Origin of the sequence: Streptomyces shenzhenensis, from assembly GCF_003688995.1 — a bacterium.
Taxonomy (GTDB): Bacteria; Actinomycetota; Actinomycetes; order Streptomycetales; family Streptomycetaceae; genus Streptomyces; species Streptomyces shenzhenensis_A.
Map to the genome: position 1 here is coordinate 1 of NZ_PENI01000009.1, position 57,671 is coordinate 57,671.

Genomic DNA, 57,671 nt, shown 5'->3' on the forward strand with positions numbered 1-57,671 from the left:
GTGACAACGACCAGGTCGACTCCAGTGGTGAGACGTCGGGCAACCCGTTCCCGGCCGTCGAGGTCACCCCGAAGGGCGCCGGCCAGAACGACCACGGTGCCGACTTCGGGTTCACCAACCCGCAGGCCGACCTGTCCGTGATCAAGATCGGTCCGGCCAAGGTCGGTCCGGGCGAGGACATCGAGTACCAGATCATCGTCACCAACAACGGGCCGAACACCGCCACCCGCTGGACGATCACCGACCCGCTGCCCGACGGGGTCACCAACGCCCGTACCTCCAACGCCGACTGCGGTATCGCCGCCGGCACCCTGACCTGCAGCGGTGGTCCGCTGGCCGTCGGTGAGAGCCACACCATCACCGTCCGCGCCAACGCGCCGATCCCCCAGCAGACCGTCGTCCTCGACAACTGCGTCAAGGTCACGGGTACGGAGCCCGACCCCAACATGGACAACAACAACTCCTGCGTCCAGACCGAGGTCCCTGGGATCCCGGTCATGAACCCGGCCATCGGTGGCGCGGCCGCCGCGGCCGCCCTCGGCGGCTTCCTCCTGATCCGCCGCCGCCGCAACGCCGGAGCCGCCGTGTAACAAGCCACCAACCCTCTCTCCACTGGAACCGAGCGGTCCCTCCTCTGCCGACATGCGCAGGGGAGGGACCGCCCGTTTCCGATGACGGCCGCGCCCCCCGTGGGCCGTTGTGCCGGAGCGGAGGCCGGGCGTCCAGGTAACGAATGCGGCCGGTGGTCGACAATCAGATGCGGCGTCCGCGCGGTGCGCGCGCCCCATCGCCCCGCGTGCTCATGGCCCTTGACGGAATCCCCACCTGCGGTTTCCCCGTGGTCCTGTCGGCCCGGTCGTCCAGGCCGCCGAAGAAGCCGAAATCGGCCAGATGTTAACAAGATAAGTTACCCGTGAGTCTCGATTGACCCGGCAACTGGCGCTTCCTAGTGTTCCGTTCAATCGAACGGCGTACCTGCCACTGGAACAGCGGCGGGTGCGGGTTTTCGGAGAGGAGGGGAGCAAGGTGACATCATCGGACGTCGAGATCCTGCTGTCGCCGTTCAACCTCGACCGGGTCCGCTTGCGCAACCGGGTCTTCGTGCCCGGCCATACGACCAATTTCGGCCATGACAACCGCCCCACCGCACGCCACGCCGCTTATCATGCCGAGCGCGCCCGCGGCGGAGTCGGCCTGATCATCACCGAGGGCATCCGGGTCCACCCGACCAGCGCGGGCCGGCACATCAGCCTCGGCAGCTTCGACGACTCCTCGGTCCCCGCCTACGCCGCCATCGCCGACGCGGTGCGGCTCCACGGAACCCACCTGTTCGCCCAGTTGCTCCACACCGGCCGGCAGGCCAACGGGGACGCCACCCGCACCGCGGCCTGGTCGCCGGGCACCACCCCCTGGGCCGCCGGGGTGCACATCCCGCACGCCATGGGCCGTAAGGACATCTCCGCGGTGGTCCACGCCTTCGGCGCCGCCGCCCGGCGGATGCAGCAGGCCGGCTACGACGGCGTGGAGATCCACCTCGGCCACGGCCACCTGATGGAGCAGTTCCTGTCGCCCTTCACCAATACCCGCACCGATGCCTACGGCGGCAGCCTGGAAGGACGGCTCCGGTTCACCCGCGAGGTGCTGGCCGAGGTGCTGGCGCGGGCACCGGGCCTGCCGATGGGCATCCGCATCAGCGCCGACGAGTTCCTGCCGGGCGGGCTCACCCCGACGGACATGGTGGAGATCGTCGGCCTGCTGCGGCGCGACTTCCCCCTGCTGTATGTGCACGCCAGCCACGCCGCCTACCACGGCAGTTACTCCCTGGGCACCCAGATGGCGGACATGAGCTTCGCCCACGCGCAGTTCCGCCACCACGCGGCCCTGTTCAAAAGGGAGTTCCCGGATCTGCCGGTGCTGGCCGTCTGCCGGCTGGACAGCCTCCCGGAAGCGGCCGAGGTGCTCGCCGCCGGGGAGGCGGACCTCGTCGGGCTGGCCCGGCCGCACATCGCCGACCCGCACCTGGTGCGCCGCGCCGAGGAGGGCCGTCCGCACGACGTACGCTCCTGCGTCGCCTGCAACCAGGGCTGCGTCGGACGGCTGGAGGCGAACCTGCCGATCGCCTGCGTGGTCAACCCGGAGGTCGGCGCCGAACGGGAGTGGGCCCGCGTCAGGGCCGTGCCGCACCCCGGCGACGGCTCCGACGCCCCCGCCACCACCCGGCGCGTGCTGGTCGTCGGCGGCGGACCCGCCGGGATGGAGGCCGCCCTGGCCGCGTACCGGGCCGGCTACGAGGTCACCCTCGCCGAGGCCGGCCGGGCACTGGGTGGGACGATCTCCGTCGCGGCCACCGTGCCCGGCAGGGAACGGCTCGGCCTGCTGGTCACCGACCTGGCCCGCGAACTCGCCGACTGCGCCGTGGCCGTACGGCTGGGCGACCGGGTCACGGCGGCCGAACTCCTGCCCGGCGGGCGGCTCGACGGCTTCGACGACGTGATCGTGGCGACCGGCGCACGCCGGGCGAAGCGCCGACTGCCCGGCGGACCACCCGTGTTCGACGTGCTGGAGGCGGTCGCCGCGCTCGGTGACGACGGCTCCCCGCTGCGCGGCACCGTGCTCGTCCGCGACGAGCAGGGCACTTGGGCCGCGGCCTCCCTCGCCGAGGCGCTCGCCCGCGCCGGCGCGCGGGTGCACATCCTGTCACCCACCGCTTCGTTCGCCTCGAAGATCACCACCTACTCCAAGCTGGCGCTCACCAGCCGGCTCGGGGAGCTGGGGATCAGGCCGCACCTCATGCGGGACGTGGCCGCCGCCCGGGGGCACACCGTCGTCCTGCGCGACACCCTCGGCGGCCACACCGAAGAACTCACCGGCGTCACGGGCATCGTGGACGTGGGACTGCCGGTGGCCGACGACGGACTGTACCGGGCGCTGGACGCCCGGGACGACGCCCCCCGCGTCCATGTCGTCGGCGACGCCAACGCCCCGCGCACCGCGCTGGAGGCCGTGTACGAAGGCCGGCTCGCCGGAACCTTCCTGACCGACGCCGTCAGCGGCGCCGGACTCCTCGCCCAGCTCCGTTGACGACCGCCCCCGGTCGCCCCGACCTCAGGCCCCAACACCGCCACGCCGCACGCAACGCCCCGCCGCTCGACCGGCTCACCGGTCCGTCGAACGGCCGGCGGATCCACAGGCCCACCCCGGTGACGGGCAATCCCCGTCGCACGCCGGTCTCCTGACGCTCCCTCATGTCCCTTGGCATTGCCTGACGTTCACTCGGTCGCACCGGACCGCTCCCGCCGCCCGGCCCGCTCCGCACGCCGCGCGGGCACCGGTCCGGGGCATTGCGCCTGGCGCCCCCGTCGCATCCGCACCTGCCGGCACGGCCCCGGACGGCCGCCGCGTCCTCCTCGGGCCGTTCCCGGCTCCGCACGCCCCGGCCGACCCGTCCGAACAAGGAGAGAAACATGATCGACATCGAGGATCAGCTCACCCTCGACGAACGCTCGTCGGTGGACTTCATCCTGGCGCTGCGCAAGCGCTGGTCCGACACCGTCTACCCGGCCCTCGCCGAGGAGTACGCGGCCACCGGCCCGCTGGCCGGCACCGTGGACGGTGCCACCGACCGGATGCGGGAGCTGAGCCTGTACCCCTGGTACAGCCACCTGGAACGGGTGCAGCAGAAGATGCTGTGGAAGACGGTCGGCGAGGCCGTCGTCAACCGCGGCGACAGCCTGCGCGAGCAACTGGACGAGGTCCCGGGCGCCCCCAAGGGGCGGCTGGTGCTCGACCCCGGCCTGGAACTGCCCGGCTGGTACACGGACTACGACATCCACATCCAGCCCGGCAGCTTCTACTCCGACGACCTGAGCGGCTACGTCTACGAACTGGGCGCCCGGATCGTGATGCTCCGCGACAACGACGGCTACAAGTTCCACCGGCTGTTCACCGAGACCGCACTGCCCGAGACGCCCGGCGCCACCCGGATCGTCGACATCGGCTGCGGCTTCGGCAAGAGCACCCGCCCCCTGGTGGGCAGATACCCCGGGGCCGAGGTCATCGGCATCGACCTGGCCGCCCCCGGCCTGCGCCTGGCACACGCCGAGGCCGAGGCCGAGGGTGCCGCCATCACCTACCTCCAGGCGGACGGCCGCGCCACCGGCCTGGAGGACGGTTCCTGCGACGTGGTCACCGGCACCATGGTGCTGCACGAGATGCCCACCGAGGCCGTCCGCGAGATCGTCGCCGAGGCGGCCCGGCTGCTGAAGCCGGGCGGCACCATGAGCTTCCTGGAATTCCAGACCACCGGCGACCCGTTCCGCGACGCCACCATCTACGAACACGCCGAGCGGAACAACGAGCCTTTCTTCCGCCACCTGTTCGCCACCGACCTGACCGGTGTCTGTGCCGAGGCGGGCCTGAGCGACGCCCACTGGACGCCGTTCGACGAGCGCCGCGAGGGCAAGCGCCCCGACGGCTGGGGGGACCGCCGCGAGTGGCACTTCCCCTGGGCCGTCCTGACCGCCGCCAAGCCGGAGAAGTGAGGCCAGCGTGACCGAGGAATTCGACTACTTCCACGACCGCAACACCGGCAAGCTGTTCGACCTGCTGCTCCAGGTCAGCACCGAACTGCACGTCACCAACCAGCGCCTGCACGCCATGGAGGCCCTGCTGGTCCGGCACCGGGTGCTGGCCGGTGGCGAACTGGACGCCCTGGAACCCACCGAGGACGAGCAGCGCGCGCTGGACAACCGGCGCGAAGCACTGATCGCCCGGCTGATGCGGATCATCACCGAGTCCGGGCCGGCCGAGCGTCCGCTGCGTGACCAGTGGGAAGCGACCCTGGACAAGCGGGCAGGCTGATGACCGCCGTGCCGCTCACCCCCGCCGCAACGGTCGACAGGTACCTCCAGCTCTGCGAGGACCGCGACCTGGACACGGCCGGTGCGCTGCTCGCCCCCGGAGCCCTGATGGTCTTCCCCGGGGGCCACCGCTACGGCTCCCTCCCGCAGATGGCCACCGCCCAGCACGGCCGGTACCAGTGGGTGCGCAAGCACCGCGACCGGTACTTCGAGGGCCGGACCGAGGACGGTCTGGTGACCGTCACCTCGCTCGGCACGCTCTACGGCGAGGACGGGGCCGGAGAACCCTTCGAAGGCATCCGTTACGCCGACGTCTTCGTGCTGCGCGACGGGCTCATCGCCGAACAGCACGTCTACAACGATCTCGCCGGGAACGGGACCGGCGCCCCGGTCAGCGACTGACAGGCCCACTCCACGAACAGCAGAGGTACCGCACATGAAGCACGCCCTGAGACTCGGCGCCGGCGCCGTGGTCCTCTCCGCCATGACCGCTCTCACCGCCTGCGGCGGCGCCGACTCCGCACAGTCCGCCTCGGGGAAGGGGACCGCGACCCTCGACATGGCCATCGCCTCCGCCGTCATCGGCCCGAAGGAGGAGGTCGCCACCTATTCGGTCGCCAAGGAAGAGGGTTTCCTCACCGAGGAGAACCTCGACGTCAAGACCATCAACACCGACGGCTCGGTCGCCGCGGTCCAGGCGGTCGCCTCCGGCAGCGCCGACATCACCCCCGCCGACGCGAGCGCCATCCTGGCCGCGCGCGAGAAGGGCGTCCCGGTCGTGGCCGTCGGCGGCCTGGTGCAGAACTGGCCCTGGCGGATCGCCACCCGTCCGGGCAGCGACGTCAAGAGCGCGGCGGACCTCAAGGGCAAGAAGATCGGCGTCATCAGCCTGGCCTCCGGTTCGGCCCCGTACGCCCGTGCCTTCGCCGAGGACGCCGGCCTGGACCCGCAAAGGGACGTGGACCTGGTGCCCGTCGGGGTCGGCAGCCAGGCGCTGTCCGCGCTGGAGGGCGGCAAGGTGGACGCGCTGGCGCTGTACACCCAGGCGTACACCACCCTGGAACTGAGCGGCAAGAAGTTCACCTACCTGGAGAACGGCGAGCGTTTCGACGGCATCCGCTCCCTGACCTACGTAGTGCGCACGGACACCCTGCGGAAGAAGCGGGACGAGATCATCCGCTTCCTGCGGGCCTCCTACAAGGGGCTGCTGTTCTCCGCCGTCAACCCCGAGGCCGCCATGCGGGACGGCTACACCGTCTTCCCGGCGATCCTCTCCGGCAAGCAGGCCGACGACCGGATCAAGGACGACACCGCGATCCTCGAAGCCTGGGTCAGGACGGCCGTCCCCGCCGAGGGCGAACCGGAGTCCTACACGGACTGGGGTGCCGTCAGCGAGGCGGCGTGGAACAGGACCGCCGCCTACATGAAGTCCTCCGGGACCATCGCCAAGGCCCCGGATCTCAAGGAGATGTGGGACGACAGCCTGCTCAAGGACGTCAACGACTTCGACGCGGCAGCCGTGATCAGCAAGGCGAAGAGCGCCGCCGAGTAGCGGCGGGGGCGCCAGGAGCAAGGAGACAAGGAGGCCACCGTGGTCATGAAGAGCCTCGGTCGTCGCCCGGGTGTGGCAGCCGCACCGGACGTCGATGAGAACCACTGGATCGAGATCGACGGACTGCACAAGATCTACCGACCCCGCAAGTCCGAACCCACCCACGCGTTGTCCGACATCGAGCTGAACGTCAGGCGGGGCGAGTTCATCTCGGTCGTCGGCCCCTCGGGCTGCGGCAAGACGACCCTGTTGAAGATCCTCGCCGGGCTGATCCCCAAGTCCGAGGGGACGGTCCGGGTCGCCGGGCGTGATGTGCACGGACCGCTGCCCGAGGTCGGCATGGTCTTCCAGGCGGCCACCCTGCTGCCCTGGCGCACCATCCTGCAGAACGTGATGGTGCCGGTCGAGGTCCAGCGTCTCGACCGGTCCGTCTACCGCGAGCGGGCCGCCGCGCTGCTGCACATGGTCGGGCTCGACGGGTTCGCCGAGAAGTACCCGGACGAGCTCAGCGGCGGCATGCAGCAGCGGGCGGGCATCTGCCGGGCCCTGGTCCACGACCCGGCGGTGCTGCTGATGGACGAGCCGTTCGGCGCGCTCGACGCCATGACCCGCGAGTACATGAACGTCGAACTCCTGCGTATCTGGCGGGAGAGCGGCAAGACCGTCGTCCTCGTCACCCACTCCATCCCCGAAGCGGTGTTCCTCTCCGACCGGGTGGTCGTCCTCACCCCCCGCCCGGGCCGGATCGCCGAGGTCATCGACATCGATCTCGAACGCCCGCGCGACCTCAGCGTCATGGCCTCGGACCGGGCCGGCGTCCATGTCGAGCGGATCCGCACGCACTTCAACGCCCACGGCGTGATCGACTGATGAGGCCGCTGATGACGACGACGAAGGAAACCCAGGACGACGACGCCGTCGGCGCCGGACGCGATGCCCCGCACGCCGGTACGCCCGCGGCCGGAGCCCTCAAGGCGCCCGCCGCCCGCCGCCGGCGAGACCTGCGGGACCACCCCGAATGGGTGCTGGTGCCCGGCGTCTTCGTGCTCGTGGTGCTGGCCTGGGAGTACCTGGTCCCGGCCCTCGGGGTGGACGAGTACGTGCTGCCGCGCCCCACCCGGATCGTGGACGCGCTGGGCACCCAGCTCACCGACGCCCTGTTCTGGACCCATATGAAGGTCACCCTGCTGGAGTCGGTGTACGGCTTCGCGGTGGGGGTCGCCGCCGCGCTGGTGCTGGGGACCGCGATATCCCAGATCAGGCTGGTGGAGAAGACCCTGATGCCGTACATCGTGGCCTTCCAGACCGTGCCCAAGGTGGCCCTGGCGCCCCTGTTCGTCGTCTGGTTCGGCTTCGGGATGACCAGCAAGGTGGTGATGGCCGCGGTCATCTCCTTCTTCCCGATGCTGGTCAACGTGGTCGAGGGGCTGCGGTCGGCGGACGCCGACCGGGTGCAGATGCTGACCGTCTTCGGGGCGAGCAAGTTCGACGTCTTCCGCCGGGTGCGGCTGCCCAGCGCGCTGCCGTTCATCTTCGCCGGCCTCGACATCGGCATCGTCTTCGCCATCCTGGGCGCGGTCGTCGGCGAGTTCATCGGAGCCAAGGAGGGCCTGGGGTACCTGCTGCTGCAGACCAACTACAACTTCGACATCGCCGGGATGTTCGCGGTGCTGGTGGTCCTGTCGGTCCTCGGCCTGATCGCCCACTTCATCATCCGGCAGGCCCGCAAACGGTTCGCGTTCTGGGCGGAGGACAACACGGTGATCGGCGCATGAGCGACGGTGCGGCTGTCCCCGGCCCGCCGACCGCCCCGGCCGACCCCGTACGGTTCGACGGGAGGGTGGCCCTGGTGACCGGGGCCGCCCGCGGTATCGGCGCCGCGGTCGCGGCCCGGCTGGCCCGGCTCGGTGCCACCGTCGCCGCCGCCGACATCGTCCCCGAGGACCGCTGGGAGGACGCCCTCCCGGCGGACGGCGGCCACACCCGGCACCGGCTGGACGTCCGTTCCGCGGCCTCCTGCCGCCGGGTGGTGCGGGAGGCCGTCGCGGCCCACGGACGGCTGGACCACCTGGTCAACAACGCCGGGATCGTCAGCCGGGGACCGGCGGCCACGATGAGCGAGGAGGATTTCACCCGGGTCCTCGACGTCAACCTCACCGGCACCTTCCGGATGTCGCAGGCCGCCTACCCGGCGCTGCGCGCCGCCGGCCTGGCCAGCGTCGTCAACGTCGGCTCCACCAACGGTCACATCGCGGTCCTCGACACCCTCGGCTACTGCGTCAGCAAGGCCGGGGTGATGCACATGGCCCGCGTACTGGCCCTGGAATGGGCCCCCGACAACATCCGGGTCAACGCCGTCGGACCGACCATCGTGCCGACCGGAATGACCGAGGACGTCCGCGCGGACGAGGCGTACATGGCGGACAAGATGGCGAGTATCCCGCTCGGCCGGATGGCCACCCCCCTCGACGTCGCCCTGACCGTCACCCATCTCCTCAGCCCGGCAGCGGCCATGACGACCGGTCAGACGGTCTTCGTCGACGGCGGAGCCGTCATCCACTGACCACGGCCCCGGAATTGGAGCACCCCGCATGCCCGCATTCGACCTCGACGCCGCCCTCGCAGCGGTGGACGAGCACTTCGACACCTTCGTCACCGAGCTTCAGCAGCTGTGCCGCATCCGCAGCAGACGCCAGGAGCCCGAACAGATGGCCGCCACCGCCGAGTTCCTCAAGAACGCGGTGGAACGCCGGGGCGGCACCGCCGACGTCATCGCCTGGGAACACTCCCACCCGTACGTCCTCGGCGAGATCGGCGGCGGTTCGCCGCGCCTCCTCCACTTCAACCACTACGACGTGGAGGTCGAGCCCACCGGCGACGACGCCGACTGGATCAGCCCGCCGTACGCGGCCGAGATCCACGACGGCCGGCTCTACGCCCGGGGGGTCGCCGACGACAAGGGCGCCCTGATGTCCCGGGTGCACGCCGCGGCCGCCTGGCGGCTCTCCGGCCAGCAGCCCCCGGTCACCAGCCGGTACATCATGGAGGGCAAGCAGCGGCTGCACAGCCCCGGACTCGGGAGCTTCGTCGCGGCGCACGCCGACCGGCTCACCGCCGACGCCGCCCTGTGGGAGAACTCCTGGTGCGACGGCGCGGGGCGCCCGCTGCTGAAGCTGGGCGAGAAGGGCATCCTCTACCTCCGTCTCACCTCCACCACCCTGACCCGCGAACTGACCAGCCAGAACACGGCGTTGCTGCCCTCGGCCACCACCCGGCTGACCGCCGCCCTGGCGACCCTCGCCCACCCGGACGGCACCCCCGCCGTCAAGGGCTTCGCGGACGACGCCCGGGTTCCCACCGACGCCGAGCGTGCCCTGCTCGAACGGATGCCGTTCGACGGCGCGTTCCTGAAGCACCGGGCGGGCGTCGCCGCCTTCAAGGGCGGCCTGAGCGACACCGAGGCCGCCGTCGCCATCCGTACCGTCCCGACCCTCACCATCACCGGCATACAGGGCGGAGACAACACCGACGACATCACCCTCGGCATCCCGGCCACCGCCTCCGCCAAGGTCGAGATCCGCCTCGTTCCCGGCCAGGACCCCGAGCGGGTGCTGACGGCGGTCCGCTCACACCTCGCCGACGGCGGCTTCGGGGACATCGCCGTCGAGGTGCTGGCCACCAGCCGCTCCCACATCACCGACCACACCGATCCGTTCGTCGCCCTGGTCGCCGAGACCGCCCGCGTCGCCTACGACGCCGAGCCGCTGATCGAGCCGTACACCCAGTGGATCGGCAACCAGGGTGTGCTGGCCGGAATACCCATCGTGGGCGTGGGTGTCTCGCGCGCCGACGCCGGCATCGACGGCCCGAACGAACACATCCGCCTGGAGGACTACCGCATGGGCGTCAAGCACATCGTCAGGATCATGGCCGCCATGGCGGTGACCGCATGAGCACCGCCACCCCCACCGCCCCGCACGCCACCCACCTGCGGGGCACCTCCCGGCGCGGCTACCTCGAACTGCCCTGGGGCCAGGTCCACTACCGCCGCTCCGGCGAGGGCGACGGCCCCGCGCTGGTCGTCGTCCACCAGTCGCCGCTGTCCTCGGCCACCTACGAGCCGGCCATGGCCGCGCTCGCCGCGCACGGACTGAACACCGTCGCCCTCGACATCCCCGGCTTCGGGATGTCGGACGCCACCCCCGAGCAGTGGTCCATCCCCGAGTACGCGACGGCACTGTGGCGGATCGTCGACGAACTCGGCCTGGACCAGGTGCACTTCCTCGGCCAGCACACGGGCGCGATCATCTGCGCCGAGGCCACCCGCCGGCGGCGCGACCGGGTGCTGAGCCTGATCTTCCAGGGCATTCCGCTCTACGACGACGAGGAGCGCGCCGAGAAGGCCGCCCACTACGCCCCCGGATACACCCCCGCCCCGGACGGCGCCCATCTGAAGGTCGTGTGGGACCGGATCCGCGGGCTCTACCCGGGCATCTCCGCCGAGTCGTGCAGCCGCCAGGTCGCCGAATACCTCAGCGTCGGCCCGGACTACGGTGTCGCCTACCGCGCGGTCTTCGCGCACCGGCCGGACACCGCCGCGCTCAAGGGCGTGCCGACGCTGCTGCTGCACGGCGGCGACGACGTACTGGACCGGATGAACGACGTGGTCACGGCGGCCTTCCCGGACGCCCCGCTGGTCCGGATCGAGGGCGGCGGCGACTTCGTCGCCGAGGAGCGGCCGCAGGAGTTCGCGGACGCCGTCGCCGCCCATGTGCTGGCCCACACGAGCGCCGCCGGACCCGCCGGCGCCCCGGCCGAGCCCGGGTTCACCCCCGTCCACACCGCCGTGGTGGACGTGACGGGCGGCCGGTCCGGCCGGGCCCGTTCCCGCACCGGCGCCCTGGACATCGGCCTGACACGGCCGGCCCGGCGTCAGGACGGCGACGGCGGCACCGACCCCGAGGAACTGTTCGCCGCCGGCTATGCCGCCTGCTTCGGCGGGGCGCTGGGCGTGGCCGGGCGGCGCCGGGGGGTCACCACCGGGCCGGTCACCGTCACCGCGTCGGTCACCCTCGGCGCCGTGCCGGACGGGACCTACGCGATCGCGGCCCGGCTGAGCGTCGGCGCGCCCGAGTGCCCGCAGCGGACCCTGGAGGACCTGGTGGCGCTGGCTCACACCATCTGCCCCTACTCCCGGGCGGTTCGGGGCAACATCGAGGTCACCACCGAGGTGACCGGCGGCTCCTGACGCGGTCGGCCGCCGCCCCACCGCAGTGACCCATTCCCGTCGGCCCGTGTGCGCGGGCCGACCGAACGACCGAGGTTCCCCATGACCATCGATGACGCCGAACAGCAGAGCAGCCGCAGCCGTTCCGGGATCGCCCGTGCGCTCGCGGTGATCGACGCCATTGCCCGGGCCGCCCACGCGCAGGGGGTCTCGGTGATCGCCCGGGAGACGGGGCTGCCCAAAGCGGTGACCCACCGGATCCTGCGCGAGCTGGTGGCCGGGAACTTCCTCGCCTTCGACGAGGACACCAAGGTCTACCGGATGGGCCCCGGCGCCCTGAACATCGGGCTGGCCGCGATGCGTGAACTCGACATCGCCTCCGTCGCCCACCGCCACCTGGTCGCGCTGTCCGGGCGGACCGGCCAGACCTCGACGCTCTCGGTGCGGCAGGGCTGGTCCCGGGTCTACGTCGACCAGGTCCTGTCACACCAGGAGATCCGGATGTCCGTGGCGCTCGGCACCAGCCACCCGCTGCACGCCGGTTCCTCCTCCAAGGCCATCCTCGCCGCCCTCCCCGACACCGAGGTGGAGGACTACATCACCCACCACAGCCTGGACGGCGTCACCGACGCCACCATCACCTCCGCGGAGACCCTGCGCGACGAGATCTCCGTGATCCGGGCCGCCGGCTACGCGGTCAGCGTGGGGGAGCGGCAGGTGGAGGCGGCCAGCGTGGCCGCCGCCCTGCACGGCCCGATCGGACAGGTCGTCGGCTCGGTGTCGGTGTGCGGGACCAGGGCCATGTTCGAGGAGGCCAGCAGCAGCCGGCTCGGCGAGTGGGTCGCCCGGGCCGCCGCCGACATCTCCGCCGACCTCGGCGCCGTGCGGGACACCGCCGGGGAACGAAAGGACACACCATGACCACACCGGCGCAGGCCGTTCGCGGCGAGGGTACGCCGGCCGCGGCCACCGGTCCGCTGCGCGGCATCCGCGTCATCGACGCCTCCACCATCCTGGCCGGACCGCTGTGCGCGCAACTGCTCGGCGACTTCGGCGCCGACGTGATCAAGATCGAGCACCCGGTCGCCGGGGACGGGATGCGCGGCCACGGCGAGTCCAAGGACGGCGTACCGCTGTGGTGGAAGGAGATCTCCCGCAACAAGCGCACCGTCGGCCTCAGCCTCTCCGACCCGGACGGCGCCGCTCTCCTCCGCCGCCTGGTGGAGCGCGCCGACGTCCTGGTGGAGAACTTCCGCCCCGGGACCCTGGAGCGCTGGGGCCTGGGTCCCGAGGTCCTGCACGGGATCAACCCCGGCCTGGTGGTGGTACGCATCACCGGCTTCGGGCAGAGCGGCCCCTACGCCTCCCGGGCCGGCTTCGGCACCCTCGCCGAGGCCATGAGCGGTTTCGCCCACCTCACCGGTGAGCCCGACGGCCCGCCCACCCTCCCGGCCTTCGGCCTCGCCGACACCATCTGCGGGATCGCCGCCTCCTCGGCCGCCACCATGGCGCTGTTCGCCCGGGAACGCGACCCGCAACACCGGGGCCAGGTCGTCGACATGAGCCTCATCGAGCCCATCATGGCCGCCGTCGGCCCCGCGCCGACGGTCTACGACCAGCTGGGCATCGTCGGACAGCGGCACGGCAACCGCTCCACCAACAACGCCCCACGCAACACCTACCGCACCAGCGACGGCCACTGGGTGGCCGTCTCGACCAGCGCCCAGCGGATCGCCGAACGGGTGATGCACCTGGTGGGCCACCCGGAGGCCGTCGAGGAGGAGTGGTTCGCCACCGGCGTCGGTCGGGCGGCCCACGCCGACCTGCTGGACGGCCTCGTCGGCGGCTGGATCGCGGAACGCACCCGGGAGAAGGTCATCGCCGAATTCACCGCGGCGGGGGCCGCGGTGGCACCCGTCTACGACGCGCGGGACCTGGCCGGGGACCCCCACATCCGGGCCACCGGCATGCTCACCACCGTCCAGGACGAGGACTTCGGCCCGCTGCTGATGCACAACGTCATGTGGCGGATGTCGCGCACCCCGGGGGAGATCCGCTTCACCGGGCGCGCGCGGGGCGCCGACACCGACGAGGTGCTCGCTGAACTCGGCGTTCCACCGGGCGACGTGGCCGCACTGCGGGAACGGAAGGTCGTCTCCTGAGCGCCGACACCCCCGGGTCCGCGAGCAGGTCCGGGGCCGTGAGCACGGACGCGGCCGGCACCGGGCGGACGGCGTCAGCACAGCTCAACCGAGAGAAGGACGGGACGCACGTGAGCAGCACAGCATCGATCACCCCACCCGAGCGCATCAGGCCGCGGGACCCGCTGCTGGCGGCGGTGCGCCAGGGAATACGCGTCCTGGACCTCGGCCGCCGCCTCTACGTCGGCATGCCCCAGTCGCCCAATCACCCCGCCTACTGGCACACCCTGCCCCGCCGCCACGGCGACCGGGTCCGCGCGGACGGCGGCTCGGCGGCCAACGACATGCTGGTCATGGGCACCCACGTGGGCACCCACATCGACGCCCTCGCCCATGTCTCGCACAACGGCAGGCTGTTCGGCGGCGCCGACGCCCGCGCCGCCGGCGAGGGCGGGTTCTACCGCGACCACGGCGTCCACACCATCGCCCCCATGGTCTGCCGGGGTGTCCTGCTGGACGTACCCGCCGCGCTCGGCACCGAGGTCTGCGAACCCGGCTACGAGATCACCGTGGCCGACCTGGAGACCACCGAACGCCTCCAGGGCACCCCGGTGGAACGCGGCGACGCCGTGCTGATCCGCAGCGGCTGGGGACGCCGGTTCGACGCACCCGACCGGGACACCTTCATCGGCCACGACTCCGGGGTCCCCGGGGTCGGCGAGGCCGGTGCGCAATGGCTGGCCGGACGCGGGGTGCACGCCGCCGGTGCGGACTCCATCGCCTTCGAGCGGCTGGCCCCGGGAGCCGGGCACAGCAGTCTGCCCGCCCACCGGGTGCTGCTGGTGGAGAGCGGCGTCTACATCGTCGAGACCCTGGACCTGGAGGAGATCGCGGCCCAGAAGGTGCACGAGTTCACCTTCGTGCTCTCCCCGCTGCCGCTGTTCGGCGCCACCGGCTCGCCGGTCCGGCCGCTGGCCGTGGTCGCGGGACCGGCGGCGGAGGACGGCCGTGGCTGAGCCCACCCTCGCCCGGCGGCTCGCCGAGTTCGCGGAGGCCGCCACCTATCCCGCCCTGCCGGGCGCGGTCACCGACAGCGTCCGCAGGCGGGTGGTGGACGTGCTCGGCCTGTGCGTCGCCGCCCACCGACTGCCCACCTCCGCCGCGATCGTCGAGCACGTACGGGAGCAGGGCGGCCGGCCGCAGGCCACCGTCGTCGGTGGCGGGCCCACCGCGGTGCCCGCACCGCTGGCGGCCCTGGCCAACGGTGTCCTGGCCCACTCCCTCGACTACGACGACACCCATCTGCCGTCCGTGCTGCACCCCAGCGCCTCCGTGGTACCCGCCGCGCTGGCGGCGGCCGAGACCACCGGGGCGGACGGCCGTCAGGTCGTCCGGGCCATCGCGGTCGGCCTGGAGGTGTGCGTACGCCTCGGGATGGCCGGCTACGACCGCGCGTCCGGCAACTCCACCTTCTTCGAGCACGGCCAGCACGCCACCTCCATCTGCGGCGCCCTCGGCGGCTCGGTGGCCGCCGGCCTGCTGTTCGGCCTCCGGGCGGGCGAACTGGTGGACGTGCTCGGCGTCGCGGCGTCCATGGCCGCCGGGATCATCGAGGCCAACCGCACCGGCGGCACCGTCAAACGGCTGCACTGCGGGCTGGCCGCACAGTCGGCGGTCACCGCCGCCCAACTGGTGCGCCGCGGCTTCACCGGCCCGCCCACCGTGCTGGAGGGCCGGTTCGGCTTCTTCGAGGCGTTCCTGCACGGCGTCTACGACGCCGGGGCCGTCACCGAGGGCCTGGGCACCGAGTGGTCCGTGCCCGGGATCTTCTTCAAGCCCTACCCGGCCAACCACTTCACCCACACCGCCGCCGACGCCGCCATGGCGCTGCGCGCACGCGGCCTGGACCCGGACCGGGTGGCGCGGCTGGTGCTCGGCGTGCCGGCCCCGGTGATCCGCACCATCGGCCAGCCGATCGAGCGCAAGCGCGCCCCCGAGACCGGCTACCAGGCCCAGTTCTCCGGCCCCTACATGGTCGCCGCCGGACTCCTCGGCGGGGGCGGCGGGCTCGGCCTCGGGCTCGACGACTTCACCGACGCCCTCGCCCGCGACCCCGCCCGCCGGAAGCTGATGGCCAAGGTCGAGGTGGTCGCCGACGAGACCGCAACCGCCATCTTCCCGGCCCAGTTCCCCGCGGTGCTCACCGCGTACGACACCGACGGCCGCGAGTGGCGGCAGGAGGTGCTCGGCAACCGGGGCGGTCCCCAGCGCCCCCTGTCGGACGCCGAACTCGCCCTGAAGTTCAGTGACAACGCCGCCGGCCGGCTCACCGAGGCCGGCATCGCCCTGGTGATGGACCGCGGTCTGCGCCTGGACGAACTCGACCGTGTCCAAGACCTGCTCGGGCCCCTGGCCGAGCTGAAGACCGTGGCAGGAGGCCATCGTGACTGAGTACGACCTCGTGGTGAAGAACGTCCGAGTCGTCAGCGACGAGCGGGATACGGCGGTCCCGGCGGACATCGCCGTCGCCGACGGGCGGATCGCCGACGTCGCCCCCGGCATCGACACCGCCGCCGCCCGGCAGGTCGTGGACGGCGGCGGGAAGCTGGCCTTCCCCGGTGTCGTGGACGCCCACCAGCACTGGGGCATCTACAACCCGCTGGAACAGGACGCCGCCAGCGAGAGCCGCGCCTGCGCCCAGGGCGGCGTCACCTCCGCGCTGACCTATATGCGCACCGGGCAGTACTACCTCAACAAGGGCGGCCCGTACGCCGAGTTCTTCCCCGAGGTGCTGGAGCGGACCGCCGGCCACGCCCACGTGGACTACGCCTACCACCTGGCCCCCATGTCCAAGGGCCATATCGCCGAGATACCCGGGCTGGTCAAGGAGCACGGCGTCACCTCGTTCAAGGTGTTCATGTTCTACGGGAGCCACGGTCTGCACGGCCGCTCCTCCGACCAGAGCTCCTTCCTGATGACCCCCGAGGGCGAACGCTACGACTACGCCCACTTCGAGTTCGTGATGCGCGGCATCCAGGCCGCCCGCACCGAGTTCCCCGAGCTCGCCGACCAGATCTCGCTGTCCCTGCACTGCGAGACGGCCGAGATCATGTCCGCGTACACCAAGATGGTCGAGGAGGCCGGCGACCTGACCGGCCTCGCGGCGTACAGCGCCTCCCGCCCGCAGCACTCCGAGGGCCTGGCCGTCTCCATCGCCTCCTACCTCGCCCACGAGACCGGCCTGCCCACCATCAACCTGCTGCACCTCTCCTCCCGCAAGGCCATGGACGCGGCGGTGCGGATGGGCAAGGCGTTCCCGCACATCGACTTCCGCCGCGAGGTCACCGTCGGCCACCTGCTCGCCGACATCGACACCGCGCACGGCCTGGGCGGCAAGGTCAACCCGCCGCTGCGCCCGCGCGAGGACGTCGAGGCCCTGTGGGAGTACGTGCTGGACGGCACCGTGGACTGGGTGGTCTCCGACCATGCCTGCTGCCGCGAGGAACTGAAGTTCGGCAAGCCCGCGGACGACGTCTTTCTGGCCAAGTCCGGCTTCGGCGGCGCCGAGTACCTGCTGCCCGGCCTGGTCTCCGAGGGCACCCGGCGCGGTCTGTCCCTGGGCCGGATCGCCGCGCTGACCGCCTGGAACCCGGCCCGCCGCTACGGCCTGCCCACCAAGGGCCGGATCGCCCCCGGCTTCGACGCCGACATCGCGTTGGTCGACCCGGACCACACCTGGACGGTCCGCGCGGCCGACTCGGAGTCCACCCAGGAGTACACGCCCTTCGAGGGCTTCGAACTGACCGCCCGGGTCAGCGACACCTTCCTGCGCGGCAACCGGATCCTCGCCGACGGCAAGGTGGTCGGTGAGCCTGCCGGTACCTACCTGCACCGCCCGACCGGCAACGGGGGCGACGCCCGGTGAGATCCGCCCTGTATGTGCCGGGCGACCGCCCTCAGATGCTGGCGAAGGCGCTCGGCAGGGGTGCCGACACGGTCATCGTGGACCTGGAGGACGCGGTCGCCCCGGACGCCAAGGAGGGCGCCCGCGCCATCAGCGCGGCATGGCTGGCGGGCCTGGCGCCCGCGGCCTCCCGCCCCGGCCCCCGGGTCTGGGTACGGATCAACCCCGGCGGCCAGGGGCTCGCCGACGCGGGCGCGGTGGCACTGCCCGCCGTGACCGGCGTGATCATCGCCAAGGCGGAACGGGTCGGCGAACTGACCGCAGTGGCCGGGGAACTGGCGGAGGCACCCTGGATCGAGCTGTGCCCCCTCCTGGAGAGCGCGGCGGCGCTGCTGGCCGCGCCGCTGCTCGCGCGGGGGCCCAGGGTGACCCGGATGCAGCTCGGCGAGGCCGACCTGTGCGCCGACACCGGCATCGAACCCGGCCCGGACGAGCGGGAGTTGCTGTGGGCGCGGTCGCGGCTTGTGATGTCCTGCGCGGCAGCCCGGCTGGCACCGCCGCTCGGCCCGGTGAGCACGGACTTCCGTGACCTCGACGGGCTGCGCCGCTCCACGGCCGCGCTCAAACGGCTCGGCTTCGGCGGCCGGGCCTGTGTCCACCCCGCCCAAGTCCCGGTCGTCAACGAGGTGTTCACACCCGGCGCGGCCGCGCTTGACCGGGCGCGTGCACTGGTCGAACGGTTCGAGAGAGCCGGCTCGGGCGTGGCCCTGGACGACTCCGGCCGCATGATCGACGAAGCGGTGGTCCGCGGCGCCCGCCGGGTCCTGGCGGCGGTCCCCGAGCACCACTGACCGCTGCGGTGAACGGGACCCGCCGTCTGCCGTTGCACACCGAAGCCGGTGACCGCCTGCCGCCATATGTGACGGCAGGCGGTCACCGGTGCGGTGGACGGGTCAGCTGACCGGGAGCCGGTCGAACGCCAGGAGGCCCATGCCCGAGGCGTTGACGATCCATGCGGTGGTCGGCGTGGCGGAGGTGGTGGCGTGGCCGGGATGGCCGGCGTAGGTGAGGCTCGCCGGACCGGTGACCCGGCCGGTCAGGGTCAGGCTCACCCGGCCGGTACCGCAGCTGACACCCGCCACCTTCGCGGTCGTACCGGTCAGGGCGAAGTCGGCCTTGCTTCCGGCGTCGCAGCGAAGCGTCTGCGTGGCATCCGTGAGGTCGATCCGGATCCTGGTGTGCGCCGAGTCCTCCCAGACCGCACGCAGCGGGTTCGGCGGGTCCACCGGTGTGGTCGGCCGGGCGCCGTGGAGGTCGCGCTGGATCGCCATGCTCAGCCAGTCGCCGAGCTGACGGTAGCCGGACCGGTAGGTGTAGTGGCAGCCGTCGTGGCCGTCCAGCCCCATGGTCGTCATCACCGACACACCGGCGACAGCGGCGAGTCGGCGCTGAACCTCCTGGACGGCGACGCTGCGGAACGCCCCGCAGTGCTTCCGGATCTGGACGACATAGACATGCTCCAGGCCGGTGAAGTCGGTCCGCCAGTCGGCGAGGAGGGACCGCACGTTCGTGTTGTGCTGCGCCGCCGTCGGTCTGCCGTTCTGGCCGGTGTCCGCCTCGCCCTGATACCAGATGACAGCCCGCACCGCGCCGGCCAGGCCGCCGTCGACGGCCCTGCCGAGCAGCCGGCCGTAGTTCGTGGCCGGGTCGGTGGGGGCGCGGTCGGAGCGCTGGAAGAAGGCCGACGGCTTCCCGCCGTCCGCGCCGTTGAGGATCGCGACCGGAACACCGGTCCGGTCGGCCAGGTCACGCCCCAGTCGCATCCCGAGCTGTCCGATCGCGCCGCGCACCGAGGTGTGGGATCCCTCGAAGCCCTCACCGGTGGCCACGTACCAGCTCCGGTCGAGGACGGAACGCGCCGGATCCGCGCTGTCGTACCCGAAGGTGCGCACCCAGGGTGAGTGGTCCACCGAGCTGGCGGTACCGGAGTGCCCGGCGCCCGCGGCCACCGCGTTGGACTGGCCCTCGATGACGTACACGTCCCCGGCGACCACATCGGTGGCGCGGCGCACGAGGGTCTGGCCCGACGGCCGCTGTGCCCACACCTCGACCGTGTGGGCGGCCCGCTCCGCGGTGATCGGGGCGCTCATCGTGGACCATTCCTCGGCCGGCACCCGCTGCGTGGAGACGAGCGCGCCCGCACGGTGGACGTCCATGCGCAGGGCCGTGACGTCCGGGTCGGTGACATGGCTCCGCACCGTGACCGTCGCCGTGTTCGTGGCCCGGTCCCGGGGGTACAGCTGTGCGTTCGTCGGCCCGGTGACGACGTCCACACCGGCGGGTTTCACGTACACCCGCAGATGCGGTGCCGTCCACCTGCCCGCGTTCTCGGCGAAGGTCCAGTCCGGCTGGCCGACGGGCGCGGTACCGACACCGGCGGACACACGTGTCTGCGGTTTGTGTGCCCAGCCGTTGACCGCGAGCACGGTCTGCCGGTGCGTCAGGTCGTGGACCTGGAACGACCCGTAGCCGCCCGCACCCGGAACCTGCCCCGTGACTGGCTGAGGAGTGTCGACGATGTCCCACTTGGTGGCGCTGCCACCGGACGGTGCGGAGGGCGGCAGCCCCGGGCCGTACCGGTTCGGCCACAGCTCCAGGTATCCGGTGCTGTGGTCGGACGGACGCACAGCGGATCCCCGTACGGTCAGATCGGCGACCTGTCGTCGAACCGTCGCGGACATCGGCACGCCCAGTGCCTTCGGATCCTGCGTCCAGGCGTTCATGGACGCGTAGGCCCATGCCGGGGTGGGGCCGTACATGCCGTCCAGACAGTAGGCGACACGGGAGAACGGGGTCCGGAGCGACACCGAGTTGTCCACCGCGTACGGCACGCCGTCGGCCCAGGCCGCAGCGGTCCGCGGGACCTCCGCGTCGTACAGCAGCTGGTAGTCGGCCAGCTCGCCCACCGTCTGCTCGCACCGGGTCGCGTTCGGCGAGGCCGGCTTGACGTACACCTTCAGCGTGGCCGACGACAGCCCCCGGCCCGACTGGGAGAACGTCCAGTCCGGCTGCCCGGTCTTCTGGTTGCCCGTGCCGATGTCCAGATACCGGCCGCGGCTGTGGCTCCATCCGTTGAGAGCCAGCACCGTCTCCCGGTCGGCGGTGTTGTGCACCTGCATCGACCCGTATCCGGTAGCGGCGCCTCTGGGGGTGTCGGAGAAGTCGTAGGCGGAGCTGTCGCCGGTCGGAACCGACGGCGAGGCGGTAGCGCGGTAGGTGCCGGGCCAGAACTCGATGTACCCACCGTCTGCCCGCTCGACGTGCTTCACGTTGCTGCCCCACGTCGTCAGGCCGGTCACCCGCCGCGCGATCGTGGTGCTCGGCACGCCCAGCCGGCGGGGGTCGTTGGTGAAGGTGTCGAACGAGGCGTAGGCCCATTCATGGCCGCCCGCGGCCGTCACGGTGTCCAGGCAGTACGCGACACGGTCCAGGTACGAGGTGCTCGGCTTGTCGTCCAGTCCGGCGGACCTGTTCACCGCGTAGGGAACACCGGCACCGCCCCGCCAGTACGCCGCCCGGGGTACGTTCAGCTCGTACAACGGGACATAGCCGGAAAGCTCGTCGACCGACTCGCAGCCGGTCGGAGCAGCAGCGCCCGCCGCTGCCGCCTGCGCCGGAGGTGTCAGCGTCACCCCGAAGGCGATGGACACGACCGCGAGGACCAAGCATCCCGCGCGGCACATCAGATCGCGTACGGTCCGTCTCCCGGTAAGTCCCCGCCGGCCCGCCGGCGCGATCGGAAGAAACCGACCTAAGGTAGGTATTTGCATCTTCACACATCCGCTCATTCATGGCTGAATGCATTCATCTATGAAGATGTTCGCCCTTCCCCCGGATGACGGACGTCGGCCAGTGGACAGCGGACGGGGGGCAGTGGGACCGCCCACCCACGCTGCACAGGGCGTGGGTGGGCGGTGCGCAAGTGTGATCGTCGAGCCGCTGTGGCTCAGCGAACGCGCAGGGTCACGCGGGCGTAGCGGGTGAGAGGGAAGCTGCTTCCGTCATCGGTGACTTGGAGGATCAGCGAGATCGTCTGGCCGCGCTGAGCATCTGACGGCACCGACACCGTCGCCGTGCGCCCGTCTGCTCCGGCGATGCCGACCGAGCCGGGGTATGTGCCCTCTTCGGCGTACTGCCACCACTTGTAGCCGAGGTGGTCACGATCGGGATCGACCCCGACACCCCGCAGCTTCACCTGCGTGCCCGCGCGAACCGAGATCTGGTCCGGCCCGGGGATGCTGACCCGGGGCGCGTGGTTACCGCCCCGGGGCGACAATGTCCACTGCATGCGCGCCGCGAAATCGTTCTGCGCCGCGCCCGCCCACCGCAGGGTCGGGTAAGCGGTGACGTCTGCGCCTGTGGCGTCCTTCTCCGTGTTCACCGACGTCCAGAGCTCGGGCGAGGCCGAGACCTGGGTGGCACGGCCGCCCCAGCCACCGCGACTCGGCTCCTGCGGTGCCTCGATCCCGGTGTGCAACAGCGACATGTATGCGACGTTGTCGCCCTCGGACAGGAAGTCGTAGGGCTCCAGCGGGGAGCACCAGCCCTTCGCGGCCAGGACCGGGTCGCCGAAGATGTCGAGCTGGTCGCCCGGCATCGCCTGGCCGTCGAGCCATGAACGGTAGAGCGAGCCGAGCGGGCCGACCTGGATGTTCTTCTTGATCCAGGCGCCCTTGAAGTACTGGCGATCCGCAGGCAGCCCGCGTACGTTCCCCTGCCCGTTGCGGTTGCAGTTGTAGCCCCAGGTGGCGTAGCCGGCCTGCAGGTTTTCGATACGTATCTTCGGCCACTGCGGTGCGATGTACTGTTCGTAGGTCAGATCCTGGAACCCGCTGGCGAGTATGACCGCCTTGCGTGTGACCTTGTCGCGTATCTGTGACCAGCGGGGCGAGCCCTGGTACTGATCGGCGATCGACTTGAGCGCCCGCGCGATCGTGTTGGTGCCACCCCAGGCCTGGAGGTAGAGCGGGCGTGGATCGTCGTCGAGCAGCAGTCTCTTGATGAGGTCGGAGCCCGGTGTGTCCCGGTCCATCGAGTTCTCGAAGTCGATGTTGCCGACAGCGACCTTGGAGTACAGCTCTGCCGGCGTCGGGTAGTCGCGGTCGTGCGCCCGCAAGTTGGGATACACCTTCGCATAGGCCTTCAGGGCGAGATCCTGGATCGTGCGCGTACCCGTCCAGCGCCAGGAGGTCTGAGGTGTCGTGTACTCGCGGCCCGGGAGGTAGAAGAGGGTGCCCTTGCCGTCGCCCGCCCAGTGGAAACGGCCGCTGGTGTAGATGATGCCCTCGGTGTCGAGGTCGTTGGTGTACAGCAGGTACCGGATGAGCGAGGCGTAGTCGTCCTGCTCCATGTCGGTGGTGACGACGGTCCGCGGCTTGGTGAAGCGATCACCGCCGCCGTCCGACGCACTGCTCGCCGTCGGTGGCACGAGGACGAGCAGCAGGAGCGCGGTGAGTGCGCCCACGGAGGTGCGGATCAGATGACGCCAGGGTGACATACGTGTCACGACCCCTCCTGTCTGAACATTCATTCACTGTCGGATGGGTTGACAGGTGTGGACTGAGCGACGAAGCCCGACCACTGTGAAGCATCGCTTGCCCACACCAGGAACGCCCTCGGCGGGCCGAAGAGGCGCAGTACTACCGGGAGTTCAGCGGGAACGAGTCAGCGGCCTGCCCTCAGTCGGCGAGGAGTTCCCGGGCCACCTCGACATCGGTGATCAGAATGTTGATCCACTTGCCGCGTACCGCGCCGCGAATGGCGGCTGCCTTGTTGATGCCACCTGCGACGCCGATACGTCGTTCCACTGTGCGGAGCAGGTCCGGCTCGATGCCGATGAGCCGGTCGTTGAACGGCGCGTCGACGGGGTTTCCGGCGCTGTCGAAATAGCGGGCGCAGACATCGCCGACGGCGCCCAGTTCCTCAAGTCTTGCTTGGTCCTCGGGCGTGATGGCGTTACCCGAACGGCGCAGCAGGGGCGAGGGTTCGAGCGTACCGATGCCGAGCAGTGCCAGCGTGAGCCGGGACCAGGCCTTCATGGCGTCGGCCATGGCGGGCTCACGCGACAGCAGGTCGCGCAGTTCCCTGCTGCCGACCAGTGCGGCCGACGGGGCGAACACCGGCCGGGCGCCGGTCAGTTCAGCCAGCCGACTGGTGAGCCGGGTGGCGTGGAGCTGTACTTCAGGGCTGCCCGATCCACCGATGATCTGGACGACTTCCTGAGCCACGGACGACGTCTTGGCGCGCATCACGTTCACCGACTCCAGGAGGGTGGCGCTCCACGAAGAGATGCCGATGACATCGCCGCCCGTGAGAGTGGCGTCGAGGTAGGTGGCCGTTGCCGCGGCGAGGGCGGGGATCACGTCGAAACCCGCGCCTTCCACCTCCACGACGACCGCATCGCGCAGTCCGAACCGTTCGACCAGGGCGTCCTCGAGTTCGGCGTGCACGCCTTCGGGGGGCACCACGACCGTACGCACCACACCCCGGGCGACGGCTTCTTTCAGGAGGCGGGAGATCCTGGGCTGCGACATGCTGAGGCGGGCCGCGATCTCGGGTTGCCGTATGCCGCGTTCGTGGTACATACGGGCCACCTTGACCAAGAGCCGCACGTGATCAGGGCTCGGAGTGGTCGCTGCCGCCGGCACCCTGCCTCCATCCTTCGTGTTCCGATGCGCGGGTCGGATACAGGTCTGTACCTGACCATCGGCTGACATGGTATCCCCGCAGATGGCGCACGGTGTGCTGGTTGCGGAGCCGCACCGTGCGCCCATCGGTGTGGCTCAGCGGCGGGCGAAGACGCCAAATTCATCGGCGTTGTCCTTGGTCACGAGCTCGCAGTCGATGGACTGCTTCTCGGGCTGGCCGGTCTTGCCCGTCTTGATGTATGTGTCCGCCTGTTCGACCGCGCGCTGCGCACCGAGGGCCGCCGGCTGCAGGGCGGTCGCGTCCATGGTTCCCGCCTTGATCTGGGCGATGGCGTCCGGGCTTCCGTCGAAGCCCACCACCACGACCCCGGTGCGCTTGGCCGACTTCAGCGCCGCCACCGCGCCCAGCGCCATGGTGTCGTTTCCGGCGATGACACCCTTGATCCTGGGGAAGCGCTGGAGGATGGTTTCCATCTTGGTGAAGGCTTCCTGCTGGTCCCAGTTGGCGGTCTGCCGGACGACCCGCTTCATGTCGGGGTACTGGGAGATGACGTCCGCGTATCCCTTGGACCGGACGCCGGCATTGGTGTCGGACTCCTTGCCGGTGAGTTCGACGTAATCGCCCTTGCCGTCCAGGGCCTTGACGAACTGCTGTGCCGAGAGCTGGGCACCCTGGGAGTTGTTCGACACGATCTGTGCCTTGGCGATACCCGTCTGGTTGATCTCCCGGTCTATGAGAAAGACGGGGATGCCCGCCTCGGTGGCCTTGCGTACCGGGCCGATCGAGGCGTCGGCACCCGCGTTGTCGAGGATGATGGCCGCCGCCTTGCGGGAGATCGCGGCGTCGATGAGCTCGCTCTGCTTGTTGGGGTCGTCGTCGTGGGAGGCGACCGACGTCTTGTAGCCGAGGCTCTTGGCCTTCGCGCCTGCGGCGTCGGCCTCCGCCTTGAAGAAGGGGTTGTCGGGGGAGGGGGTGATGATGGCGATCAGGTTGCTCTTCGACGACGAGGCCTTGGCGTCGCTGCCCGATGAACCACATGCGGTCATCAGGAGGAGGCCCGCGGTGACGGCGGTGGCGCTGATGAGTACTCTGCCGCGCTTGTGCTGGAACATGACGGTCTCCTGGGCACTGGTGTGGGATGGAAGAGGCTGCGGGGGGTGGCGTGGGAGAGCGGATGACTGATCCGGGGTTCAGGCTTCGGACGTGACGCGCTGCGGATTCCTGGAGTCGTCCTCGGCGTCCTCGGCGGCGACGGCCACAGCGGATGCGGCTGCCCTGCGGCGACGGAAGCGCTGCTGGCTCTGGTCGAGGATGACGGCGACGATGATGACGGCGCCCTTGATGAGCATCTGCCAGAACGTCGACACGCCGAGGATCACCAGGCCGTCCGCGAGGAAACCGATGACGAAGGCGCCGACCAGGGTGCCGCGTACATTGCCGCGCCCGCCGGAAAGGGCGGCGCCGCCGATGACGACCGCCGCGATGGCGTTGAGTTCGAAGGTGTCGCCGGCCTGCGGTGCGGCGGAGGTGAGTTCGGAGGCGATGATGAGCCCGGATATCGCAGCGCAGGCGCCGGATATGACGTAGACGGCCATCTTGACGCGCTTGACGGGAACACCGCTGAGTTCCGTGGCGCGCTCGTTGCCTCCGGTGGCGTAGAGCCAGCGGCCGAAGGGCGTCGACCGCAGGAGGGCGGCGACCAGGGCGGCCAGTACGATCATGATCCAGACCGCCACCGGCAGACCGAGGGGGCGCCCTTGTCCGAGCCAGTCGAAGCCGGTGTTGTGGGTGCTGGGGTTGCCTGCCAGGTCGGGATAGGTGGTGCCGTTCGAGATGAGCATGGCGGTGGCGCGTGCCACGTAGAGCATGCCGAGGGTGGCGATGAACGGGGCCACGTTCAGCCGGGTGACGAGGATCCCGTTGACCGCGCCGACCAATGCGCCCACGGCGATGCAGATGACGATGACCGCCCAGACCTGAGGATAGGCGACCACGTCGAACGGACTGAGGTGCAAGCCCTGCAGCAGCTCACCGGCGATCACCCCGGACAGGCCGACGGTCGAGCCGACCGAGAGGTCGATGCCGCCTTTGAGGATGACCAGCAGCATGCCCAGGGCGAGAATCGCGTTGATCGCCACATGCCTGGTCATGGTGATGACGTTGTCGACGGTCAGGAACGAGTCGGACAGCAGGCTGAAGACGACGATGAGCACACCGAGCGCGATGAAAGCACGTAGTTCGAAGAGCGAGTCGAGCGTCTTCAGCCGTCGGGCCTGGGCCGCCGCCGTACGCTGCTGTGCACGGACGGTCTCGTGGTCTTTGGCGAGGGTGTCAGTCATGGTGCGCCTCATCGGTGGTGTCGGCTCCGTCGGCCAGGCTCATCAGGCGGTCGCGGGTGATCTCGTGGGGGTGCACATCGGCGACCAGCCGGCCGCGGACCAGGACCAGCAGGCGGTCGGGGACGTGCAGTGCCTCCTCGGCCTCGGAGGTGCTGAAAAGCACCGCCAGACCGTTGTGCGCCTGCTGGGCCATCATCTTGAACACATCGGCCTTGGCCCCGACATCGACGCCGCGTGAGGGCTCGTCGAGGAGGAGGACCCGGGGCCCTGTCATCAGGGCCTTGCCGATGACGACCTTCTGCTGATTGCCGCCGCTGAGCGAGCCGATGGGCGCGTCGGCACCCGCGGTCTTGACGGTGACACCGGCGATCGTCGAGTTGACGGCGTCGGCCTCGGCCCGCCGGTCGAGCAGGACGCGCCGCACGAAACGGGACACCGAGGCCAGGGAAATGTTCTGACCGACCGTCATGGACTGGACCAGCCCGTCGCGTTGCCGGTCCTCGGGTACGAGGGCCAGCCCGGCCGCGATGCGCCGACGGATGTCGCCGGTGAGCCGTCGCCCCTGGAGCCGGACCACTCCGGACGCGACGGGGAGCCGGCCGGCCAGGCATTCCAGCAGTTCGGTACGGCCGCTGCCCATCAGACCGTAGATGCCCACCATCTCACCGGCACGCAGCGTCAGGGAGACGCTGTCGACGGCAAGCCGGCCGGGGCTCGTGGGATCGGCGACGGAAAGTTCCTCGACCTCCAGCGCGGCAGCGCCCAGGGCCGGTTCCCGGGCCGGGAAGAGCGACGCCTGTTCGCGGCCGACCATCTTGCGCACGATCCAGGGCAGGTCGACGTCTTCGGCGCGGGCGGTGGCGACCATACGCCCGTCGCGCAGCACGGCGACGTCATCGGCGATGCTGAGGGCTTCTTCCAGGTGGTGGGAGATGTACACGATCGCGACGCCGGCGGACTTGAGCTCACGGATCACGTGGAAGAGGACCTCGACCTCGGGCGCGCTGAGCGCGGAAGTCGGCTCATCCATGATGAGCACGCGGGCCTGCTGCAGCAGAGCGCGCGCGATCTCCACCAACTGTTGTTGTCCGAGGCGTAGTTCGCTGACCAGTGCGTCGGGGTCGAGGGATTCGTCGAGCCGGCCCAGCACCTGTCGCGCCAGCTTGCGCTGGGCGGCGCGGTCGACCAGGACACCGCCTTGGTGGGTGTGTTCGCGGCCGAGGAACAGATTGTCCTGGATGCTGAGATTGGGACAGAGGCTGAGTTCCTGATGAATGATCGAGATGCCGTGGTCGGCGGCCTGGCGGGCGTTACCGAAGGCCACGGGCCGTCCGTCGAGTTCGATATGGCCGGTGCTGGGGGACTCGACAGCGCTGAGAATCTTCATCAGCGTCGACTTGCCGGCACCGTTCTCACCGAACAGAACCATGGTGCGTCCCGCGACGATGTCCAGTGAGACACCCTTGAGCGCCTGCGTGCCGCCGTACACCTTGGTGACGTCGGCGGCACGGAGCACGGGTGCCGTCCGTGTCGCTGTGGTCATGACGCCGCCTCGATCGAGACGGGCGTGACGGTGAGGACGTCCGCGGTCAGCGGTGTCATCGCACCGATGACGGTGATCGTCTTGCCCTTGACCGCAGTGGCACTGAAGGACTTGAGCACGTCAGCCTTCATCGCGGTGTTCAGCGCGGTCGCGGCGTCGGCGTAATCGACCTGGTTGGTGAACTGGCCGAAGGCGATGAAGCCGGGGGCATCGCGCAGCGCGGTGCCATTGACGGCGGGACCGATCTGCACGGAGACACGGGTCTTGCCCAGGTCCGGGACGGTGACGTGAAGGAGGCCGCTCTGCGCGGTGCCGGCGGTGCCGGTCAAGGTGACGGCATAGCTGTAGGGTCCGGTGCCCGGCCGGTGGCCGTAGCGTCGGCCGGCGGCTTCGGAGTCGGTCGTGATCGCCTTGTGGAGCGTGACGATGTCCACGGCGTTCTTCTTGATCGCGGGCACGACCTTCGGCTCGTAGGTGTCGGCCGCGTACGTGGCTGGGCTGAACTTGGGTTTGGCATCGGCGCGGGCCGTGCTGTCCGAGCGGTAGGTGGTGGTCAGCGCGACCGCGATGATGACAAGCAGGAGAGCGACAGTGGAACCGCGGCCGAGGGTCAGCCAGTTGCGGCGGTTCTCCGTGCTCCTTCCTTCCTGTGCCGGGGCTGCTGTTGCCATGAGTTCCTCTACTTTCCGCGTGTCCCGAGTTCGCGGGCGGCCATGAGGCGGCGATGCCATCGCGCGACGGCAACACGGCGGCGTGGTTCGTCCCAGGTGGGTGTGAAGATCTGGAGGTTTGCGTCGGCTCGCTTCTCCAGCTCGTCGGAAGGCCACAGGCCAAGCCCGAGTCCGGCCAGGTGTGCGGCTCCTGCGGCGGACAGTTCATGGTGGCGGGTGAGTGCGACGTCGACGTCCGACAGGTCTGCTTGCAGTTGCATCAGGGCGTCGCTGCGCGTCAGACCGCCGTCGGCGACGACCTGGCGAACAGCCGGCAACTCCGCAAGCACGTCGGCCACTTGACAGGCGACGGATTCCAGGGCGGCGCGCGCCAGTTGACGCCGGTCGGTGCCCAGGTCGAATCCCGCGAGTACGGGCACGGCCCGAGCGTCCCACCAGGGCGCGCCCAGGCCGCCGAACGCGGGTACCAGGGTCACATCGCCCGCATCCGAGCCGGCCGCGAGGCCGACGACTTGCTCCGGTGTGATGTCCAGCAGCCCGGCCAGCCAGGTGATGGTGCGCCCGGAGGAGCGGATGTTGGCCTCTTGGGCGTAGGTGGGTTGTCCGGTGGACCAGGCGATGGTGGTGCATGTGCTGCCGGCAGCCGCCGGGGAACCGGTCACTGTCATGATCGAGGAACCGGTGCCATAGGTGGCCTTGACGATTCCGGGCCGCCATCCGGCATGTGCGAAGAGCGCGGCATGCGAGTCGCCCAGGACCGCGAGGACCGGGGTGCCGTCGGCCAGGGGAGCGAGACCCTTCAGCCGGCCGAAGGGCCCGGTTGAGGGAACGACCCGGCTCAGGGCCGCGCGGGGTACGTCGAAGAGGTCGAGCAGCTCCTGGTCCCAGTCGCCGGTGCCCAGATTGAGCAGCTGGGTCCGGGAGGCGTTGCCCATCTCGGTGACCGCGTTGCCGGTGAGCGTGTGCAGCAGGAAGGCGTCCACCGTGCCGAGGCGCAGTCGGCCGGCGCGGCTGCCGGCCCGCGAGGGGTCGTGTTCGTCGAGGAGTGCGGCCATCTTGAGGGCCGAGAACATGGGGTCGAGCGGCAGGCCGGTACGGTGCCGGACCTCCTCGCTCATTCCCACCCGGTCGAGCCGGGCCGCACGCTCGGTGCCGCGCTGATCCTGCCAGCTGACCAGGGGCGCGATGGGCAGTCCGGTGTCGGCGTCCCACAGCACGACCGACTCGCGTTGTGTGCTGAGCGCGACGCCGGCCACGGTGCTCGGATCGACAGCCTTGAGGCATTCGGCCACGGCTGTGCGAACGCTGCCGAGGAGGGCCAGCGCGTCCTGCTCGACGAGCCCCGGGCCGGGATGGGACTGAGACAGCGGAACGGCGGCACGTGCCACCACGTCACCAGCAGCATCGAGGAGCAGCGCCTTGGTGGAGCTCGTGCCCTGGTCGATGGCGAGAACATGCGGCTTCATCTCGCCCGATCCAGAATCTCACGTGCGGCTTCGGCGATGCCCTCGGCGGTGAGGCCGAAGTGCTCCAGGAGGAAGGAGGTGCTGCCGGTCGGGGCGAAAGAGGGCACGCCCAGCATGCGTACGGGGACGAGATGCCGTTCGGTGACGACGCGCGCGACGGCAGCGCCCAGGCCGCCCGAGAGGAGGCCCTCCTCCGCCGTGACGATGCCGCTGGTCTCGCGCGCGGCGGCCAGCACGGCCTCCCTGTCCAGCGGTTCGACGAACGTCATGTTGAGTACGCGGGCCGAGATGCCCTGTCGTTCCAGGAGCGCGGCGGCGCCCAGGGCGCGCGACACCATCGTGCCCACTGCGATCACGGTGACGTCCGTGCCGTCGACGATACGTGTGGCCCGGCCGGCTTCGAACGGAGCGCCGGCGGGGGTGACGGCAGGGACCTTGAACCGCGGGATGCGGATGTACGTCGGCTTGCCCGAAGCGACGGCCCAGCGCAGCGCACTGCGGGTCTCGGCGGGATCCGCCGGCACGATGATCTCCAGGCCGGGTACCGCGCGCATCCAGGAGAGGTCTTCGATGGAGTGGTGGGTCGGCCCCAGCTCGCCGTAGGCCATGCCCGGGCTCTGCCCGCAGAGGATCACATGACGATGGGTGTAGGCGACGTCGGCCTTGATCTGCTCCAGGGCACGACCGGTGAGAAAGGGCGCCGCAGCGGACACGAAGGGGATGAAGCCGGCGTTGGCGAGACCCGCCGAGACACCGACCAAGTCCTGTTCGGCGATGCCGACGTTGATCAGCCTGGTGGGAAACTCCTCGCGGAATCTGACCAGGTTGCTGGAGCCGACGGAGTCGTTGCAGACCGCTACGATCCGCTCGTCGGAGCGGGCCAGCGCGGCGAGTTCGTCGGCGAAGTCCGCCCGGCAGTCGTAGGTGGGGGACTGCTCGGCCGCGGTGGTCATCGGTTGAGCTCCTCGAGTGCGAGACGGACCTGCTCGTCGGTGGGTACCTTGTGGTGCCACTCGACGCGGTCCTCCATGAACGAAACACCCTTGCCCTTGACGGTGTTGGCGATCACCGCGACGGGGCGGCCGGTCGTGGACGCCGCGTACGCCTCCTTGATCGCCCGGTGGTCGTGGCCGTCGATGACGCGGACCTCCCACCCGAAGCTCGCCCACTTCTCGGCCAAGGGCTCCAGGGTCTTGGTGTCCTCGGTCCTGGCACCCTGCTGGAGTCGGTTGCGGTCCACCACGGCCGTCAGGTTGGCCAACTTGTAGTGGGCGGCCGTCATGGCGGCCTCCCAGTTACTGCCCTCCTGCATCTCGCCGTCGCCGAGGACGACGATGGTGCGCCAGGTCTCCCCTCGTAGCTGTGCGCCGAGTGCGCAGCCGGTGGCGACGGGGAAACCGTGGCCGAGGGGACCCGTGTTGGTCTCGACGCCAGGCACCTTGAGCCGCGCGGGGTGACCGTTGAGCGGTGACAGCGGTGCCATGAACTCGCTCAACCGCGCGCGGGGGAAGAACCCGCACGAGGCCAGGGTCGAGTACAGCGCGGCGGCGCAGTGCCCCTTGCTGAGGACGAAGCGGTCGCGCTGCGGGGTGTCAGGTGTGGTCGGATCGAGCCGCAGTGTGCCCCACAGCGCGGTGACCAGCAGGTCGGTCACCGACAGATCACCGCCGACGTGACCCATGCCGGCCGACTGGATGGTGGTGAGGATGTCGCGTCGTACGGAGGTGGAGATCTCGGCGAGTTCCGCGGCGGCCTCGGCCGGTGACGCCGCACGCAGCCGGGCACTTCGCTGCCCATAGGTGTCGGCAGCGGACTCGTCGGGCCGCAACGGGGCGGCGCTCTCCAGGGCGGCGGTCACTCGGACTCACTTTCCGCGAGCGCTCGGAACAACGCCCGCTTCGCGATGCGCTGGGCACCCAGGGCGTCCTGCGCGGACTGTGCGGCGGTCAGCGCGTCCCGGTCGAGGTAGCCGAGCGCCCGATGGAACGCACGCATGGTGCGGATGCCGGCACGCGCGGCCTCGACCGGGTCCTCCCGGAACGGGAACTGGTCGAGTTGCCAGACTCCCTCCCAGCCCGCGTCGTGCAGCGCGAAGAAGAACTCGAAGGTCTCCAGCAGGTGCACGGAGCCGACGACCATGTCGTCGTCCCAGCCCCGGAAGTTGTCGTTGACGTCGATCGCGAAGAGCTTGTCGCGGGCGATCGCCATCCGGGCCGCCTCGGCGGGCGTCTCGCCACCGTAGAGCGAGTGACCAAAGTCGAGCAGGACACCGACGTTGTCCACGCCCATGTCCTCGATCGCCAGAAGCGTGCGGGCGACGGACGAGAAGACCATCCGGTTACGGGGCTCGCGCGGCTTGTACTCGATCGCGAACTTGAGGTCGGGGAAGGATTGGGCGACCTCACGCACAGCGCTCACCGACTTGTCCCAGAGGTCGCTGTAGTCGGCCTGGAAGGGGTAGTCGTAGCCGTCCTGTCCCGGCCACAGTTTGACGTAGTCGACACCGAGCTCGCGTCCGACCTCGGCCGAGGCCGACACCAGGTCGATGGCCTGGCGGCGGATGCCCGGATCGGGGTTGGTGAAGCCGCCCTTGGCGAACTTGCCGGTGTAGAACTCCGGCGTCACAGCGATGGCCCGCAGGTTCTGCTCGGCCAGCGCTTCCTTGACCTGCCCGGTGCTGATGTCCCCCGGCGGGAAGGGCCAGTTGAGGTCGAGGACTGACAGGTCACCGACGGCTCCGGCTAGCTTGATGGCGTCGAGGACGGTACGCGGATCGCCGTATCCGTCGGTGGCGTAGCGGTCGACGTAGGTGGCGAAGTGCCAGACCCCTGCGCCGTACACCGGTTCGCCATCCATGCCACGTTGCATGTCTATGCGGTCCTGATTGAACATGCCGATAAGTTACGGACGCATGTCGTGGGGTGTCAAGAGGTGTGCAGGCCCCGGCTCAACGGTGGCTTTCTTGCTCGCATCACCGCAGTTCAGCGCCCTGACAACGGCGGCGCGAGTTGTTGAACCCGGGGGTGAGGGAGCCGAATTGACTCCACGGACGGCGCATACGTCCGCTGCGTCATGCCTGGGGCGCGTCGGAAGGCGCGGCTGGAAGTGTGTGGAGAGCCGTATCCGGTATCGCGGAGCCGGACGGACGCCAGGTCCATGCGCCACTGCGTCACATACGCGCCCGGCGCGTGTCCGAGGGCGGACCGGAAGCGCTCCTCGCTGGGCGGCGTCATGTCGCCGTAGGTGGCGATCAACCGGTCCTCGGTCTCGGCCAGGTCGGTCAGGGCCTCGTCGGCCCCGAGTTCGCGGAGTCCGGCGGCCCGGTCCGGCGAACCGGCGAGTGCCGTCACCCGGGCGCCTGCCGGCACCGCCAGTTGGACGGCGAAGTGCCCCACGCCCCCGCTGGCGCCGGTGACCAGGACGTTGCGCGCCAGCAGGGAACGCTTGCGCAGCACCCGGAGTGCGGTGCCGACCCCCAGCGCGGCGGCGTCGGCCACGACCAGGACGGCGACCAGCCCCGTGAGCATCAATCAGTTGACGATCTGTGTCGGCCGGTCGTCCCGGTAGGGCGCAAGGAAGTCGGAGAGCGCGGCCAGCATCTCCTCGGGGGCCTCCTCCGCGGGATAGTGGCCGCAGTCCGGGATGATCAAGCTGTCGACGTGCTCGGCCGCGAGCCTCATGGTGGTGGCGACGAGCTCGCCGGAGTTCGCCGCGCCGGCGATGGCCAGCACGGGCAGAGTGAGCCGGGTGGTCTTGCGCAACGCGTTCTGCGCGATGGTCTCGTCCAGCGCGCGGTAGAAGTCGAAGCTGGCCCGCAGCGCGTCCGGATCCGAGGCAAGAGTGTCGATGTAGTACCGCACGGCCGACTCCGGCAGCGGTCGGGCGGCCTTGGTGGCGAACTGGGCGCCGAAGTACAGGTGTTCCCGGCCGCGGACGAGCTCCTCGTTCAGCTCGGCGAGGCGGTTGAAGGCGAAGTGCCAGAGTCGCGTGTTGCCCTCCCGGCTGCCGAACAGCGGGGGAGAGGGGGACACACCGGGTATGGCTGCCTCGGCGACCGCGAGCCGCACGACGCGGTCGGGGTGATCGGCGGCGAGGGCGTAGGCCGTCCACATGCCGACATCGTGGCCGACCATGGCGAAACGCTCGTGACCCAGCGCCGTCATCAGCTCGGCCATGTCGTCGGCGAGGGTGGCGGTGTCGTAACCGTCGCGGGGTTTGTCGGACAGCCCGACACCGCGTGGGTCGACCGCGACGACCCGGAAATCCTCGGCCAGCGCCGGCATCAGCAGGCGCCATGCGTACCAAGTCTGCGGCCAGCCGGCAAGCAGGAGCAGCGGCGGCCCGTCGCCGCCGACCACGGCGTGCAGACGCACATCGCCGGCATCCACATATCGGCTGGTGAACATCGCGGTGAAGCCGGCCGGCAGGTCCGGCGCGGCGAGGACTGAGCCGGGGCCCTCGGGCGCGGGCCGACGCCGCGGTTTCTCGTTCATGGGCATCCCCTTCAGAGTCGGTGCGTGGGGGTGATGCCCTCACCGTAGCCATCTTGGATCGATCGGTTCAAGATTCTTGGACCGATCGATCCAAGAATGTTGGTAGGCTCACATCGGCGGCGCGGACGACGCCAGAGCGGTCGGGACCGAAGGAGGCCAAGCGTGTCGGGCCGGAAGCAGTTCAACGTCACCGATGCCCTGGATCGGGCGATGCGTGTGTTCTGGGAGTGCGGTTACGCCGACACCTCGCTCAACGCCCTGGAGTCCGCGACCGGACTCGCCCGTAGCTCGCTCTACAGCACCTTCGGGGGCAAGGACGCCCTGTTCCGGCAGTGCCTCGACCGTTACGCCGCCACGTACGGCGCCAGATACGAGCAGGCGCTCACCACGTATCCGGGTGAGCCGGTGCGCGCCGTGGAGGCATACTTCGACGTTGTCCTGGCCCGCATCGCCGATCCGGCCGTCCCGAAGGGGTGCCTCATAGCCCAGTCCGCGGCCCAGTCGGCCAACCTGCGGGAGGAGGTCAGCATGCGGGTACGCGCCCTGCTCGACACCCAGCGCCGACGAGTACGCGCCGCGCTGGCCGACTCCGGCACCGAACCTCGGATCCTCGATGAACTGGCCGGATTCGTCGTCGCCGTCCAACAGTCACTCGCGGTCCTGAGCTGCGCGGGTTCCTCCGACGCCGAACTGCGTGTGGTGGTCCGACTCGCCTGCAGAACGGTCGCGGACACCCTGACCCGCGCCGAAGCCGGGCGTCCGTCCGCCTAGGGTCTTTCGTTTGGATCAGGCCGGATCAGGGAGCGGGGTCTGGTGCCGTGGATCGCAAGGCGGAGGAGGGCGGCAGGGCGGAGCCCTGACAACCGACGACAACGCCGCGAGGCGCGGTGCCAGGGCCCGCGAGCCCGGCATGATCCAAACGAGAGGCCCTAGCGGCCAGGGCCGGCAGAAGTATCAGTCCGGCACGCACCGGCTCTGCTGAGGTGGCCAGGGGCTGTTGAGAAGACATGGGTCACAGCCGCTCACTACATGACCGGCCACTGGCCTACGTCGCCGGCGGTAACACCCTCCAGCCGCGGGGGAAAACCCCTGCCCACCCTGGGGCCAGCACCTGGCCCACCCCCTACCGCGGTATCACTCCCGACTTGGCTCCCCAGCGTGACGCCCCGCCTCCCGCCGCCTTCCTACCTTCCTCACCGTCACCACGGACGAGACAGAGGGAGACGGACGGATGCGCCGCTTCAGGAAGACCCTGACCACCGCCGTACTGACCACACTGCTGGTCGGCAGCACGGCAGGCTGGGCCGCGGCGAGCAGCGAGAGCGCGTCGAGCGGTCCGCTCCCCGGCACCGCCGCCTGGCTGGCGGACGACTCTCTGGGCAAGGAACTGCCGGACCCCACCACGGCCACCCCGTCCGAAGTGGCGGCCTTCTTCGCCGACCTGACCGACACTCAGCGGCAGCGACTCGTCGAGGACCACCCCACCGTGGTGGGCAACCTCGACGGCGCCCCCGTGAACCTCCGTTACGAGGCCAACGCCCCCGCAGGCGACCAGGTCCTGGCGTACGACCCGCGCGGCCGCGGCCTGATCGCGCAGGTCGTGGGCGACCTGGAGAACGCCACCCATGTCTCGGTGATCGTCCCGGGCTCGGACGTCGACATCTCGGCGTTCGACGGTACGGCACGGCGGGCCGCCGACCTCCAGGAGGCGGCGGGCGACGACACGGCCGTCATCGCCTGGGCCGGCTACACCACCCCCTCCGGCATCGGCCTCGACCTGGCGACGGGTTGGCTCGCCGAGGCCGGCGCCGAGCGCCTCACCCGTTTCACCGACGGCCTGGACGCGGTCGGCCGCCCCGCCCCCTCCCTCTTCTGCCACAGCTACGGCTCGGTGGTCTGCGGCCTCGCCGCCCCCGACACCGACGCGAGCGACATCGTCGTCATGGGCTCGCCCGGCATGCGCGCCGGCAACGTCACCGCACTCCACACCGATGCCCACATCTGGGCGGCGAAGTCCCCGGACGACTGGATCGACCGCGTCCCCAATGTCGAGTTCCTGGGCCTCGGCCACGGCGCGGACCCCACCTCGCCCGGCTTCGGCGCGACCGTCCTGCCCGCCGACGACGTCCCCGCGCACGACGAGTACTTCACCCCCGGCACCTCCACCCTGACCGCGTTCGCGGCCATCGCCGACGGAGACCTGTGATGAAGACCCCCACGAAGCTCGCGAAGCTCACCGCGAAGATCGACGCCCGGACCCCCGCCCACCGCGACCGCGCCATCGACGGCCTGCGCGCGCTGGCGCTCCTGGCCGTCCCGACCGGCCACTGGCTGCTCGGCGGCTTCACCCTCGACACCGGCGGCGGCCTGCACAACGCCAGCCCGCTGGCCACGTTCGGCGCGCTGGCCCCGGCCAGCTGGATCCTCCAGATGCTGGGCATCTTCTTCCTGGTCGGCGGCTACTCCTCGTACCTCTCCTACCAGCGCCGCACGGACTCGGCCCGTGACTGGATCACCGGTCGGATCGCCCGCCTGGGCCGCCCGGTCCTCGGCGTCACCGCCGTATGGGCGCTGCTGCTTCCCACCCTCCATTACGGCCTCGGCGTCCCGACCGCCACCCTGCACACCGCGTCGACACTGGTCGTCCAGCCCCTGTGGTTCGTCGGCGTCTACGCCGTGATCACCGCCCTCACGCCGTACTGTGTCCGCGCCTCGCAGCGCCTCGGTTTCCGGTCCGCGGCCCCGCTGCTCGGCTCGGTCGCGGTGGTCGACTTCCTGCGGTACGGACCGTTCGCGGACGCGATGCCGTCCTGGGTGAGCCTGCTCAATCTGCTTCCGGGCTGGATGTTCGCCTACCAGCTGGGTGTGTCCTGGGCGGACAAGCGGCTGGGCCGCCGCGAGGCGTGGCTGCTGCTCGCGGGCGGCGCGGCCCTGTTCGCCACCCTGCTGCTCGCCTTCCACTACCCGGCGTCGATGGTGGGCGTGCCCGGCGCGTCCCGTACCAACTCCCACCCGCCGTCCCTGCTGGTCCTGGCGCTCGCGGCCGCCCAGTCCGGTGCGGCGATCCTGCTGCGTGACCGGCTGGCCCGGCTGCTCCGGCGACCCGCCCTGTGGGCCCCGGTAGTGATCATCAACCTGTCGGCGATGACGATCCTGTGCTGGCACCAGACGGCGCTGCTCGCCGCCGCCGTCCCCGCCTTGTATGTCGGCGAGAGCCCCGGCCTGACCACCGCGCCGGACACGGTCGGCTGGATCCTGGCGCGGCTGGCCTGGATGCCGCTTTTCGCCGGGCTGCTCGTGGTGATCGCGAGGTTCGCCCAGCCCCTGGAGACCCCGTGGGAGCGCACCGGCACGATCCGCCGTGCTGCGGCGGGCGTGCTGGCGGCGGGCTTCGCCTACTTCGCGCTGGCGGCGTGAGCGATGTAGCGGCCTGAGAGCTGTATACGCACCGCCGTAACACCGCGGTCCTGGATCCGTCCGTTCTTCGATGCCGGGCTGACGAGCCGCGCGCCGCATCAACACCATTCACCGAACACTGGAGTACACCCATGTCCTTGGCCGGCGAAACCGCTCTGCCGCACCCCGAGAAGGCCACCGCGAGGCAATCCCCAGCGGACACGGGCAGCGAGTTCACGCCACTGCTGCGCGACGTCAAAGGGCAGGAGCTGCTCGACCGGCGCACCGGCTGGTACACACGCACCATAGTGACCAACGCGCTGAGTCTGGCCGCCGTCGTCACCGGCATGACGCTCATCGGCGGTTCGTGGTGGGTGCTCGCCCTCGCTCCCGTACTCGCCGTCCTGAGCGCCCGCACCGCGTTCATCGGCCACGACGCGGGCCACGCCCAGATCAGCGGCGACCGGGCCACCAACCGCCTCATCGGGCTGGTCCACGGCAATCTGTTGCTCGGTATGAGCTACGCGTGGTGGAACGACAAGCACAACCGCCATCACGCCAACCCCAATCACATCGACAAGGACCCTGACGTCGCCGCCGACGTCCTCGTCTTCACCAGCGAGCAGGCCGCCACGCGCGTGGGCTTCCGCGGCTGGCTCACCCGCCACCAGGCATGGCTCTTCTTCCCCCTCACCCTCCTCGAAGGTCTCGCCCTGAAGCTCTACGGTTTCAAGGACCTGCGCCGCCAGAGCGGCGGCGAGCGCCTGGTGGAGGGTACGCTCCTCATCGCCCACGTCGCCGGGTACGTCACCCTGCTCCTGACGACCATGCCGCTCGCGCACGCACTCGTCTTCGCCGCGCTCCATCAAGCCCTGTTCGGGCTGCACCTGGGCATGGCCTTCGCGCCCAACCACAAGGGGATGGACATGCCCGACCCTGACGGCGAGAAGTGGGGACACCTGCGACGCCAGGTCCTCACGTCCCGCAACATCAGGGGCAGCGTCCTCACCGACTGGTTCCTCGGCGGCCTCAACTACCAGATCGAGCACCACCTGTTCCCCAGCATGCCCCGCCCCCACTTGCGGCTCGCCCAGCCCATGGTGCAGGCCCACTGCCGCGACCTCGGCATTCCCTATACGGAGACCGGCCTCATCGACTCCTACCGGCAGGCCCTGCGGCACATGCACGAAGTCGGAGAACCGCTGCGTGCCGACATCTGAAGCGTCCCTCAGCTTGTCCGCGGAGTTGCCGACGGCGGCCGTACGCCGGCACACCCCAGTACGCAATGTGTTCACACAGAGGGACAACGGCGATGCAGACACCCGAACTGCTGGCAGCGGCCGAGCATGTGCCCAGCTGGGGCACGCGCTGCATCCCTGCCGGAAGGCGTATCCGCAGACGTTTCCTGCGGTTGCTGCGCAAGGCCGCCGCCCGGACGCACCGGCACGGCCTCGCCGCGCTGATCCTCATGCGCTTCCTTCCCGGAGGCCGGGCCACCGGCGCCGTCGCGGCGGGCCTCAGCGAGATCCCCGCCGCCCGGTACGCGGCGGCCGCGGTCCTGGCCGAGGCCGCTTGGACGGGGCTGTACGTGTCGATCGGCTACGGCGGGGGCAGCGCGGCTCCGCATCCGTTCGGCGCGGTGTGTCTGGCGCTGTCCGTCGGATGCGCCGTTGGATTCGCAGGGCTCCTGCTCCGTCGACCGGCATGACACACAGCCGCATTCCGTCGCACATAAGCTGGGGCCCATGACGTCAGTGGAGCAGGAACCCCCGCGCGCGCTGCTCGCGGGGGCGTCGCGTCGGTGGGTACGGCTGCTGCCGTGGGGCGCGGCGTTCGTGCTGTGCGTCGCCCTGCTGCCCACCACCATCCGGGTGCTCAGCGTCGACTACGGCCTGAACGGCGGCATCGCGAGCGCCCTGGCCGTCGCGCAGACGGCACCGCTGCTGCTCGCCGTCGTCCGACCGCTGCAGGCCTGGTACGTGATCTTCGCCGCTGACGTGGCCGGGGCGCTCGTACTGCTCGCCGGCGGCTTCGACGAGCGGCGCCTGTGGCCTTTCCCGCCCATGGAGATCGTCGGGTACGTCGGCCTCTGCCTCGCCCTCGGCCTGCGCGAGCGGCGCCGTACGCTGCTGCTGGTGTGGCTGGCCACGGCGGGCGCGAACGCCGGCCTGGAGTTCATCGCGTCCCACGGTACGAGCGGCAACAGCACACTGCTCACCGTACTCAGCGGCGTCACACTCCTGCTCGCCGGTGCGCTCCGCGAGCGGTACGACGCTCAGCGCAGGCTGGCCGAGCAGGAGACGATCAGCGAGGCCGAACGCGGCCGGCGGACGCTGCTGGAGGAACGCGCCCGCATCGCACGCGAGCTGCACGACGTGGTGGCACACCACATGTCCGTCATCACGGTGCAGGCGGACACCGCCGCGTACCGCCTCGACGGGCTGCCGCCGGACGTGCAGAAGGAGTTCACGTCCATCGCGGCGACCGCGCGCGAGTCGCTCGGCGAGATGCGACGGCTCCTCGGCGTGCTGCGGAACGAGGAGGCGCACGGCGAGCTCGCGCCCCAGCCGGGTTTGACGCGGATCGGGCAGCTGGCGGAGGCGACGGTCAGGGCGGGCGTGCCGGTGGAGTTCACCCCCTGCGACGCCGACGTGCCCGAGGCGGTGGGCCTCTCCGCGTACCGCATCGTCCAGGAGGCCCTCGCGAACGTCGTACGGCACGCGCCGGGTGCCCCGACGCAGGTGTTGGTGTCGGATTCCGTCTCGGAGGGCGGCGCGCGGCTCACCGTCCTCGTCGTCAACGGGCCGCCGCCCGAGCCGCCCGCCGCGCCGCTCGAGGAGGGCGGCACCGGGCACGGCCTCGTCGGCATGCGCGAGCGGGTGCGGCTCGCCGGCGGCACCCTCGACGCCGGGCCGCTGCCGGACGGCGGCTTCCGGGTGGCCGCCCAACTTCCCCTGAACGGAAAGGACCTGACGTGACGACGCGCGTCATCATCGTCGACGACCAGGCCATGGTGCGGGCCGGCTTCGCCGCGCTGCTGGCCGCCCAGAGCGACATCGACGTGGTGGGCGAGGCCCCCGACGGTGCGCAGGGCGTCGAGCTGAGCCGGCGCACTCATCCCGACGTCGTGCTGATGGACGTCCGCATGCCCGAGATGGACGGCCTGGAGGCCGCGCGCCGCCTCCTCACGCCCCCGCCGGGCGTGACGCACCGGCCGCGCGTCCTGATGCTCACCACGTTCGACGTCGACGACTACGTCTACGAGGCGCTGCGGGCGGGCGCGAGCGGCTTCCTGCTGAAGGACGCGCCGCCGGCCGACCTCATCGCGGCGGTACGCGTCGTGGCCTCGGGTGACGCGCTGCTCGCCCCCTCCGTGACGCGCCGTCTCATCGCGGACTTCGCCAAGCAGCGTCCCGCCGCCCGAGGCAAGCCCGCGCTGCGGCTCAAGGCCCTGACGGAACGCGAGACCGAGGTCCTCACCCTGGTGGCCCGCGGCCGGTCCAACGCGGAGATCGCGGAGACACTGGTGCTGGCCGAGCAGACGGTGAAGACACACGTGAGCCGCGTCCTCACCAAACTCGACCTGCGCGACCGCGCCCAGGCGGTGGTCTTCGCGTACGAATCAGGGGTGGTAGTACCGGGCGAGTAGGACGGCCCCTGCCCGGGGCTGTGCTCCGGGACCCCGAGCACGTCGCCATCGGAGGGGGAGCGGCCCCCCCCCCGGGCGTGCGCACGGTGCTGGTGCCGGCGTCCCTGAGCCGCATCGGGGCGGGTGCGGTCTTGTCGATGGCGGCTTGCTCCGCGGCCCACGACGGCGCAGGCGCCCCCACCCAAGCGGCTCCCGCGCTGCGACCACGCCCCGGGCCCCGGCCCAGGCCGGCAACGGGGCGGAGCCCCACACGCCGTGCCGGGCAGGGCCTGGCCCTCCTCCACCCCCTACCGCGGTAGCACCTGCACAGTGGCTCCCGGGTATGACGCCCGGCGCGCAGCCGTCCTCGCACACTCCACCTCGTCGGCACAAGAAGAGCGCGAGAGGGCGGAACATGAGGCTACGCAGCGGCAGGCGGCAGAAGACGGACGACCGACCGATGGCCCCGGCCGGCACACCCGGTCTCGCCGTCGAACTGCGCGGTGTCCGGCGGCAGTACGGTCGCGGCGCGGGCTCCGTGCACGCCCTCGCGGGCGTCGACCTCGCCCTCCCACGCGGCACGTTCACCGCGGTCATGGGCCCGTCCGGGTCCGGCAAGTCCACCTTCCTGCAGTGCGCCGCCGGGCTCGACCGGCCGTCGGCGGGATCCGTGCGCCTCGGCGGTACGGAGATCACCGGCATGAGCGAGAACAAGCTCACCGAACTCCGCCGCAGCCGCCTCGGCTTCGTCTTCCAGGCGTTCAACCTGCTGCCGTCGCTGACCGTGGAACAGAACGTCCTGCTGCCCCTGCGCCTCGCCGGGCAGCGCCAGGACCGCCGCCGCGCGGCCGCGGTGCTCGCGCAGGTCGGGCTCGCCGACAAGGCGCGGCGTCGGCCCGGAGAGCTCTCCGGCGGCCAGCAACAGCGCGTGGCCGTCGCCCGCGCCCTGGTCACCAGCCCCGACGTGGTGTTCGCCGACGAGCCCACCGGCGCCCTCGACACCGGAACCGCAGCCGAGGTCCTCGGCCTGCTCCGGCACGCGGTGGACACCCTCGGCGCGACCGTCGTCATGGTCACCCACGACCCGGCCGCGGCAGCCTGGTCCGACCAGGTGCTGTTCCTCGCCGACGGCACCTTCGCCGGCGGCCTGGAGCGGGCTTCGGCGGAGCAGATCGCGGCGCGGATGGCGATGCTTGCCGGCCGTGCGGGTGCGATGGCAGGGGCCGTGGCATGAGGAGCTTCGCCCCGAACGGCCTCGCTCGCGCGGCCGTACGCTTCAAACCCGCGTCGTTCGCCGGCACGTTCGTCGCGCTGATGATGTCGGCACTGATCGTCGCCGCCTGCGGCATCCTGCTGGAGACGGGTGCCCGCGCCTCGGTGCCGGCGGAGCGGTACGCGAAGGCGCCGGTCGTCGTGGCGGCCGATCAGTCCGCGCGGCTCGTCACCGATACCGTCGACGGCCCCGAGGAAACCGCGTACCCGCTGCCGGACACCGCCCGCGTGGACGCGGGGCTCGCGGCGAAGGCCGCCCGGGCGCCGGGCGCCGAGGCCGCGGTGCCGGACTTCACCTTCCCGGTGCGGCAGGGCGACGGGGCGCTCACCGGCCACGGCTGGGGCTCGCACATTTTCACCGGCACCGCGCTGTCCGTGGGCGCCGCGCCCCGTGCGGGCGAGGTCGTGCTCGACGCCGCAGCGGCCCGTACCGCGAAGGCCGGCGTCGGCGACACCGTCGCGCTCGAAACGGCCGCCGGGCGCGCGGGCTTCCGGGTGTCCGGGCTGGCCGAGGCCGGGGCGGGCGACACCGCAGCGGCGGGCGGCGGCAAGGCCACTGCCTGGTTCGCCGACGCCGAGGCACCCGCGCTGGCCGGGCACCCCGGCAAGGCCGACGCCATCGCCGTACTGGCCGCGGACGGCGCCGACACCAACGCCCTCGCCGCCGCCGTCGAGAAGGCACTCGCCGACTCCGGCGCACAGGTGCTCACCGGGGACGGCCGCGGCGAAGTCGAGGACCGGGGCCTGGCGTACGCCAAGGAGACGCTCACCGCGCTCGGCGGCTCCTTCGGCGGGATCGCCACCCTGGTCGCCGTCTTCACCGCCGCAGGGACGTTCGCCCTCTCCGTCGGCCAGCGCACCCGCGAGTTCGCGCTGCTGCGCGCCGTCGGCGCCACCCCGCGGCAGATCCGCCGCGCGGTCGCCGCCGAAGCGCTGCTTGTCGCACCGCTCGCCGGGCTGTTCGGGTGCCTGCCGGGGATCGCGCTGGCGAGCTGGTGGTTCGGGCAGTTGCAGGACCGCGGGGCCGTCCCGGAGGCGGTCGAGCTGCACATCTCGTGGATCCCGCTGCTCATCGCCGTCGGGACCGGGCTGCTCACGGCGCTCGGCGCCGGCTTGATGGCCGGGCGCAGGCCCGCGAAGACCAAGCCGGGGCAGGCGCTCACCGAAGCCTCGGTGGAGCGGCTGCGGCCGGGCGTCATCCGTATCGTCCTCGGGCTGGGCGCCGTCGTCGGCGGCGCGGTTCTCGCCGGCGTCGCCGCCTCCGCCGCCGGTGCCGACGCGGCCAACGCCTCCCTCGGCGTCGTCATGCTGTTCATGCTCGCCGTCGCGCTGCTCGGCCCGCTGGTGGCCCGGCTGTGCGCAGCACTCTTCGGCCTCCTGCTCCGCGGCGGCGGCGCCCCGGCGGCACTGGCCGCCGCCAACTCCCGCACCAACGCCCGCAGGTTGGCCTCCGCGATCACCCCGATCGTGCTGGCGATGGCCTTCGCCTCGACGCTCGTCTTCATGCACACGAGCGAGAGCCAGGTCGCCGCGGCACAGCTCCGCGACGGCATCACGGCGGACCATGTCGTCACCAACCCGGCGGGCCTGCCCGCCGGCGCAGCCGACCGGGCCGCCCACGCTCCCGGTGTCGACGCGGCCGTGAGCCTGCTCGACACGCAGGTGCTGGTGCCCGTCGACTCCGGCGGCGAGACGTCACTTCAGGGGTCGGCGACCCAGGGCATCTCGGGCTCCGGCGCTCAACTCGCCGACGTACAGGACCTGGACGTACGCAGCGGCAGCCTGGACCGCGTCGGTGCCGGCCGTATCGCCATCGACAAGACCCTCGCCACCGCGGCGAAGGTCAAGGTCGGCGACGAGTTGCCGCTCCACCTCCCCGACGGCACCGAGGCCCGCCCGGAAGTCGTCGCGGTCTACGGCCGCGGCCTGGGCCTGGCGGCGGTGACCATGGACCGCGCGTCCCTGGCCGGCCACGTCACGTCGGGCTTCGACAGCACGCTGCTGGTACGCGGCGGCGACGCCGAGCCGCTCGCCGCACTCGGCGAGGTCACCGACTCCTCGGGCTACGCCGTCGAGCAGAGTGTGGACCGTGAACTCGGCGCCTGGGCCAACTACATGATGGCCGCCGTCCTGGGTGGCTTCGCCGCCATCGCCGCCGTCAACACCTTGGTGATGACGGTCCTGGACCGCCGCCGCGAACTGGCCACGCTCCGCCTCGTCGGCTCCACCCGCCGCCAGGTGCTGCGCATGCTCCGCTGGGAGAGCCTGCTGGTATCGGCAGCGGGCGTGGCCCTGGGAACGGCCATCGCCATGATCACGCTGACCCCGATGATGCGCGGCCTGACGGGGGAGTCCCCGCACATACCCCCGCTGCTGTACGTCACATTCGCCGCGACCGCGGTGTCCCTCGGCCTCCTCGCCGTAACCCTCCCGGCCCGCGCGGTACTGCGCGACCGGGATGCCTGAACTCATGACGCGTGACCGGCGCTTCCCTTATTCGCCCGGCAATGACGGAAGGACGTTCATGACCGCGACTCTGGCTCCCCCGGTCCACATCGGGAAGGCCGCTGTCGGGGCCCTCGGCATGCTGGCGGTCGCCACCGGTGCCTTGGAGTCGGTGGTGACGCCGACGCTCCCACTCCTGCAACGCGAACTGGATATGAGCCCGGCCGAAGGGGCCTTACTCAGCATCATGCTCCTCATCACCGGCGCGCTCGTCACCCCGATCGCGGGCAAGTTCGGCGACCGCTACGGCGGAAAACGAGTCCTGATCCGGCTGATGGCGGTGGTCTCAGCCGGCGGCCTGGTGTCCGCCCTGGCACCGAACCTGCCCGTGCTGCTGCTCGGCCAGGTACTGCAGGGAGCGATGGTGGGCGCGCTTCCCCTGTCGTTCATCCTGGTGCGCACACACCTCCCCGCGGGAGAGTCGAAGGTGGCCATCGGGGTGGTCAGCGGGTTGTTCGTGGGCGGCGGGATGGCGGGAACGCTGTCGGCCGGGCCCGTGGCGGAAGAGCTGTCCCGACACTGGATGTTCGCGCTGCCGACGATCGCGGTCATCGGGGCCACCCTGCTGGTGAACAGGCTGATGCCGCACGATCCGCCGGGCCGGTCGGACGAGTCCGGGGTCGACTGGCCAGGCCTGGCTCTCCTGAGCGGGACACTGGTCACGCTGATGCTCGTGCTCGCGCTGGCGCCCGACATCGGCTCGCAGCCACTCGTGCTCGGCGCCCTCATCCTGGTTCTGGCCGCCTTCGTGACCGGCTGGATCGCGGTTGAGCGGCGTGCGGCCGCGCCGATGGTCGATCTGCGCATGCTGGCCCGGCCTGCGATGTGGACGTCGTGTGTGCTGACGTTCGTGGTCTGCGTCGGTACCTCGGTGCCGGTCTATCTCGTCCCGCAGCTGTTCGCGGTGCCTGCCGACGAGTACGGTTTCGGGGCCGGCGCCACCGAGATCGGCTTCTTCCTGCTGCCCGGCGCCATTGCCGCGTCGCTGGCCGGGCCGATCGGTGGGATCGGGGCGCGGCGTTTCGGCTCGCGTGCCGTGGTCACCGCCGGGATCGTCATCATGGTCGCCGCCCTGATCGCCCTGGCGGCCGTGCACACCGAGGTATGGCACCTCGTCATCGGCAAGGCGATGATCGCGCTTGCCAACGGCCTGTGCGTCACGGCGATGGTGACCAGCACCGCCACCTCCGTCGAACCAAGTGAAACCGGCATCGCCAGCAGCCTGGTCCTGGTGACACGCGTGGTCGGCTACGCCGTGGGTGCGCAGGTCAGCGGCGCGATCCTCACCGCCGGGACCCCCTCCGGGTCGGATGTCCCGGCCGAATCGGCCTTCGTCACCGGCTTCGTCATAGCCGGCGCCGTCACAGCGCTGTCCCTGCTTGTCACCCGCACCATGAGCAAAGGAGTCAAGTCATGACCCACACCGATCCGTTGAGGGATATCCGTACGACGCCCAGGCGCAAGGTCCTGATATCCGGGGCCAGCATCGCGGGGCCCGCCCTTGCATACTGGCTGCACCGCTACGGATTCGCCGTCACGGTGGTCGAGAAGGCGCGAACACTTCGGGGCGGTGGTTATCCCATCGACGTGCGCGGCACCGCACTCGAGGTCGTCCGGAGGATGGGAATCTTGCCGCGACTGCAGGACGCGCACATCGACCTGCGCCGGCTGACCTTCCTCGACGGCGACGGCAGCGAGGTGGCCTCGGTCAACCCGCACACCCTCACCGGCGGTGTCGCGGGACGGGACCTGGAGGTGCGGCGCGGCGATCTGACCGACGCTCTCTACGCGGCGGTCCGTGACGACGTGGAGTTCTTGTTCGACGACTCCATCGACACCCTCGACCAGTCCGGCCACGGGGTCGACGTCACCTTCCGCGGGGGCAGCAGGCGTACGTTCGACATGGTGTTCGGCGCGGACGGTCTGCACTCACGTACCCGCGAGTTCTTGTTCGGCCCCGAAGAGCAGTTCCACCGGTACCTCGGCTACTGCTTCGCCGTGTTCACCATGCGCAACACCTTCGGGCTCTCCCACGAGACCGTGATGTGGAACACCCCGGGCAGGGCCGCGGCACTCTACGCCGTGGGGGACAACGACGAAGTGCACGCCTTCCTGAACTTCGCCCAGCCGGAACCGCCGTTCGACGCGTTCCGGAACCCGGAAGCCCAACGGGACCTGGTCGCAGCGGTGTTCGCCGACGCGGGATGGGAGGTCCCGGGCATGCTCGCCGCCATGCGCGACGCGGATGACCTGTTCTTCGACGGGGTCAGCCAGATCCGCATGCCCCGCTGGTCCGGCGGCAGGGTCGCGCTGGTGGGCGACGCCGCGTACGCACCCTCGTTCCTCACCGGACAGGGCACCAGCCTCGCCCTCGTCGGCGCATACATGCTCGCCGGGTCCCTGGCCGAGCGGGACCACACCGCGGGCTTCGCTGCGTACGAACATGACACCCGTGAGTTTGTGACCCTGAACCAGGGGCTGGTCGGCGAGGGTGGTGCCGCCCTCTTCCCGACCACCGCCCGGGCCCTGGAGCAGCGCAACGACAGGCTGCGCAAGCTCAGCGCCATGCCCTCCGCGGAGGGACGACCGGCCCATTCGGCCCTCACCCTGCCCGAATTCACGCCCATGCCGTGAGCCCGGGCACGTGTGCCGATGACGGGCGTCACCGGCGGTGGGGGCCGGTGGTCCGGCCCCCACCGCCGGTGGGGGCGCTGATCGCGGAGCGCCACAGCCGCAGGCCGCCCAGCTGGGTGCTTGCGACGCCTCCGGTCGGCCACACACCGGCGGCACGGGCTGCTGGTCATCGCCCATGTGGGCGGGTGTTGTGGACCTCCACCGCCCGCCCGGCCCGCGGCCCTGAGATCACCGCGTGCCGCCACGACCGCCTGCCGCTGTCGAGTGCGACCCTGAACTGGCTCGCCGGCCTCATCTGCGGCGCGCTGCGACCGGCGAGGCCGTTCAGGCACCCGGCACGGTCCTGCCGGGGATGTCGCGGATCAGCGCAGCGGGACGTCCACCCGGACGGGCCCGGCGAGGGCGTGGTCACCGATCGTCACGACGAGCGCGCCGTCGACGACCTCGGTGGAGGCGCCGGTGGCGGCAGCGAGGTCCAGGGCATCGCCGTCGGCGTCGAGGGTCACCCGGGTGCCTGCCGGTGCGTCGACGAACGCGTGGGCAGTCTGCCCGGTACGGGTCCAGCGGACCCAGGGCTCGTCGGAGGGGCGTGCGAGGTCCGCGCCGAGGGGACGCGAGCCGAAGACGGCCTCCGCGTTCGCGTGGTTCCAGGCTCCGAGCTCCTCCAGGGTGCGGCGCTGCAGCGGCGTGACCTCGCCGGACGCGGTCAGACCGATGTTCAGCAGCAGATTGCCGCCCCGTGAGACGACGTCGAGGAAGTGGCGGATGGCGCCCTGCCCGCTCAGGGAGTTGGACTCGTCCTCCAGCCGGTTGTGGCCGAAGGAGAAGCCGACACCGCGGCAGTTCTCCCAGGCCGCGTCGCCCTCGCTGTCGCGGCCCTGCTCGTACTCGCTGGTGCGGAAGTCCCAGTGCGTCTCGCCCCAGCGGTCGTTGGCCACACCCTCGGGGCGGGTGGCGTAGAAGCGGCGGAAGAGCTCGACGAGGCTCTTGTCGCCCTCGGGCTTGCCGGCGTCGGGGTACTCGATGTCGCCCCACAGGACTTCCGGCCGGTACTTCTCGATGAGGTCGGCGACGTGGTCGAAGGCGTAGTCGGCGTAGCCCTTGTCCGTGGGGCGCAGGGCGTCGTCGATGTGGCGGACGATGGGCGGGGTCTGGGTGAAGTGCCAGTCGAGGCCGCCGGAGTAGTACACGCCGAAGCGGATGCCCCTGCGTTCGGCGGCGTCGCGGAACTCGCCGATCAGGTCGCGCTGGGGGCCGCGGCGGACGGTGTTGCGATCGCCGGTGCCGGGGGCGTCCCACAGGGTGACACCGTCGTGGTGCTTGGTGGTGGGGACGAAGTAGCGGGCGCCGGTGGCGGCGACGAGGTCCATGACGGAGTCGGCGTCGAAGGACTCGGCCTTCCACAGGTCGAGGAACGTGTCGTAGTCGGCGCCGCCGTAGACCTCCTGATGGTGCTGGCGGGCCGGGCTGCCTTCGATGCGGATGGTGTTGTAGTACCACTCGGCGTATGGGTTGTGCTTGAACCATTCCTCTTCGTCGATGGTGCCCAGCGCGCCGATGGGCTCGCCCCAGGCAGGGACGGAGTAGGGGCCCCAGTGGACGAAGATGCCGAGCTTGGCGTCCTGGAACCAGGCCGGTGTCGCACGCACGAACTGCTGGTACTGCTCCGGGCGCTCAGGGGCGTTCTTGAACATGGCCATGCCGGGATGGTCCTTTCCGGGTTCGAGCGTTGCTCTGGATTCAGCGGCCGCCGAGGCCTGAGGTGACGATGCCGCGCACGAGGTAGCGCTGGAGGGCGATGAGCAGGACGGTGGACGGCAGCATGGAGATCACCGAGGCGGCCATGATGAGGTGCCACTGGGTTCCCTGCTGGCCGAAGAATTGCTGGAGGCCGAGTGGGATGGTGCCGAGGGTGGTGACGTCGTTGACGATCACCAGGGGCCACAGGAAGGAGTTCCAGTAGGTGATGAAGGTGAACACGGCGAGCACGGCGAGAGAGGGCCGTGCCAGCGGGAGCATGATGCGAAAGAACGTGCCGAGTTGGCCCAGGCCGTCGATGCGGGAGGCGTCCTCCAGCTCCTGTGGGACGGTGATGAAGAACTGGCGCAGCAGGAACGCGCCGAGCGCGGTGAATGCCCACGGCACGATGAGCGCCTGGTAGGTGTTGACCCAGCCCAGTTCCCGCATGAGGACGAAGGCGGGCACGATGATGACTTCCTGGGGGAGCATCATCGTCGCGAGGAACACCATGAAGGTCGCGCTGCGTCCACGCCAGCGCAGCCGGGAGAAGGCGTATCCGGAGAGTGCGGACACCGCGAGGGTGATGAGGGTGCCGCCGGCCGCGACGACGATGCCGTTGACGAGGTAACGGGCGAACGGCGCGTAGGAGAAGACTTCGGCGTAGTTGCCCCATTGGAGGCTCGAGCCGAACAGGGACGGCGGCGTCGAGAAGATCTCCGAGGGCGCCTTCAGCGAGGTGCCGATCATGAAGATCAGTGGGGACATGAAGAGCAGCGCGACGAGGATCAGCAGTGTGTAGCCGATCGCCGTGCGGAGGTTCCGGACGCCGCGTCCGCGGGAGACGACGTCACTCATAGTGCACCCACTTCTTCTGCCCGAGGAACTGCACGGCGGTGACGCCGAGGATGATGACGAACAGCACCCAGGCCGCGGCGGAGGCCAGTCCCAGCTTCTGGAACGTGAAGCCCTGGTTGTAGATGAACTGCACGAGGGTGACCGTGGAGTCGCCGGGGCCGCCGCGCGTCATGATGTACGGCTGGATGAACACCTGGAAGGAGGTGATGAGGGTCATCGTCGTGGCGAAGAACAGCGACGGTGAGATCAGCGGGAGCTTGATCCGCCAGAACACCGTCCAGGCGTTCGCGCCGTCCAGCGAGGCGGCTTCGAGCTGGCTCTCCGGCACGGAGTCCAGCGCGGACGAGAAGACGATCATGTTGTAGCCGAAGCCCTGCCAGACGCTCATGATGACGATCGCGATCATCGCCCAGTGCGGGTCGGCGAGGAAGTCCGGCAGCTTGATGCCGAAGAACGACTGAGCCGTCGCGTCGATCGCGCCGTTCGGCTGGTACAGCATGCGCCACACGACCGCGTTGGCGACGATCGGGGTGACCGTGGGCAGGAAGAAGATGACCCGGAAGATCTGCCGGTGCCGGATCTTCGGGGACAGCCAGGCCGCCATGCCCAGGGATACGACGAGGTTGAGCGGCACGTAGAGGACGACGAACAGGAGCGTGTTGGTCAGTGCCGTACGGAAGGCCGGATCACTGATCAGCTGCCGGTAGTTCTCGAAGCCGATCCACGACGGGCTGCCGATCATGGGCCAGTCGTGCAGGCTCATGGCCAGGGCGATGCCGATGGGGACGAGGGTGAACAGTGCGAGCCCGAGGGCGTGGGGCGCGGCGAATCCGACGCCCCACGCTCCGGACCAGCCGCGCCGACGGCCACCGGGGCGGTGGTCCTTCGGCGCCGCTGCGGCAGTCACCTCGCGTGCGGAGACATGTGCCATGCTGGGTCCCGGCTACTTTCCGATTTGGCGGGAGATCTCCGCGAGCACGCCTGCGGCCGGCTTCTCCCCGTTCACCATCTGCGGGCCGTACTGGCTGAGCATCTGGTTGAGCTTGTCACCGTCGGAGCTCCCCGGCAGCGGGACGGCGCTCGCGAGCGCACTGTCCAGGGTTTCCTTCGCGCCGTCGATACCGGCGTTCTCGTACCAGGCCGCCTGCGCCGCCGTGCGGGCGGGGAAGGCTCGGCCGTCCTTGGCGAGTGAGGTCAGGGTCTTTTCCGACGTCATCGCCGTGATGGCCTTGAAGGCGGCCGTCGGGTCGGAGCAGGTCTTGGAGATGCCGAACCCGCTGCCCGCCGAGTAGGTCTTCTGCTCTCCCTGGGGCGACGGGATGGTCGTGACACCCACGTCGAACTTGGCCTTCGCCTTGAAGTCGAGGGAGTTCCACGGGCCGCCGACCGTCGCGGCGGCCGTGCCGTTGATGAAGGCGTTGTCGTCGGCGCTGGCGTCGGCGCCGTCGGCCTTGGTCGCGGTGCCGTCCTTGACGAGGCCGGCGATCCACTCGATCGCCTGCGCGGTCTTCGGGTCGTCGAGGGAGACCTTGCCGGAGTCGTCGATCATCTTGGCGCCGCCGGTGGAGAGGATCGTTCCTTCGAGGAAGATGTCCTCGACGGTGGTCGCGAGAGCGACCTGGCCGTTCTTCTTCAGGGCGGTGGCCGCGGTCTCGAAGTCGTTGACGGTCCATCCCGGCTTCGGGGCGTCGACGCCGGCCTTGGCGAAGGCGTCCTTGTTGTAGAAGAGGAGGAGCGGGCCGGTGTCGTAGGGGATGGCGTACTGCTTGCCGTCCACGGCCAGGGCCTTCATGGCCCCTTCGTCGAACGCGGCGGTGTCGAAGCCGGTCGACTTGATGAGGTCGTCCAGCGGCAGGAGGCCCTCGGAGAACTGGTTCACGCGCAGGCTCTGCATCGTGACGATACAGGGCGCGGCAGACGTCCCGAGCTGTGTCGAGATCTTGGTCCAGTAGTCGTTGAACGGCGAGCCCTGCAGGGACACCTTCTTGCCGGATGCCTCGGCGCCCGTGTTTCCGACCCCCTCCCAGACCTTCTGATCCTCCGACGAGCCGATCCACATCGACCAGCTGAGGGTGTCGCTGCTTCCCGAGCTCTGGCCGCCGGAGCAGCCCGTGAGGAGCAGAGCCCCCACAGCCGTGGTGGCGACGGCCACAGTCCGTACTCTCATGTCATCACCTTTGATTTCATTCGGCCTGGTGGCTGGGGTACTCCGAGGTCAGGCACGAGCGATCTAATCATCCGATGTTTACCGTGTCAACGGATTCGCAACCCTTAGATATCTCCTCGTAACACGCACATACATCGGATAAGTGTGGTCAGGTGCGCAGCCTGAGACCCGACATCCCGCCATCGACCTCGACAACCGTCCCCGTCGTCGAGCCCGCACGGGGACTGGCCAGATAGGCGACGGCGTCGGCGACCTCCGCGGCCTCGACCAGGCGCCCGTGCGGCTGCCGGGCATCCAGCGCCGCCCGCTCGGCCACCGGGTCCTGCGCGGAGTCCAGGAGCCGGGTCACCCAGGGCGTCGCCGCGGTTCCGGGGCTGACCGCGTTCACCCTGATCCCCTCGCGCACATGGTCCGCCGCCATCTGGAGCGTCAGCGAGTACAGCGCCCCCTTGCTGGCCCCGTACAGGGCGCGCTGCGGGAGCCCCGCGCTCGCCGCGATGGAGCACATGTTCACGATCGCGGCGCAGGACGACAGGCGCAGCCACGGCAACGCGGCACGGCTGACGCGCACGGCGCCGAGCACATTGATGTCCAGGACGCGGTGCCACTCCTCGTCGGAGTTGTCGGCCACCGTACCCTGAGCGCCGATCCCCGCGTTGTTGACGACGACATCGATCCCGCCGAACGTCTCGGCAACCCGGGCCACCGCCGTCCGCACGTCCTCGTCCCGTCCGACGTCCACCCGGTAGGCGTCCCGTTCCCCGTCGGGCGGGTTCAGATCCAGTACGGCGACCCGCGCACCCTCCGCGCGCAGCCTGCGGACGATCGCCGCGCCGATGCCCGACGCGCCGCCGGTGACCACGGCCCGGACATTCTCGAAGCCGGTCATCGGGTCACCTGCCGCTGCCGGCCGAGCCCGTCGATCTCGACCTCGACGACGTCTCCGGGGCTCAGATAGGGGAAGCGTCCCGACAGGGCGACGCCCTCGGGCGTGCCGGTCATGATCAGATCGCCGGGTTCGAGCACCAGGAACTGACTGAGCCGCCAGACGATCTGGGCGACGTCGAAGATCATGTCGGAGGTGCTGGAGTCCTGGCGCGGCGCGGCGTTCACCCAGCTGCGCAGCCGCAGCGTGCGCGGATCGATCTCGTCGGCCGTGACGAGCCAGGGGCCGACGGGAGAAAAACCGGGGAACGACTTGCCCTTGCTCCACTGGCCGCCGGAGCGTTCGATCTGCCACTCGCGCTCGGAGAGATCGTTGACCAGCGTGTATCCGGCGACGTACCCGAGGGCGTCCTGCGGCGAGGCGAGGTAGCTCGCCCTGCGCCCGATCACCACGCCGAGCTCCACCTCCCAGTCGGTCTTCACGCTGCCCGGGGGGATGGTGACGTCGTCGTCGGGGCCGGCCACGGTGTTCGGGGTCTTGAGGAACACCACCAGGTCCTCTGGGGGCTCGGCCCCGGACTCGGCGGCGTGGGCGGCGTAGTTCATCCCCACGCAGATGACCGCGGACGGCCGGGCGATCGGTGCGCCGATCCGCTGCCCGTCGCGCTCGATACGCGGAAGTTCACCCGCGCGCACCGCGGCGGCGACGCGGCCCAGGGACCGCGACAGGAAGGTCCCGTCGATGTCGTCCGTGAGGGCCGACAGGTCGAGGTAGTGGTCTTCGGCGACGACGACCGGTATCTCCCGGCCGACCTCCCCGATCCGCGCGAGTTTCATGGGATTCCCTCCGGAACATCGGAACTCTGAGCCCACCTGTAGGGCGGATCGACGGCACCATACCATTTGACCCTTTGATTGATCCGATGTTTAGATGCGTGTCGGGAGGACCCATGACCACGATCACATCCGTCTCCACGGCGGACGTCCGCTTTCGAACCTCCGCGTCGCTGGACGGCTCGGACGCCATGAACGCGGACCCCGACTACTCGGCGGCCTACGTCGTCATCCGCACCGACGCACCCGACGGCCACGAAGGGCACGCCTTCGCCTTCACCATCGGCCGCGGCAACGACGTGCAGGTGGCCGCCATTCAGATGCTGGAGGGCCATCTACTCGGACGCGAGGTCGAACCTCTGCTCGACGACATGGGCGAGGCGTGGCGGATCCTCGCACACGACTCCCAGCTGCGCTGGCTGGGCCCCGAAAAGGGCATCATGCACATGGCCGTCGGCGCGGTCCTCAACGCGCTGTGGGACCTCAAGGCCAAGCGGGCAGGGCTGCCACTGTGGCAGCTGCTGGCCCGGATGTCACCCGAACAGATCGCCGACCTCGTCGACTACCGCTACCTCACCGACGCCCTGACCCGCGAGGAGGCCATCGGCATCCTGCGCCGCGCCGAGCCCGGCCGGGCCGAGCGCGAGCAGATCCTGCTGGCCGACGGATACCCCGCCTACACGACCAGCCCCGGCTGGCTCGGCTACTCCGACGACAAACTCGCCCGCCTGTGCCGCGAGGCCGTCGACGCCGGATTCCCGCAGATCAAGCTCAAGGTCGGCGCCAACCTCGACGACGACATCCGACGTATGCGCATCGCCCGTGAGATCTGCGGCGACGGCTTCCCCATCGCGGTCGACGCGAACCAGCGCTGGGACGTGGCCGCCGCGATCGAGTGGGTCCGCGCCCTCGCACCCTTCGATGTGGCCTGGGTGGAGGAACCGACCAGCCCCGACGACATCCTGGGGCACGCCGCCATCGCCCGCGGGATCGCTCCCGTGCCGGTGGCCACCGGTGAGCACGTGCACAACCGCATCATGGTCAAGCAGTTCCTCCAGGCCGAGGCACTTCAGGTCCTCCAGATCGACGCGGCCCGGGTCGGCGGAGTCAACGAGAACATCGCCCACCTGCTGCTGGCCGCAAAGTTCAACATCCGCGTCTGCCCCCATGCCGGGGGCGTGGGCCTGTGCGAGGCCGTCCAGCACCTGGCGATGTTCGACTTCATCGCCGTCTCCGGCACGACCGAGGGACGCATGATCGAATTCGTCGACCATCTGCATGAGCACTTCGTCACCCCGACGGTCGTCCGGGACGGCCGGTACCTCGCACCGACCACCCCGGGCGCCGGCACCGAGATGCACGCAGCCTCGATCACCGCACACCGCTGGACAGCAGAGACGAGAGTCGCCGCATGACCGACCGCCTGGGATTCGGAGCCGCGTCCATCGGCAACCTGTACCGCGAGGTGTCCGACGAGGACGCCCACGCGGTACTTGAGGAAGCCTGGGCCGGCGGCATCCGCAGCTACGACACCGCGCCCCACTACGGACTGGGCCTCAGCGAACGCCGACTCGGCACGTTCCTGCGACAGCAGGCCCGCGACACATATCGTCTGTCGACAAAGGTCGGCCGCCTGATCGTGCCGAACACCGGCCGCCGCCACGGCACCGACGAGGCGAACGGGTTCGTCGTGCCCGACGACCACGTACGGCACTGGGATCCCAGTCTGGCCGGGGTCAGGCGAAGCCTGGAAGCCTCGCTGGAACGGCTCGGCATCGACCGCGTCGACACTCTGTTCCTCCACGACCCCGACGTCTACGGCCTCGACGAGGGACTGCGGCTGGGTCTGCCCGCCCTCGCACGCCTCCGCGAAGCCGGGCTGGTCGACGAGATCGGCGTCGGCGTCAACAGCGTGGAGGCAGCCGTCCGCGCGGTCCGCGAGGGCGACCTCGACGTCGTCATGATCGCCGGCCGCTACACCCTGCTCGAGCAGCCCGCCGCCGAGGAACTCCTCCCCCTGTGCCAGGAACGCGGAGTACGGGTGCTCGCGGTCGCGGTGTTCAACTCGGGACTGCTCGCCTCCGACAACCCCGCCGCAGCACACTACAACTACGGGGCCGTACCACCCGAGTTGGTCGACCGCACCGAGCGGCTGCGAGAAGTCTGCGCCCGCTTCGACATCTCGCTGCCCGCCGCAGCCATCCAGTACCCACTGCGCCACCTGGCGGTGGACCAGGTGGTCGTCGGTACCGCACGCACCAGCTCACTGCGCGCCAACCTCCAGCACATGAAGACGGAGATCCCCGACGAACTGTGGGAGACGCTGCGCGACGAGCAGCTGATCCCCTGACAGGTTCCCACGGACCGCGTAGGCCCGGACACTGCCGCGTGCAGTGTCCGGGCCCTCATGTCTGTCGGCCGCCACGCTGATGCCGCCCGGCTCCCGCCTGCCGCAACCGGAGGTCGGGAGCCGGGCATCATCGTCTCAGTCGTGGATCCCGTAGACCCTGCGCGCGGTGCCCGCGGCGACCTGCGGCCAGTCGTACGGGTCGACAACGTCGCGCACGAGGCCGAACCACGCGCCTGTCGTCGTCCTGCCGTCGACCCCGGTACTCACCGGCCAGTCACCGCCCAGCAGACAGCGCTCCGGGCCGAACACGTCGAGGGCCGCACGGAGCAGATCCGGACCGTGCCGGTGGAGAGTCTCCGCATCGGAGGCCTCGGCGGGGAGTCCGGAGAGCTTCACCGTCAGCCGCTCATGACGGGCAAGGCGACGTAGCGCTGTCAGCCAGGTCTGGCCGGCATCCGAGCGCAAACCCTCGTCCACCGGCGGCTTGCCCAGGTGGTCGAGG

The 57,671-nt window shown here is 70.6% G+C and carries 49 protein-coding genes and 1 pseudogene (1 of these 50 running past the window's edge); 30 read left to right on the top strand and 20 right to left on the bottom strand.

Annotated features, from left to right (window positions below):
- The 17 genes from CTZ28_RS16315 to CTZ28_RS16395 form a co-directional block, all read left to right on the top strand.
- Positions 1 to 590: DUF11 domain-containing protein (locus tag CTZ28_RS16315; protein ID WP_147481157.1), on the top strand; the 590-nt coding region annotated here is incomplete at its 5' end.
- A gap of 436 nt (positions 591 to 1,026) precedes the next feature.
- Complete coding sequence (locus CTZ28_RS16320; protein ID WP_121890141.1) at positions 1,027 to 3,081, top strand: oxidoreductase; 2,055 nt, start codon at positions 1,027 to 1,029, stop codon at positions 3,079 to 3,081.
- Between the two features lie 383 nt (positions 3,082 to 3,464).
- The gene (locus CTZ28_RS16325) at positions 3,465 to 4,541 is read left to right on the top strand and encodes a class I SAM-dependent methyltransferase (RefSeq protein ID WP_121890142.1); all 1,077 of its coding nucleotides are present in this window, start codon (positions 3,465 to 3,467) and stop codon (positions 4,539 to 4,541) included.
- 7 nt (positions 4,542 to 4,548) lie between these two features.
- On the top strand, positions 4,549 to 4,860 hold the full coding sequence (locus tag CTZ28_RS16330) for a hypothetical protein (RefSeq protein ID WP_121890143.1): 312 nt from the start codon (positions 4,549 to 4,551) through the stop codon (positions 4,858 to 4,860).
- Positions 4,860 to 5,261, top strand: a complete 402-nt coding sequence (locus CTZ28_RS16335) for a nuclear transport factor 2 family protein (RefSeq protein ID WP_121890144.1) — start codon at positions 4,860 to 4,862, stop codon at positions 5,259 to 5,261. Before CTZ28_RS16330 ends, CTZ28_RS16335 begins: the two co-directional genes overlap by 1 nt.
- Positions 5,262 to 5,295: 34 nt before the next feature.
- Complete coding sequence (locus CTZ28_RS16340) at positions 5,296 to 6,411, top strand: ABC transporter substrate-binding protein (RefSeq protein ID WP_121890145.1); 1,116 nt, start codon at positions 5,296 to 5,298, stop codon at positions 6,409 to 6,411.
- 45 nt (positions 6,412 to 6,456) lie between these two features.
- Positions 6,457 to 7,281: an ABC transporter ATP-binding protein gene (locus CTZ28_RS16345; RefSeq protein WP_121890146.1), complete on the top strand. Its 825-nt coding sequence runs from the start codon at positions 6,457 to 6,459 to the stop codon at positions 7,279 to 7,281.
- A gap of 11 nt (positions 7,282 to 7,292) precedes the next feature.
- Positions 7,293 to 8,186, top strand: a complete 894-nt coding sequence (locus CTZ28_RS16350) for an ABC transporter permease (protein ID WP_259471654.1) — start codon at positions 7,293 to 7,295, stop codon at positions 8,184 to 8,186.
- Entirely contained in the window at positions 8,183 to 8,974 is a 792-nt protein-coding gene (locus CTZ28_RS16355) for an SDR family NAD(P)-dependent oxidoreductase (protein WP_121890147.1), read from the top strand. The genes CTZ28_RS16350 and CTZ28_RS16355 overlap by 4 nt, the downstream gene beginning before the upstream one ends.
- Before the next feature lie 28 nt (positions 8,975 to 9,002).
- On the top strand, positions 9,003 to 10,364 hold the full coding sequence (locus CTZ28_RS16360; RefSeq protein ID WP_121890148.1) for a M20/M25/M40 family metallo-hydrolase: 1,362 nt from the start codon (positions 9,003 to 9,005) through the stop codon (positions 10,362 to 10,364).
- Positions 10,361 to 11,659, top strand: a complete 1,299-nt coding sequence (locus tag CTZ28_RS47695; protein ID WP_121890149.1) for an Ohr family peroxiredoxin — start codon at positions 10,361 to 10,363, stop codon at positions 11,657 to 11,659. Before CTZ28_RS16360 ends, CTZ28_RS47695 begins: the two co-directional genes overlap by 4 nt.
- A gap of 81 nt (positions 11,660 to 11,740) precedes the next feature.
- Positions 11,741 to 12,559 carry an IclR family transcriptional regulator gene (locus tag CTZ28_RS16370; RefSeq protein WP_121890150.1) on the top strand — a complete coding sequence of 273 codons (819 nt, stop codon included), beginning with the start codon at positions 11,741 to 11,743 and terminating at the stop codon, positions 12,557 to 12,559.
- A complete protein-coding gene (locus tag CTZ28_RS16375; RefSeq protein WP_121890151.1) occupies positions 12,556 to 13,800 on the top strand; it encodes a CaiB/BaiF CoA transferase family protein in 1,245 nt (414 codons plus the stop codon). Before CTZ28_RS16370 ends, CTZ28_RS16375 begins: the two co-directional genes overlap by 4 nt.
- A 110-nt stretch (positions 13,801 to 13,910) precedes the next feature.
- Positions 13,911 to 14,795 carry a cyclase family protein gene (locus tag CTZ28_RS16380; RefSeq protein ID WP_259471655.1) on the top strand — a complete coding sequence of 295 codons (885 nt, stop codon included), beginning with the start codon at positions 13,911 to 13,913 and terminating at the stop codon, positions 14,793 to 14,795.
- Positions 14,788 to 16,230, top strand: coding sequence for an MmgE/PrpD family protein (locus CTZ28_RS16385; protein WP_121890152.1), 1,443 nt, complete (start codon positions 14,788 to 14,790; stop codon positions 16,228 to 16,230). Before CTZ28_RS16380 ends, CTZ28_RS16385 begins: the two co-directional genes overlap by 8 nt.
- A complete protein-coding gene (locus CTZ28_RS16390) occupies positions 16,223 to 17,704 on the top strand; it encodes a dihydroorotase (protein WP_121890153.1) in 1,482 nt (493 codons plus the stop codon). Before CTZ28_RS16385 ends, CTZ28_RS16390 begins: the two co-directional genes overlap by 8 nt.
- The gene (locus tag CTZ28_RS16395) at positions 17,701 to 18,534 is read left to right on the top strand and encodes an HpcH/HpaI aldolase/citrate lyase family protein (RefSeq protein ID WP_121890154.1); all 834 of its coding nucleotides are present in this window, start codon (positions 17,701 to 17,703) and stop codon (positions 18,532 to 18,534) included. The genes CTZ28_RS16390 and CTZ28_RS16395 overlap by 4 nt, the downstream gene beginning before the upstream one ends.
- A gap of 102 nt (positions 18,535 to 18,636) precedes the next feature.
- Here the strand turns inward: CTZ28_RS16395 and CTZ28_RS16400 are convergent, their stop codons facing one another.
- The 13 genes and pseudogenes from CTZ28_RS16400 to CTZ28_RS16465 form a co-directional block, all read right to left on the bottom strand.
- Positions 18,637 to 21,393: a sialate O-acetylesterase gene (locus CTZ28_RS16400; RefSeq protein WP_147481158.1), complete on the bottom strand. Its 2,757-nt coding sequence runs from the start codon at positions 21,391 to 21,393 to the stop codon at positions 18,637 to 18,639.
- Between the two features lie 296 nt (positions 21,394 to 21,689).
- Positions 21,690 to 23,240, bottom strand: coding sequence for a DUF1593 domain-containing protein (locus CTZ28_RS16405; RefSeq protein ID WP_259471672.1), 1,551 nt, complete (start codon positions 23,238 to 23,240; stop codon positions 21,690 to 21,692).
- A gap of 181 nt (positions 23,241 to 23,421) precedes the next feature.
- A complete protein-coding gene (locus CTZ28_RS16410; protein WP_259471656.1) occupies positions 23,422 to 24,327 on the bottom strand; it encodes a sugar-binding transcriptional regulator in 906 nt (301 codons plus the stop codon).
- Between the two features lie 198 nt (positions 24,328 to 24,525).
- On the bottom strand, positions 24,526 to 25,503 hold the full coding sequence (locus tag CTZ28_RS16415; RefSeq protein WP_121890158.1) for a D-ribose ABC transporter substrate-binding protein: 978 nt from the start codon (positions 25,501 to 25,503) through the stop codon (positions 24,526 to 24,528).
- 78 nt (positions 25,504 to 25,581) lie between these two features.
- Positions 25,582 to 26,730: an ABC transporter permease gene (locus tag CTZ28_RS16420; RefSeq protein ID WP_121890159.1), complete on the bottom strand. Its 1,149-nt coding sequence runs from the start codon at positions 26,728 to 26,730 to the stop codon at positions 25,582 to 25,584.
- Entirely contained in the window at positions 26,723 to 28,273 is a 1,551-nt protein-coding gene (locus tag CTZ28_RS16425) for a sugar ABC transporter ATP-binding protein (protein ID WP_121890160.1), read from the bottom strand. Before CTZ28_RS16425 ends, CTZ28_RS16420 begins: the two co-directional genes overlap by 8 nt.
- Positions 28,270 to 28,944 carry a DUF2291 family protein gene (locus CTZ28_RS16430; protein WP_183154421.1) on the bottom strand — a complete coding sequence of 225 codons (675 nt, stop codon included), beginning with the start codon at positions 28,942 to 28,944 and terminating at the stop codon, positions 28,270 to 28,272. The genes CTZ28_RS16425 and CTZ28_RS16430 overlap by 4 nt, the downstream gene beginning before the upstream one ends.
- 8 nt (positions 28,945 to 28,952) lie before the next feature.
- Complete coding sequence (locus tag CTZ28_RS16435) at positions 28,953 to 30,410, bottom strand: FGGY family carbohydrate kinase (RefSeq protein WP_121890162.1); 1,458 nt, start codon at positions 30,408 to 30,410, stop codon at positions 28,953 to 28,955.
- Positions 30,407 to 31,363 carry a transketolase family protein gene (locus tag CTZ28_RS16440; protein ID WP_121890163.1) on the bottom strand — a complete coding sequence of 319 codons (957 nt, stop codon included), beginning with the start codon at positions 31,361 to 31,363 and terminating at the stop codon, positions 30,407 to 30,409. The genes CTZ28_RS16435 and CTZ28_RS16440 overlap by 4 nt, the downstream gene beginning before the upstream one ends.
- Positions 31,360 to 32,268, bottom strand: a complete 909-nt coding sequence (locus CTZ28_RS16445; protein WP_259471657.1) for a transketolase — start codon at positions 32,266 to 32,268, stop codon at positions 31,360 to 31,362. The genes CTZ28_RS16440 and CTZ28_RS16445 overlap by 4 nt, the downstream gene beginning before the upstream one ends.
- Complete coding sequence (locus tag CTZ28_RS16450; RefSeq protein WP_220795348.1) at positions 32,265 to 33,302, bottom strand: TIM barrel protein; 1,038 nt, start codon at positions 33,300 to 33,302, stop codon at positions 32,265 to 32,267. Before CTZ28_RS16450 ends, CTZ28_RS16445 begins: the two co-directional genes overlap by 4 nt.
- A gap of 89 nt (positions 33,303 to 33,391) precedes the next feature.
- Positions 33,392 to 33,907 (bottom strand): annotated as a pseudogene (locus CTZ28_RS49535) (zinc-binding dehydrogenase); the annotation flags it as partial.
- A gap of 33 nt (positions 33,908 to 33,940) precedes the next feature.
- Complete coding sequence (locus CTZ28_RS16465) at positions 33,941 to 34,903, bottom strand: alpha/beta fold hydrolase (RefSeq protein WP_121890165.1); 963 nt, start codon at positions 34,901 to 34,903, stop codon at positions 33,941 to 33,943.
- A gap of 162 nt (positions 34,904 to 35,065) precedes the next feature.
- Between CTZ28_RS16465 and CTZ28_RS16470 the strand changes: the two genes are divergently transcribed.
- The 11 genes from CTZ28_RS16470 (at position 35,066) to CTZ28_RS16525 (ending at position 48,338) form a co-directional block, all read left to right on the top strand.
- A complete protein-coding gene (locus CTZ28_RS16470; RefSeq protein ID WP_121890166.1) occupies positions 35,066 to 35,674 on the top strand; it encodes a TetR/AcrR family transcriptional regulator in 609 nt (202 codons plus the stop codon).
- Between the two features lie 460 nt (positions 35,675 to 36,134).
- Positions 36,135 to 37,109 (top strand): alpha/beta hydrolase, encoded by a 975-nt coding sequence (locus CTZ28_RS16480; protein WP_121890168.1) that lies wholly within the window; start codon positions 36,135 to 36,137, stop codon positions 37,107 to 37,109.
- Positions 37,109 to 38,320 (top strand): acyltransferase family protein, encoded by a 1,212-nt coding sequence (locus CTZ28_RS16485; protein WP_121890169.1) that lies wholly within the window; start codon positions 37,109 to 37,111, stop codon positions 38,318 to 38,320. The genes CTZ28_RS16480 and CTZ28_RS16485 overlap by 1 nt, the downstream gene beginning before the upstream one ends.
- 131 nt (positions 38,321 to 38,451) lie before the next feature.
- A complete protein-coding gene (locus CTZ28_RS16490) occupies positions 38,452 to 39,519 on the top strand; it encodes a fatty acid desaturase family protein (protein ID WP_121890170.1) in 1,068 nt (355 codons plus the stop codon).
- Between the two features lie 92 nt (positions 39,520 to 39,611).
- Positions 39,612 to 40,007 carry a VTT domain-containing protein gene (locus CTZ28_RS16495; RefSeq protein ID WP_183154422.1) on the top strand — a complete coding sequence of 132 codons (396 nt, stop codon included), beginning with the start codon at positions 39,612 to 39,614 and terminating at the stop codon, positions 40,005 to 40,007.
- 37 nt (positions 40,008 to 40,044) lie between these two features.
- A complete protein-coding gene (locus CTZ28_RS16500; RefSeq protein WP_121890172.1) occupies positions 40,045 to 41,277 on the top strand; it encodes a sensor histidine kinase in 1,233 nt (410 codons plus the stop codon).
- Positions 41,274 to 41,948 carry a response regulator gene (locus tag CTZ28_RS16505; RefSeq protein ID WP_121890173.1) on the top strand — a complete coding sequence of 225 codons (675 nt, stop codon included), beginning with the start codon at positions 41,274 to 41,276 and terminating at the stop codon, positions 41,946 to 41,948. The genes CTZ28_RS16500 and CTZ28_RS16505 overlap by 4 nt, the downstream gene beginning before the upstream one ends.
- 394 nt (positions 41,949 to 42,342) lie before the next feature.
- A complete protein-coding gene (locus tag CTZ28_RS16510) occupies positions 42,343 to 43,161 on the top strand; it encodes an ABC transporter ATP-binding protein (protein ID WP_121890174.1) in 819 nt (272 codons plus the stop codon).
- Positions 43,158 to 45,665, top strand: a complete 2,508-nt coding sequence (locus tag CTZ28_RS16515; RefSeq protein WP_121890175.1) for an FtsX-like permease family protein — start codon at positions 43,158 to 43,160, stop codon at positions 45,663 to 45,665. Before CTZ28_RS16510 ends, CTZ28_RS16515 begins: the two co-directional genes overlap by 4 nt.
- Before the next feature lie 58 nt (positions 45,666 to 45,723).
- Positions 45,724 to 47,121, top strand: coding sequence for an MFS transporter (locus CTZ28_RS16520; RefSeq protein WP_121890176.1), 1,398 nt, complete (start codon positions 45,724 to 45,726; stop codon positions 47,119 to 47,121).
- The gene (locus CTZ28_RS16525) at positions 47,118 to 48,338 is read left to right on the top strand and encodes an FAD-dependent monooxygenase (protein ID WP_121890177.1); all 1,221 of its coding nucleotides are present in this window, start codon (positions 47,118 to 47,120) and stop codon (positions 48,336 to 48,338) included. Before CTZ28_RS16520 ends, CTZ28_RS16525 begins: the two co-directional genes overlap by 4 nt.
- Positions 48,339 to 48,700: 362 nt before the next feature.
- On the opposite strand, the gene CTZ28_RS16530 is transcribed toward CTZ28_RS16525, so the two are convergent.
- The 6 genes from CTZ28_RS16530 to CTZ28_RS16555 all read right to left on the bottom strand — a co-directional run bounded on the left by CTZ28_RS16530 (position 48,701) and on the right by CTZ28_RS16555 (position 54,822).
- Positions 48,701 to 50,038, bottom strand: coding sequence for an alpha-L-fucosidase (locus CTZ28_RS16530; RefSeq protein WP_121890178.1), 1,338 nt, complete (start codon positions 50,036 to 50,038; stop codon positions 48,701 to 48,703).
- A gap of 40 nt (positions 50,039 to 50,078) precedes the next feature.
- Complete coding sequence (locus CTZ28_RS16535; RefSeq protein ID WP_121890179.1) at positions 50,079 to 50,933, bottom strand: carbohydrate ABC transporter permease; 855 nt, start codon at positions 50,931 to 50,933, stop codon at positions 50,079 to 50,081.
- Positions 50,926 to 51,864, bottom strand: coding sequence for a carbohydrate ABC transporter permease (locus tag CTZ28_RS16540; protein ID WP_121890180.1), 939 nt, complete (start codon positions 51,862 to 51,864; stop codon positions 50,926 to 50,928). Before CTZ28_RS16540 ends, CTZ28_RS16535 begins: the two co-directional genes overlap by 8 nt.
- Positions 51,865 to 51,876: 12 nt before the next feature.
- Positions 51,877 to 53,100, bottom strand: coding sequence for an ABC transporter substrate-binding protein (locus CTZ28_RS16545; RefSeq protein WP_121890181.1), 1,224 nt, complete (start codon positions 53,098 to 53,100; stop codon positions 51,877 to 51,879).
- Between the two features lie 148 nt (positions 53,101 to 53,248).
- Positions 53,249 to 53,989 (bottom strand): SDR family NAD(P)-dependent oxidoreductase, encoded by a 741-nt coding sequence (locus CTZ28_RS16550; RefSeq protein WP_121890182.1) that lies wholly within the window; start codon positions 53,987 to 53,989, stop codon positions 53,249 to 53,251.
- The gene (locus CTZ28_RS16555; protein WP_121890183.1) at positions 53,986 to 54,822 is read right to left on the bottom strand and encodes a fumarylacetoacetate hydrolase family protein; all 837 of its coding nucleotides are present in this window, start codon (positions 54,820 to 54,822) and stop codon (positions 53,986 to 53,988) included. The genes CTZ28_RS16550 and CTZ28_RS16555 overlap by 4 nt, the downstream gene beginning before the upstream one ends.
- A 113-nt stretch (positions 54,823 to 54,935) precedes the next feature.
- On the opposite strand from CTZ28_RS16555, the gene CTZ28_RS16560 reads away from it, so the two are divergent.
- Together CTZ28_RS16560 and CTZ28_RS16565 are read left to right on the top strand one after the other, a co-directional pair.
- Positions 54,936 to 56,234, top strand: a complete 1,299-nt coding sequence (locus CTZ28_RS16560; RefSeq protein WP_121890184.1) for an enolase C-terminal domain-like protein — start codon at positions 54,936 to 54,938, stop codon at positions 56,232 to 56,234.
- A complete protein-coding gene (locus tag CTZ28_RS16565) occupies positions 56,231 to 57,169 on the top strand; it encodes an aldo/keto reductase (RefSeq protein WP_121890185.1) in 939 nt (312 codons plus the stop codon). Before CTZ28_RS16560 ends, CTZ28_RS16565 begins: the two co-directional genes overlap by 4 nt.
- A 135-nt stretch (positions 57,170 to 57,304) precedes the next feature.
- Here CTZ28_RS16565 and CTZ28_RS16570 read toward each other — a convergent pair whose 3' ends face one another.
- Positions 57,305 to 57,671: the final stretch of an amidohydrolase family protein gene (locus tag CTZ28_RS16570; RefSeq protein WP_183154423.1), read on the bottom strand. It continues 563 nt past the right edge of the window; only the last 367 of its 930 coding nucleotides appear in the window; the start codon falls outside the window, past its right edge — the gene reads right to left on this strand; the stop codon is at positions 57,305 to 57,307.

Excerpts from the sequence above, each read along its gene's own strand:
- CTZ28_RS16325 (WP_121890142.1), top strand. The coding sequence starts at position 3,465 with ATGATCGACATCGAGGATCAGCTCACCCTCGACGAACGCTCGTCGGTG.
- CTZ28_RS16335 (WP_121890144.1), top strand. The coding sequence starts at position 4,860 with ATGACCGCCGTGCCGCTCACCCCCGCCGCAACGGTCGACAGGTACCTC.
- CTZ28_RS16340 (WP_121890145.1), top strand. The coding sequence starts at position 5,296 with ATGAAGCACGCCCTGAGACTCGGCGCCGGCGCCGTGGTCCTCTCCGCC.
- CTZ28_RS16345 (WP_121890146.1), top strand. The coding sequence starts at position 6,457 with ATGAAGAGCCTCGGTCGTCGCCCGGGTGTGGCAGCCGCACCGGACGTC.
- CTZ28_RS16350 (WP_259471654.1), top strand. The coding sequence starts at position 7,293 with ATGACGACGACGAAGGAAACCCAGGACGACGACGCCGTCGGCGCCGGA.
- CTZ28_RS16355 (WP_121890147.1), top strand. The coding sequence starts at position 8,183 with ATGAGCGACGGTGCGGCTGTCCCCGGCCCGCCGACCGCCCCGGCCGAC.
- CTZ28_RS16360 (WP_121890148.1), top strand. The coding sequence starts at position 9,003 with ATGCCCGCATTCGACCTCGACGCCGCCCTCGCAGCGGTGGACGAGCAC.
- CTZ28_RS47695 (WP_121890149.1), top strand. The coding sequence starts at position 10,361 with ATGAGCACCGCCACCCCCACCGCCCCGCACGCCACCCACCTGCGGGGC.
- CTZ28_RS16370 (WP_121890150.1), top strand. The coding sequence starts at position 11,741 with ATGACCATCGATGACGCCGAACAGCAGAGCAGCCGCAGCCGTTCCGGG.
- CTZ28_RS16375 (WP_121890151.1), top strand. The coding sequence starts at position 12,556 with ATGACCACACCGGCGCAGGCCGTTCGCGGCGAGGGTACGCCGGCCGCG.
- CTZ28_RS16405 (WP_259471672.1), bottom strand. The coding sequence starts at position 23,240 with ATGTCACCCTGGCGTCATCTGATCCGCACCTCCGTGGGCGCACTCACC.
- CTZ28_RS16410 (WP_259471656.1), bottom strand. The coding sequence starts at position 24,327 with ATGTACCACGAACGCGGCATACGGCAACCCGAGATCGCGGCCCGCCTC.
- CTZ28_RS16415 (WP_121890158.1), bottom strand. The coding sequence starts at position 25,503 with ATGTTCCAGCACAAGCGCGGCAGAGTACTCATCAGCGCCACCGCCGTC.
- CTZ28_RS16420 (WP_121890159.1), bottom strand. The coding sequence starts at position 26,730 with ATGACTGACACCCTCGCCAAAGACCACGAGACCGTCCGTGCACAGCAG.
- CTZ28_RS16425 (WP_121890160.1), bottom strand. The coding sequence starts at position 28,273 with ATGACCACAGCGACACGGACGGCACCCGTGCTCCGTGCCGCCGACGTC.
- CTZ28_RS16430 (WP_183154421.1), bottom strand. The coding sequence starts at position 28,944 with ATGGCAACAGCAGCCCCGGCACAGGAAGGAAGGAGCACGGAGAACCGC.
- CTZ28_RS16435 (WP_121890162.1), bottom strand. The coding sequence starts at position 30,410 with ATGAAGCCGCATGTTCTCGCCATCGACCAGGGCACGAGCTCCACCAAG.
- CTZ28_RS16440 (WP_121890163.1), bottom strand. The coding sequence starts at position 31,363 with ATGACCACCGCGGCCGAGCAGTCCCCCACCTACGACTGCCGGGCGGAC.
- CTZ28_RS16450 (WP_220795348.1), bottom strand. The coding sequence starts at position 33,302 with ATGTTCAATCAGGACCGCATAGACATGCAACGTGGCATGGATGGCGAA.
- CTZ28_RS16465 (WP_121890165.1), bottom strand. The coding sequence starts at position 34,903 with ATGAACGAGAAACCGCGGCGTCGGCCCGCGCCCGAGGGCCCCGGCTCA.
- CTZ28_RS16480 (WP_121890168.1), top strand. The coding sequence starts at position 36,135 with ATGCGCCGCTTCAGGAAGACCCTGACCACCGCCGTACTGACCACACTG.
- CTZ28_RS16485 (WP_121890169.1), top strand. The coding sequence starts at position 37,109 with ATGAAGACCCCCACGAAGCTCGCGAAGCTCACCGCGAAGATCGACGCC.
- CTZ28_RS16490 (WP_121890170.1), top strand. The coding sequence starts at position 38,452 with ATGTCCTTGGCCGGCGAAACCGCTCTGCCGCACCCCGAGAAGGCCACC.
- CTZ28_RS16495 (WP_183154422.1), top strand. The coding sequence starts at position 39,612 with ATGCAGACACCCGAACTGCTGGCAGCGGCCGAGCATGTGCCCAGCTGG.
- CTZ28_RS16500 (WP_121890172.1), top strand. The coding sequence starts at position 40,045 with ATGACGTCAGTGGAGCAGGAACCCCCGCGCGCGCTGCTCGCGGGGGCG.
- CTZ28_RS16510 (WP_121890174.1), top strand. The coding sequence starts at position 42,343 with ATGAGGCTACGCAGCGGCAGGCGGCAGAAGACGGACGACCGACCGATG.
- CTZ28_RS16515 (WP_121890175.1), top strand. The coding sequence starts at position 43,158 with ATGAGGAGCTTCGCCCCGAACGGCCTCGCTCGCGCGGCCGTACGCTTC.
- CTZ28_RS16520 (WP_121890176.1), top strand. The coding sequence starts at position 45,724 with ATGACCGCGACTCTGGCTCCCCCGGTCCACATCGGGAAGGCCGCTGTC.
- CTZ28_RS16525 (WP_121890177.1), top strand. The coding sequence starts at position 47,118 with ATGACCCACACCGATCCGTTGAGGGATATCCGTACGACGCCCAGGCGC.
- CTZ28_RS16530 (WP_121890178.1), bottom strand. The coding sequence starts at position 50,038 with ATGGCCATGTTCAAGAACGCCCCTGAGCGCCCGGAGCAGTACCAGCAG.
- CTZ28_RS16535 (WP_121890179.1), bottom strand. The coding sequence starts at position 50,933 with ATGAGTGACGTCGTCTCCCGCGGACGCGGCGTCCGGAACCTCCGCACG.
- CTZ28_RS16540 (WP_121890180.1), bottom strand. The coding sequence starts at position 51,864 with ATGGCACATGTCTCCGCACGCGAGGTGACTGCCGCAGCGGCGCCGAAG.
- CTZ28_RS16545 (WP_121890181.1), bottom strand. The coding sequence starts at position 53,100 with ATGAGAGTACGGACTGTGGCCGTCGCCACCACGGCTGTGGGGGCTCTG.
- CTZ28_RS16550 (WP_121890182.1), bottom strand. The coding sequence starts at position 53,989 with ATGACCGGCTTCGAGAATGTCCGGGCCGTGGTCACCGGCGGCGCGTCG.
- CTZ28_RS16555 (WP_121890183.1), bottom strand. The coding sequence starts at position 54,822 with ATGAAACTCGCGCGGATCGGGGAGGTCGGCCGGGAGATACCGGTCGTC.
- CTZ28_RS16560 (WP_121890184.1), top strand. The coding sequence starts at position 54,936 with ATGACCACGATCACATCCGTCTCCACGGCGGACGTCCGCTTTCGAACC.
- CTZ28_RS16565 (WP_121890185.1), top strand. The coding sequence starts at position 56,231 with ATGACCGACCGCCTGGGATTCGGAGCCGCGTCCATCGGCAACCTGTAC.